This is a genomic window from Bacteroides difficilis, assembly GCF_048319815.1.
Lineage (GTDB): Bacteria > Bacteroidota > Bacteroidia > Bacteroidales > Bacteroidaceae > Bacteroides > Bacteroides zhangwenhongii.
This window is the reverse complement of record NZ_CP182814.1, coordinates 3517955-3575625: the sequence shown is the minus strand read 5'-3', so window position 1 is coordinate 3575625 and position 57671 is coordinate 3517955. Positions and strand designations below refer to the sequence as shown.

Annotated in this window: 58 protein-coding genes (2 of these 58 running past the window's edge); 8 read left to right on the top strand and 50 right to left on the bottom strand. The window is 42.1% G+C overall.

Features of this window, described 5'->3' with window-relative positions:
* From ACNOGP_RS13675 to ACNOGP_RS13660, 4 genes are all read right to left on the bottom strand, one after another.
* A protein-coding gene (locus ACNOGP_RS13675; RefSeq protein WP_418213044.1) for a hypothetical protein crosses the window boundary here: on the bottom strand, window positions 1–1833 show its 5' portion. The gene continues 387 nt to the left of window position 1, outside the view; only the first 1833 of its 2220 coding nucleotides appear in the window; its start codon is at window positions 1831–1833; the stop codon falls past the left edge of the window.
* A gap of 12 nt (window positions 1834–1845) precedes the next feature.
* Complete coding sequence (locus ACNOGP_RS13670; protein ID WP_418213043.1) at window positions 1846–2052, bottom strand: TM2 domain-containing protein; 207 nt, start codon at window positions 2050–2052, stop codon at window positions 1846–1848.
* Between the two features lie 32 nt (window positions 2053–2084).
* Entirely contained in the window at window positions 2085–3458 is a 1374-nt protein-coding gene (locus tag ACNOGP_RS13665; protein WP_418213042.1) for a hypothetical protein, read from the bottom strand.
* A gap of 680 nt (window positions 3459–4138) precedes the next feature.
* Window positions 4139–5293: an AAA family ATPase gene (locus tag ACNOGP_RS13660; RefSeq protein WP_418213041.1), complete on the bottom strand. Its 1155-nt coding sequence runs from the start codon at window positions 5291–5293 to the stop codon at window positions 4139–4141.
* 177 nt (window positions 5294–5470) lie between these two features.
* Between ACNOGP_RS13660 and map the strand changes: the two genes are divergently transcribed.
* Together map and ACNOGP_RS13650 are read left to right on the top strand one after the other, a co-directional pair.
* Window positions 5471–6325, top strand: coding sequence for a type I methionyl aminopeptidase (gene map / locus ACNOGP_RS13655; protein ID WP_007761064.1), 855 nt, complete (start codon window positions 5471–5473; stop codon window positions 6323–6325).
* Entirely contained in the window at window positions 6325–7557 is a 1233-nt protein-coding gene (locus ACNOGP_RS13650; protein WP_007761065.1) for a DNA recombination protein RmuC, read from the top strand. Before map ends, ACNOGP_RS13650 begins: the two co-directional genes overlap by 1 nt.
* Window positions 7558–7606: 49 nt before the next feature.
* Here the strand turns inward: ACNOGP_RS13650 and ACNOGP_RS13645 are convergent, their stop codons facing one another.
* From ACNOGP_RS13645 to dnaB, 10 genes are all read right to left on the bottom strand, one after another.
* Window positions 7607–8806, bottom strand: a complete 1200-nt coding sequence (locus ACNOGP_RS13645; protein WP_349070876.1) for a sodium:proton antiporter — start codon at window positions 8804–8806, stop codon at window positions 7607–7609.
* Window positions 8807–8893: 87 nt separating this feature from the next.
* Window positions 8894–10675 (bottom strand): translation elongation factor 4, encoded by a 1782-nt coding sequence (gene lepA, locus ACNOGP_RS13640; RefSeq protein WP_007761071.1) that lies wholly within the window; start codon window positions 10673–10675, stop codon window positions 8894–8896.
* Window positions 10676–10804: 129 nt separating this feature from the next.
* On the bottom strand, window positions 10805–11005 hold the full coding sequence (locus ACNOGP_RS13635; protein WP_004295603.1) for a winged helix-turn-helix domain-containing protein: 201 nt from the start codon (window positions 11003–11005) through the stop codon (window positions 10805–10807).
* A 154-nt stretch (window positions 11006–11159) separates the two neighbouring features.
* Window positions 11160–11618 carry a C-GCAxxG-C-C family protein gene (locus ACNOGP_RS13630; RefSeq protein WP_007761073.1) on the bottom strand — a complete coding sequence of 153 codons (459 nt, stop codon included), beginning with the start codon at window positions 11616–11618 and terminating at the stop codon, window positions 11160–11162.
* A 40-nt stretch (window positions 11619–11658) separates the two neighbouring features.
* Window positions 11659–12423 (bottom strand): exodeoxyribonuclease III, encoded by a 765-nt coding sequence (locus tag ACNOGP_RS13625; protein ID WP_418214762.1) that lies wholly within the window; start codon window positions 12421–12423, stop codon window positions 11659–11661.
* Between the two features lie 29 nt (window positions 12424–12452).
* A complete protein-coding gene (locus ACNOGP_RS13620; protein WP_418213040.1) occupies window positions 12453–13706 on the bottom strand; it encodes an Nramp family divalent metal transporter in 1254 nt (417 codons plus the stop codon).
* 225 nt (window positions 13707–13931) lie between these two features.
* A complete protein-coding gene (locus tag ACNOGP_RS13615) occupies window positions 13932–14177 on the bottom strand; it encodes a TIGR03905 family TSCPD domain-containing protein (RefSeq protein ID WP_007752551.1) in 246 nt (81 codons plus the stop codon).
* 6 nt (window positions 14178–14183) lie between these two features.
* Window positions 14184–14918, bottom strand: coding sequence for a YebC/PmpR family DNA-binding transcriptional regulator (locus ACNOGP_RS13610; protein ID WP_195476798.1), 735 nt, complete (start codon window positions 14916–14918; stop codon window positions 14184–14186).
* A 31-nt stretch (window positions 14919–14949) separates the two neighbouring features.
* On the bottom strand, window positions 14950–17412 hold the full coding sequence (gene pheT / locus ACNOGP_RS13605; RefSeq protein ID WP_418213039.1) for a phenylalanine--tRNA ligase subunit beta: 2463 nt from the start codon (window positions 17410–17412) through the stop codon (window positions 14950–14952).
* A gap of 111 nt (window positions 17413–17523) precedes the next feature.
* Window positions 17524–19092 carry a replicative DNA helicase gene (gene dnaB / locus ACNOGP_RS13600; RefSeq protein WP_007761088.1) on the bottom strand — a complete coding sequence of 523 codons (1569 nt, stop codon included), beginning with the start codon at window positions 19090–19092 and terminating at the stop codon, window positions 17524–17526.
* A 189-nt stretch (window positions 19093–19281) separates the two neighbouring features.
* On the opposite strand from dnaB, the gene ispE reads away from it, so the two are divergent.
* Window positions 19282–20109 (top strand): 4-(cytidine 5'-diphospho)-2-C-methyl-D-erythritol kinase, encoded by an 828-nt coding sequence (gene ispE / locus ACNOGP_RS13595; protein ID WP_418213038.1) that lies wholly within the window; start codon window positions 19282–19284, stop codon window positions 20107–20109.
* A gap of 220 nt (window positions 20110–20329) precedes the next feature.
* Here the strand turns inward: ispE and galE are convergent, their stop codons facing one another.
* From galE to ACNOGP_RS13540, 11 genes are all read right to left on the bottom strand, one after another.
* Window positions 20330–21364, bottom strand: a complete 1035-nt coding sequence (galE, locus tag ACNOGP_RS13590) for a UDP-glucose 4-epimerase GalE (RefSeq protein WP_007752533.1) — start codon at window positions 21362–21364, stop codon at window positions 20330–20332.
* 180 nt (window positions 21365–21544) lie between these two features.
* Window positions 21545–22117 (bottom strand): electron transport complex subunit RsxA, encoded by a 573-nt coding sequence (gene rsxA / locus ACNOGP_RS13585; protein ID WP_007752531.1) that lies wholly within the window; start codon window positions 22115–22117, stop codon window positions 21545–21547.
* A 22-nt stretch (window positions 22118–22139) separates the two neighbouring features.
* Window positions 22140–22724, bottom strand: coding sequence for an electron transport complex subunit RsxE (rsxE, locus tag ACNOGP_RS13580; protein ID WP_418213037.1), 585 nt, complete (start codon window positions 22722–22724; stop codon window positions 22140–22142).
* Window positions 22725–22743: 19 nt separating this feature from the next.
* On the bottom strand, window positions 22744–23415 hold the full coding sequence (locus tag ACNOGP_RS13575; RefSeq protein WP_195630922.1) for an RnfABCDGE type electron transport complex subunit G: 672 nt from the start codon (window positions 23413–23415) through the stop codon (window positions 22744–22746).
* A complete protein-coding gene (locus ACNOGP_RS13570) occupies window positions 23412–24404 on the bottom strand; it encodes an RnfABCDGE type electron transport complex subunit D (RefSeq protein ID WP_007761097.1) in 993 nt (330 codons plus the stop codon). The genes ACNOGP_RS13575 and ACNOGP_RS13570 overlap by 4 nt, the downstream gene beginning before the upstream one ends.
* Window positions 24405–24409: 5 nt before the next feature.
* Entirely contained in the window at window positions 24410–25747 is a 1338-nt protein-coding gene (gene rsxC, locus ACNOGP_RS13565) for an electron transport complex subunit RsxC (protein ID WP_143865728.1), read from the bottom strand.
* Between the two features lie 24 nt (window positions 25748–25771).
* Window positions 25772–26674 (bottom strand): Fe-S cluster domain-containing protein, encoded by a 903-nt coding sequence (locus ACNOGP_RS13560; protein WP_418213036.1) that lies wholly within the window; start codon window positions 26672–26674, stop codon window positions 25772–25774.
* Window positions 26675–26680: 6 nt separating this feature from the next.
* The gene (locus ACNOGP_RS13555) at window positions 26681–27106 is read right to left on the bottom strand and encodes a SoxR reducing system RseC family protein (RefSeq protein WP_007761099.1); all 426 of its coding nucleotides are present in this window, start codon (window positions 27104–27106) and stop codon (window positions 26681–26683) included.
* A 163-nt stretch (window positions 27107–27269) separates the two neighbouring features.
* On the bottom strand, window positions 27270–28832 hold the full coding sequence (locus tag ACNOGP_RS13550; protein ID WP_418213035.1) for an ATP-binding protein: 1563 nt from the start codon (window positions 28830–28832) through the stop codon (window positions 27270–27272).
* Between the two features lie 31 nt (window positions 28833–28863).
* Window positions 28864–30423 (bottom strand): ATP-binding protein, encoded by a 1560-nt coding sequence (locus ACNOGP_RS13545; protein WP_418213034.1) that lies wholly within the window; start codon window positions 30421–30423, stop codon window positions 28864–28866.
* 245 nt (window positions 30424–30668) lie between these two features.
* Entirely contained in the window at window positions 30669–30809 is a 141-nt protein-coding gene (locus tag ACNOGP_RS13540; protein ID WP_007761114.1) for a hypothetical protein, read from the bottom strand.
* Window positions 30810–30975: 166 nt separating this feature from the next.
* On the opposite strand from ACNOGP_RS13540, the gene ACNOGP_RS13535 reads away from it, so the two are divergent.
* Window positions 30976–31602 carry a BT4734/BF3469 family protein gene (locus ACNOGP_RS13535; RefSeq protein WP_029425931.1) on the top strand — a complete coding sequence of 209 codons (627 nt, stop codon included), beginning with the start codon at window positions 30976–30978 and terminating at the stop codon, window positions 31600–31602.
* Window positions 31603–31630: 28 nt separating this feature from the next.
* Window positions 31631–33475 carry a DUF3987 domain-containing protein gene (locus ACNOGP_RS13530; RefSeq protein WP_418213033.1) on the top strand — a complete coding sequence of 615 codons (1845 nt, stop codon included), beginning with the start codon at window positions 31631–31633 and terminating at the stop codon, window positions 33473–33475.
* Window positions 33476–33643: 168 nt separating this feature from the next.
* Here ACNOGP_RS13530 and ACNOGP_RS13525 read toward each other — a convergent pair whose 3' ends face one another.
* Entirely contained in the window at window positions 33644–33862 is a 219-nt protein-coding gene (locus tag ACNOGP_RS13525; RefSeq protein WP_143865713.1) for a DUF4248 domain-containing protein, read from the bottom strand.
* Between the two features lie 220 nt (window positions 33863–34082).
* On the opposite strand from ACNOGP_RS13525, the gene ACNOGP_RS13520 reads away from it, so the two are divergent.
* The 3 genes from ACNOGP_RS13520 to ACNOGP_RS13510 all read left to right on the top strand — a co-directional run bounded on the left by ACNOGP_RS13520 (window position 34083) and on the right by ACNOGP_RS13510 (window position 35190).
* Window positions 34083–34574 carry a DNA-binding protein gene (locus tag ACNOGP_RS13520; protein WP_143865711.1) on the top strand — a complete coding sequence of 164 codons (492 nt, stop codon included), beginning with the start codon at window positions 34083–34085 and terminating at the stop codon, window positions 34572–34574.
* Between the two features lie 90 nt (window positions 34575–34664).
* Window positions 34665–34772 carry a smalltalk protein gene (locus ACNOGP_RS13515; RefSeq protein WP_152276068.1) on the top strand — a complete coding sequence of 36 codons (108 nt, stop codon included), beginning with the start codon at window positions 34665–34667 and terminating at the stop codon, window positions 34770–34772.
* A 4-nt stretch (window positions 34773–34776) separates the two neighbouring features.
* Window positions 34777–35190 carry an N-acetylmuramoyl-L-alanine amidase gene (locus ACNOGP_RS13510; protein ID WP_418213032.1) on the top strand — a complete coding sequence of 138 codons (414 nt, stop codon included), beginning with the start codon at window positions 34777–34779 and terminating at the stop codon, window positions 35188–35190.
* A 100-nt stretch (window positions 35191–35290) separates the two neighbouring features.
* Here the strand turns inward: ACNOGP_RS13510 and ACNOGP_RS13505 are convergent, their stop codons facing one another.
* From ACNOGP_RS13505 to ACNOGP_RS13390, 24 genes are all read right to left on the bottom strand, one after another.
* A complete protein-coding gene (locus ACNOGP_RS13505; RefSeq protein ID WP_418213031.1) occupies window positions 35291–36556 on the bottom strand; it encodes a DegT/DnrJ/EryC1/StrS family aminotransferase in 1266 nt (421 codons plus the stop codon).
* 70 nt (window positions 36557–36626) lie between these two features.
* A complete protein-coding gene (locus ACNOGP_RS13500; protein WP_195476691.1) occupies window positions 36627–37634 on the bottom strand; it encodes an ATP-grasp domain-containing protein in 1008 nt (335 codons plus the stop codon).
* 5 nt (window positions 37635–37639) lie between these two features.
* Entirely contained in the window at window positions 37640–38833 is a 1194-nt protein-coding gene (locus ACNOGP_RS13495; protein ID WP_418213030.1) for a diaminopimelate decarboxylase, read from the bottom strand.
* 10 nt (window positions 38834–38843) lie between these two features.
* Window positions 38844–39743: an aldo/keto reductase family protein gene (locus ACNOGP_RS13490; RefSeq protein ID WP_418213029.1), complete on the bottom strand. Its 900-nt coding sequence runs from the start codon at window positions 39741–39743 to the stop codon at window positions 38844–38846.
* Between the two features lie 12 nt (window positions 39744–39755).
* Window positions 39756–40760: a sugar-transfer associated ATP-grasp domain-containing protein gene (locus tag ACNOGP_RS13485; RefSeq protein ID WP_418213028.1), complete on the bottom strand. Its 1005-nt coding sequence runs from the start codon at window positions 40758–40760 to the stop codon at window positions 39756–39758.
* 110 nt (window positions 40761–40870) lie between these two features.
* On the bottom strand, window positions 40871–41677 hold the full coding sequence (locus ACNOGP_RS13480) for a sugar-transfer associated ATP-grasp domain-containing protein (protein WP_349069537.1): 807 nt from the start codon (window positions 41675–41677) through the stop codon (window positions 40871–40873).
* Between the two features lie 178 nt (window positions 41678–41855).
* A complete protein-coding gene (locus ACNOGP_RS13475; RefSeq protein ID WP_349069538.1) occupies window positions 41856–42488 on the bottom strand; it encodes a sugar transferase in 633 nt (210 codons plus the stop codon).
* A 1-nt stretch (window position 42489) separates the two neighbouring features.
* A complete protein-coding gene (locus ACNOGP_RS13470; protein WP_195533110.1) occupies window positions 42490–43509 on the bottom strand; it encodes an NAD-dependent epimerase/dehydratase family protein in 1020 nt (339 codons plus the stop codon).
* 44 nt (window positions 43510–43553) lie between these two features.
* A complete protein-coding gene (locus tag ACNOGP_RS13465; RefSeq protein WP_418213027.1) occupies window positions 43554–44702 on the bottom strand; it encodes a glycosyltransferase family 4 protein in 1149 nt (382 codons plus the stop codon).
* A 2-nt stretch (window positions 44703–44704) separates the two neighbouring features.
* Window positions 44705–45688: a glycosyltransferase family 2 protein gene (locus ACNOGP_RS13460; protein ID WP_418213026.1), complete on the bottom strand. Its 984-nt coding sequence runs from the start codon at window positions 45686–45688 to the stop codon at window positions 44705–44707.
* Window positions 45689–45716: 28 nt separating this feature from the next.
* The gene (locus ACNOGP_RS13455; RefSeq protein WP_418213025.1) at window positions 45717–46514 is read right to left on the bottom strand and encodes a glycosyltransferase; all 798 of its coding nucleotides are present in this window, start codon (window positions 46512–46514) and stop codon (window positions 45717–45719) included.
* A gap of 92 nt (window positions 46515–46606) precedes the next feature.
* Window positions 46607–48400, bottom strand: a complete 1794-nt coding sequence (gene tnpC / locus ACNOGP_RS13450) for an IS66 family transposase (protein WP_418213024.1) — start codon at window positions 48398–48400, stop codon at window positions 46607–46609.
* A gap of 72 nt (window positions 48401–48472) precedes the next feature.
* Window positions 48473–48808, bottom strand: a complete 336-nt coding sequence (gene tnpB / locus ACNOGP_RS13445; RefSeq protein ID WP_349073185.1) for an IS66 family insertion sequence element accessory protein TnpB — start codon at window positions 48806–48808, stop codon at window positions 48473–48475.
* On the bottom strand, window positions 48802–49164 hold the full coding sequence (locus ACNOGP_RS13440; protein WP_418213023.1) for a hypothetical protein: 363 nt from the start codon (window positions 49162–49164) through the stop codon (window positions 48802–48804). The genes tnpB and ACNOGP_RS13440 overlap by 7 nt, the downstream gene beginning before the upstream one ends.
* A gap of 42 nt (window positions 49165–49206) precedes the next feature.
* Window positions 49207–50004, bottom strand: coding sequence for a glycosyltransferase family 32 protein (locus ACNOGP_RS13435; RefSeq protein WP_418213022.1), 798 nt, complete (start codon window positions 50002–50004; stop codon window positions 49207–49209).
* A gap of 1 nt (window position 50005) precedes the next feature.
* Window positions 50006–51070, bottom strand: coding sequence for an EpsG family protein (locus tag ACNOGP_RS13430; protein ID WP_418213021.1), 1065 nt, complete (start codon window positions 51068–51070; stop codon window positions 50006–50008).
* Between the two features lie 3 nt (window positions 51071–51073).
* Entirely contained in the window at window positions 51074–52282 is a 1209-nt protein-coding gene (locus ACNOGP_RS13425) for a glycosyltransferase (RefSeq protein WP_418213020.1), read from the bottom strand.
* A gap of 1 nt (window position 52283) precedes the next feature.
* On the bottom strand, window positions 52284–53312 hold the full coding sequence (locus ACNOGP_RS13420; protein WP_418213019.1) for an acyltransferase: 1029 nt from the start codon (window positions 53310–53312) through the stop codon (window positions 52284–52286).
* Between the two features lie 84 nt (window positions 53313–53396).
* A complete protein-coding gene (locus tag ACNOGP_RS13415) occupies window positions 53397–54425 on the bottom strand; it encodes an acyltransferase family protein (RefSeq protein ID WP_418213018.1) in 1029 nt (342 codons plus the stop codon).
* A 7-nt stretch (window positions 54426–54432) separates the two neighbouring features.
* Window positions 54433–55176, bottom strand: coding sequence for an acyltransferase family protein (locus tag ACNOGP_RS13410; protein ID WP_418213017.1), 744 nt, complete (start codon window positions 55174–55176; stop codon window positions 54433–54435).
* A gap of 49 nt (window positions 55177–55225) precedes the next feature.
* On the bottom strand, window positions 55226–55390 hold the full coding sequence (locus tag ACNOGP_RS13405) for an acyltransferase family protein (protein WP_418213016.1): 165 nt from the start codon (window positions 55388–55390) through the stop codon (window positions 55226–55228).
* 85 nt (window positions 55391–55475) lie between these two features.
* Window positions 55476–56600 carry a glycosyltransferase gene (locus ACNOGP_RS13400; RefSeq protein ID WP_418213015.1) on the bottom strand — a complete coding sequence of 375 codons (1125 nt, stop codon included), beginning with the start codon at window positions 56598–56600 and terminating at the stop codon, window positions 55476–55478.
* The gene (locus ACNOGP_RS13395; protein WP_418213014.1) at window positions 56601–57386 is read right to left on the bottom strand and encodes a glycosyltransferase family 32 protein; all 786 of its coding nucleotides are present in this window, start codon (window positions 57384–57386) and stop codon (window positions 56601–56603) included.
* Window positions 57387–57388: 2 nt separating this feature from the next.
* Window positions 57389–57671 carry the end of a polysaccharide pyruvyl transferase family protein gene (locus ACNOGP_RS13390; protein ID WP_418213013.1) on the bottom strand. Its footprint extends 887 nt past the window's final position, so the window shows 283 of its 1170 coding nt (coding positions 888–1170); its start codon lies beyond the right edge, outside the window; the stop codon is at window positions 57389–57391.

The window sequence follows — 57671 nt, the reverse complement described above, 5'->3', positions numbered from 1 at the left end:
GAGCTTCTGTAATGCACTGACATCTAAAGAATAATCCGCCAAAAAATGCTTCTTTATTTTATCCAATAAAACTTCCTTACCATACTGATTACTATTCAGCAAAGCAGAGGCATGACTTTCCTTATAATCTGCCTTATCAATCCAACAAATTTTATCATCAGTCATAGCGATAGCACGAACGCGGGTTATATCTTGATACTTCTTACCTTGATACTCCAACTTCATCTCACCCAAATCTGCCAGTTCATGATGTTTGATAATATTTTTCGTTGTAGGCACTTTCACTACATCATATTCATCCTTATACATATCCGTATAATGGATGCATAGAAATATGCGAACATTTTCTAAATCTATATCCGAGCGATTATTGATAGACACTTTAATCTCATCATCTTTATCTGAGAACTTCCAATCCGTTGCCGGTTCAATCGCTACATCAATAAAAGAATGTTCCATTAATAACTGTTTGAAGCTACTATACAGATAATCTTCACAAAATTGCATATCCGACAATAAACAATCATAAATTCCTTGATTACCCCTCCGGAAAAAATGATTGAATATCTCATTTTTACTTTCTTCCAACATTCCTTTCTGTGCATAATACTTAGCTTTCAGGAAATTTGGACTAAACATTCCATAACCTTCCATCGTAGAACGATAAAGCCGAAGTAGATACTGCCCTTCCGGAGTTTTATTCAAATAGGTACGACTTCTGTATGAGTCCAATAAATCTGTTAATGTTTCTGCCTGACGGGGATATTCCATAGCAGCCTGATCAAAAAAAGACATAGCTTGTTGCTCTTTACCGATCCGGTGGTTCAACAATCCTTTTAACACCAAAGCCGGAGCAGAACGTTCAGGATACAATTCTATATAATTATCTAAAGTTATATCCGCTTCCACAAAAAAATCATTCCATTCACGCTTGGCCGAGTCCGGCAATTGCACTTCTTTTGCGATTGAAAGCACTTCTGGGCTATCAGGTGCAGTATTCATTTCACCCGAACCGATATTAATTAACGACAGAGATTTCAAAAGTAATGCCTCCCTATTTTGAGGATATTGTTGTAAAATCTTAGAGGTTGAGTTATAAGCATCTACCATCCTTCCAGAATAAACATCAAAATAAGCTTTATCTTTATTAACGCATAGCCGATCCCATTCTTTCATATATTTAGTATAAACAGGAACAAAGTCGGCCAAATAATCAATATAGGCCATTTTGAGTTCTTCAATCTCATCTTCCAATTTCGATTTCAGTTCCATTTCTTTTTCGTAATGGTCAAAAGCCGCATTCTTTGCCGCATCAATACCCATATTTTCCGACATATCAACAACAGCCAAAGGTCCCTCTCCTGCCATTGCTTTCATGGTAGCCATACCTACTCCCGTGGCACTTGATTCTTTCGCTAACGTTTTTGCCCCTTTCGCAGCACTACGAGCCAACATCCATATCGTTGAGAATTCCTTATGCTGCTTTTGTAGTTTAAACATCTGTTGCAATAAAGGAAGAATCTTCATTTTGGCATCAATGACATCCGAAGCCACTAAGCTATAATCTTGCTTCGCCATATATTCCAAAAAGCTATAGAAATCTTCAGATTTCGCTTGTGCCATTTCCAAGCCATTCAAAATACGCACAGTTTCTTCAATATCATATACCTTATTATTATCCGCCTTCCGTTCTTTCAACGCTTCATAAGCCGGTTGAAATTCTTCCACAGGCTGATAATTTTCTATTTGCAATTCAGGGTTTGCCTTTTTACCACACCCCGCCAATATAAAGCAAAACAGCAATAATACAGCAATACATTTCATTTTCATCATAATGCTTAAGTTTTATCCACAATACTTACTATTAAATGTTGTATCATCGGAAAATAAATAGATAATTCCCTCAACGAACCCTATTATAGCAGGAACGCCCGTCCAACAAAAGAGAAGATAGGCAATACCCCATCCCATTTTTCCCACATAAAACTTATGAATGCCTAATCCACCCAAAAAGAATGCCAATACGGCAGCTAAAATTCTGCTTTTTTTCATACGTAATTATTTATTCGTTAGTATTTCATACTTCAATCTAAAAATCCTTCTGTTTCTTCTAAAATTCGTGTCTTTAACTCCTCATTATGCTTATTTACCTCCATAACCTCTTGATTATAGCTTTGAGTCATCGCCTCATTTTCCTTCTTTATTTTATCCCATTTCACGAATAATCGCGCTCCTCCTAATCCAGCTAACAACAGAGATAGAATAAACCAATAATCTGAATAAGAATCAATCCAACTGCCTGTGACTTCTTGAATATCCAATAGTGTAAACGTTATATAATGAAACATATAAGCAAATATATGCAACATCCATAGGGCACAATAAATAAGAATAGGAGAAGCCAAAGCGGAAAAACAAACCATACCCACTTCGGTCATATTAAGCGCTTTCAATTTTGGAGACATGGGTAAATCTCGCTTTTGCGTCTCATATATCAAAGAAAAGTATCGTTCCTTATATTTCTCCAAAGATAATCCACATTCCTTCATGGGTTGTTTCAACGACAACAAAAATTCTTCCATTATGACAATAGCCTTTTGAGAAGAAGGATTGTATTCGTCCGAACGACGTAACGGATTAGCACCAAACAACAATTCATTCTTTTCCTGCATAACATTGTACACAGATTTTAATTCCTTGTCTACCCAATTAATTTTTTCACTGGTTTCTTGTTCTATAACTCGAAAAACAAAAGCAATGGTTTCTTTCAGCAATTGTAAACTTTCATTTATATCCGAAGGTATTCTCTCTTTCTTTTTCTGATACAACATTTTCGCATACTTAGCTGTAACAATAGTCTGTAGCATTTTATTTAATATCAACCTGCGCTCCTCAAAATGCATTCCGTCACATACGGATAATGCTTTCATCGCAGAAGAAAAAAATTGCTTTATATAACTGGTTTCAAGACTTTTCGAGGTGTTTTCCTGTATAAATCCAACTACTAGCAATTGACATTCAAGAAAATTTTGAACCTGTTCGGATACACATTTTGACTTCTCATTCAATACGATAACCATATCCCGCAAAGTATATATACCCCCCGTTACTATAGGCATACCACAGGATGTACAAGTCTTTGCATCTTGCGCATTTACCGAATGACAACATTTACATCTTACGATTTCCTCGTTTTCATCCAGCAATTGTTCCATAGCTTCATCATATTTGGATACCCATTGATGTCCGCATTTGGGGCAAGCAAAATCATAATCTTCTGTTTGAATTATATCATCTGCCATATAGTCAACTGCCGTAGCAGCAAGCAAACTTCCCCCAATTGTCCCAACCGGTCCTGCAAAAATAGTTCCAATCGCCCCTCCTATTGCTTTAGCCGCATTTTTAATAGCCATTTTTCCTAGTTTATCTTGCATAGAAGCATGAGGAACGCCTTCCACATAATTATTACATTTCGGACAAACTTGTTTCATTTTCTACATTTTTTTCCAGCAGACTCCCCAGAACCGAATGGTTTACATATTAGAAAAGTTAACATCTATATAAAAGAAAAGCGCGGGAATCTGTACCTGTTACTCGTCCCGCTATTCAAGGCCTTCGCATTGCCCACCACAGTCTGAACGAGCAACGCAGAAGCCCACGCCGATATGTATAATAAGCCAAGTGTACCTTGATCTCAAAGTACACTTAGGGGTATAAACATATCCCGCAGACATCTACCATTGCCTTGTTTTTGACTGTGGTTCAAAAATTGCGAAGTTTCGAATAGCCAAAGACAAAACGCCAAGTAAACGTCTTTCTTTATATAAACATCCCCCACACCACCCTAACCTCACGAATTGAGGTATCGGCGTGAGAGGTGCGACAAATATATGCAAAAAAATGCTATTAACATCATTTTTACTCTTTTTTTTAAGAGTATCAACAAAAAGTCTGATACCATAATGATAAGTCAAATAAGCATTCAGATAGCAAAATGATATCACATTTCAGACTTTTATTTCCTTTTTCACCGTTGCCCAACAGTGAATTCATCGTTGTCCAATGCAAAATTCGCCGTTAGGCAACGATGAAAACACAAAAAGCAACCAAGATTTTAAGTAATTTTTGGAATAAAATGTCAATCAAGTGGCAGGAAAAGAATATCACTTTCTCTTAATCTTTGAAGATACATACGGAAAAGAATATCCGGAATATAATAACTGCTATCTTCCATTGTCAACAGATCCAATTCCATCAATTTACGACTTGCCGCCTGAACGGCACTACTAGATGTCAAAGCATATTTACGAATAAAAGAAGCACTCATTATTTTTTGGGCTTTTCCTTCTGTGGCAATCGCATACAAAAGTTCTTTCTGCCGTTCGGGGATTCGGGATAATATCTGGCGATAACCATCACCGGCCTCTTCCAAAATCTCATCAATTGTTTGTCTCAATATATCTATTGTACATACACCGCCAGCTGAAGTATTTATAAAAGCTTCATGAAAAGTCTTCTGCATATAATAAGTGTTCCCGCCAAACAGTCCGTATATCCTCAATACATCCTTCTTATGGATATCCCGTTCATACGCCCTGAACCATTTGCAGACAAAAGGTATATATTCTTCTGTTGAAATAGGATGTAACTCCATTATCGACGTACTGTTATAAAAAGGTCTGGCTGAAGAAAGAAACATCTCCGTAACAAGATGGCGTTCGCTACCGGCAAAGATAAAATGTACATTGGAAAGATGCTGGATATGCGAACGAAGTAGTGCCTCAATATTCTCTTCCGGGTACTTAGTAATCTGCTGAAATTCGTCAAAAGCCACAATACACGGTCTGTCCGCCTTTTCCAAAGAAGTAAAGATCTCGGCCAATGTAAATTCCGGATGACTGATATCCCCCAGCTCCAGGCTAAAAGTCGGAGTGGCAGTGATGGGATCAAAACCAAACTTCGCATTAATAGATCTCAATCCCTGCACCAATGCCATAAATGCCTTCCTACTTTTAGTATTCAACGTTTCAAAAACTTTTTGCCCGAAAAGGTAAGTGAATTCACGTAAACTGGATGTATGCAGGATATCTATATAAAAGGTATAATAATTATCAGCAATTTCAGGCTTGTCATAACAAAAACGAACCAACTTGGATTTTCCCATACGTCTCGGTGAAATCATACACAGATTTCCACCATTAGACAAGGTGCGAATGACTTTTTTCGATTCTTCACGCCTGTCACAGAAATATTTCTCCGGAATATTACCGGTAATAATAAAAGGGTTTTCCATTATTCATATATTTAATGAACACAAATATAATTATTACATTCGTATTATACAAATCGTATAATACAAATTCAATAAAATCGACTCTCACCACCGAGCCTGAAAAGTTTTAAAAGCCCAAAAGCTACATCTTCCATTAAATCTCGTACCTTTGCTGTCGATTTTAAATATCATATAATAATGAAGAACTTTATCAAGGGATTCCGGTTTACTCCCTCCAATTATCCGGCTGCAGTAGAAGAGAAAATACAGAAATACAGAAAACAAGGATACAAACTTCCGCCACGTAAGGTACTCCGTACCCCCGAGCAACTGGAAGGGATTCGTGAAAGCGCAAAAATCAATACAGCGTTGCTGGACTACATTTCGGAGAATATCCGTGAAGGGATGTCCACAGAAGAGATCGATGTGATGGTGTATGACTTCACAACCGCCCACGGAGCTATTCCCGCACCGCTCAACTATGAAGGATTTCCCAAAAGCGTCTGCACAAGTATCAATGATGTAGTGTGTCATGGGATACCCAACAAGCACGAGATTCTCAGAAGCGGTGATATTATCAACGTAGACGTTTCTACCATTTACAAAGGATATTTCTCCGATGCATCCCGGATGTTCATGATTGGAGAGGTCAGCCCTGAAATGCGCAAATTGGTTCAAGTGACCAAAGAATGTATGGAAATAGGTATTGCGGCCGCACAACCCTGGAAGCAATTGGGAGATGTAGGCGCAGCTATCCAAGCGCATGCCGAGAAGAACGGATTCAGTGTGGTACGTGATCTTTGCGGACATGGCGTAGGGATGAAGTTCCACGAAGAGCCGGATGTAGAACATTTCGGACGGCGAGGCACGGGCATGATGATCGTGCCGGGAATGACTTTTACCATCGAACCGATGATCAACATGGGAACTTACGAAGTATTCGTAGACGAAGCCGACGGATGGACAGTCTGCACGGACGACGGACTGCCTTCCGCCCAATGGGAAAACATGATTCTGATTACTGAAACCGGAAACGAAATTCTTACATATTGATGGAACTGATTCTACTCATTGCGATTGCCATATTAGTGACAGTCCTGCTGGTACTGGCTCTGACGAAAGGCAACAATCAAACGCAAGCGGAACAATTACAGATAGCCCTACGCCAACAAATGCAAGAGAACCGGGAGGAACTGAACCGCAGTATCCGGGAACTCCGCATGGAAATGACGCAGACGCTCAACCAGAATATGCAGCAACTTCAAGACGTTCTGCACAAAAACATGATGACTACCGGAGAACTGCAACGGCAAAAGTTCGACATGATGGCCCGCCAGCAGGAAACGTTAATAAAATCCACCGAAAAACGTTTGGATGATATGCGCCTGATGGTGGAGGAGAAACTGCAAAAAACACTGAACGAACGAATTGGGCAATCCTTCGAGATAGTCCGTTCGCAACTGGAAAATGTGCAGAAAGGGCTGGGAGAAATGAAATCTCTCGCCCAAGATGTAGGCGGACTGAAAAAGGTATTGAGTAATGTGAAAATGCGGGGCACTTTCGGAGAAGTCCAACTGGGTGCTTTATTGGAACAGATGATGAGTCCGGAACAGTACGATGCCAATGTCAAAACAAAAAAGAGCGGAACAGAATTCGTCGAGTTTGCCATTAAACTTCCGGGAAAAGATGACGCCAACAGCACTGTTTACCTCCCGATTGACGCTAAATTCCCCAAAGATATTTACGAACAGTATTATGATGCATTCGAGGCCGGAGATGCCGCACTGATGGAGTCATCCGGCAAGCAACTGGAAAATACGATCAAGAAGATGGCAAAAGATATTCATGACAAATATGTGGACCCGCCTTTCACTACGGACTTTGCCATCATGTTTTTGCCATTCGAAAGTATCTACGCTGAGGTTATCCGCCGCACCAGCCTCGTAGAGACACTCCAGAAAGAATATAAAATTGTAGTGACCGGACCGACGACATTAGGCGCTATCCTCAACAGTCTGCAAATGGGCTTCCGCACCCTGGCGATCCAAAAGCGTACCGGAGAAGTGTGGACTGTGTTGGGAGCTGTCAAGACAGAATTCGGCAAGTTCGGAGGACTGCTTGAAAAGGTACAAAAGAACCTCCAAAGTGCCGGCGACCAACTGGAAGAAGTGATGGGGAAACGGACACGTGCCATTGAACGCAAACTACGGCAAGTGGAACAGTTACCCCATGAAGAAAGCCGGAAAATTCTACCTATTGACGGAATAGAAGAAGAGGAAGAATAGTCTCACAGGCTATCAGAGTTGCATTACGGATATAATCATCAGAATATGTTCAAGAACGAATCTTTGTGCCCTTTGTCGTAACGGAACGCAGCGCCAGGTTTTTCACCCAAAGCACAAAGATTCCTGTCAAAATAAGGTTCAAGACCAAAGTCAATACTGAAATCACCAACGCCGGACCTCCCAGATTATATCCTAATGCTATGAAAATAATCCCCGCTCCCACTTCGCCACGGGTAAACATACCGATCGAAAGAGCCAACCGCTCACTCAACTTCCGGTCGCGATAGAAGAACATCGGACAAAGTTTTCCCAGATTTGACAGCAAAGAAACCATCACGACATGGAATAGAATCATTCCCCACGACATCATTTCCTGTGAACCGGTCACCGAATGTGTACCGGCATGAGTCTCCGCAAAGTTCACTCCGATAAAATGAGGCATACTCATCCCCACCAGGAACATAAACAGAAAGGAGATTCCCGTAGCAACCGACCGTTCAACCGGTGTATCATGCTCTTTATGCTTCATGATCATTCCCAGAACAAATGCCGGCAAAAGCACTTCGATATGAATGCTTCCCGCTTCTCCGTATAGTTCCTTGCTGCCCAGATAAAGTATCTGAGTAGCCAGAAATATAATAACAGAATAAAAGAGGATAGCCTTCCAATCCTGCCGCCAATCATATTTATTCAATCGCTGCCAGCCGATAGACAGCAATAGAAACACAATCACCACTACAATAATCAACTGCCAGCGCAAACCGATCATCATAATCTGAAGAGGAATCATCAGGATAATCGTGTCCAGATCATCGAAGATAGCCAACACCTGTATTTTCTTATAAATCCAACTGGATTTCAATCCGATAGCAGCCAGCATTGTAAATAAGATACCCGCAGAGGTAGGGGCGGCAAAACGGCTTAGCAACAGATTCTCTTTCCATGCCTCCCAGCTATTCCAGTAATCGGGCGGAAGTAATATGAACACATAATAAATAGCAATCATAAACCAAGGGAGAGCAGCCGTCGCCATCGCTATAAAATAATCTTCGGCATAACTTTTCCAACGGGACTTGTCAAGAACGAATTCCCGGCCCACGTTAATCATTATAAAACTAAGACATACATAAAGCAATACGTTAGAAATGGACTTGACAACTCCATATCCCTCTCCTGCTATCATTGGCAGGAATTGTGAAATGACGAGCCCCAACATCAGGAAGCCCGAAAAAGACAGTACTTTTCTCATATTTATAGTTGTTGCTGGTATATTAAAAACTAACCGCAAGTCAATTTGTTCAGCGCATATCTCTGAAAAATTGCTTGCGGCAATGTTTTAATCCAACTTCAGTACGGCAAGGAAGGCCTTCTGAGGAACCTCCACGTTGCCAATCTGCTTCATTCGTTTCTTACCTCTCTTCTGCTTTTCAAGCAGCTTCCGTTTACGGCTTACGTCGCCACCGTAACATTTGGCTGTTACGTCTTTACGGACTGCCTTGATGGTTTCACGCGCTATAATCTTAGCTCCAATAGCCGCCTGGATAGCAATCTCAAACTGTTGGCGGGGAATCAGCTCTTTCAATTTCTCACACATCCGGCGTCCCATATCATAGGCATTGTCGAAATGGATCAACGTAGACAGAGCGTCCACCGGCTCGCCGTTCAGCATAATATCCAGTTTCACCAGCTTGGAAGGTCTGAAACCGTTGGGATGATAGTCAAACGACGCATACCCTTTCGAAATACTCTTCAAACGGTCATAGAAGTCGATCACTATTTCCCCCAAAGGCATATTATAAAAGATCTCCACACGATTGCCGGAAATATATTCCTGTTTAAGGAGTTCTCCGCGTTTCCCCAGACAAAGCGTCATAATGGGGCCGATATAATCGGTAGTTGTGATGATGGAAGCCTTGATATAGGGTTCCTCGATATGATCGATCAATGTCGGGTCTGGCATACCACCGGGGTTATGCACCTCCTTCATCTCTCCCTGTTTGTCATATATATTATAAGATACGTTGGGCACGGTAGTGATTACATTCATGTCGAATTCGCGATCAAGCCGTTCCTGCACGATCTCCATGTGGAGCAATCCCAGAAAACCGCAACGGAAACCAAAACCCAATGCCAATGAAGACTCCGGCTGGAAAGTCAAAGAAGCGTCGTTCAACTGCAATTTTTCCAACGAAGCGCGCAAATCTTCAAAATCTTCCGCCTCAATCGGATAAACTCCCGCAAATACCATCGGCTTCACTTCCTCAAATCCGGCGATAGCCTGCGCGCACGGACGGGCCACATGAGTGATGGTATCTCCCACTTTCACCTCTTTTGAAGTTTTAATACCGGAAATAATATACCCTACATCCCCCGTACGAAGCTCATTGCGAGGAACCAGCTCCATCTTCAAGACCCCGACCTCGTCAGCGTCATATTCTTTGCCCGTATTGAAGAACTTCACCTTATCCCCTTTCCGAATCACTCCGTTCTCAATCTTGAAATAGGCGATAATACCACGGAAAGAGTTGAATACGGAATCGAAGATCAATGCTTGCAGCGGTGCTTCCTCATCTCCTACCGGATGGGGAATACGTTCGATTACGGCTGCGAGAATCTCTTCCACCCCCATACCCGTCTTACCGGAAGCACGTATGATTTCCTCACGCTTGCAGCCCAGCAATTCGACAATTTCATCTTCCACCTCTTCCGGCATGGCGCTTGCCATATCGCATTTATTGATTACAGGAATAATTTCAAGATCGTGCTCGATAGCCATATACAGGTTGGAAATGGTCTGTGCCTGTACTCCCTGAGATGCATCGACAATCAGCAACGCACCTTCACAGGCTGCGATAGAACGGGACACCTCATAGGAAAAGTCCACGTGTCCCGGAGTATCAATCAAGTTCAGGATATACTTCTCACCCTTATAATTATACTCCATTTGGATGGCATGGCTCTTGATTGTGATACCTCTCTCCTTCTCCAAGTCCATGTCGTCAAGCATCTGCCCTGAAGTCACCTGAATAGTGTTGGTATACTCCAACAAACGGTCGGCCAGAGTTGACTTACCATGATCAATGTGGGCTATAATGCAGAAATTTCGAATATTCTTCATTCTGAATTCTTATTATTTTATCTTTTTCGGTGTGCAAAGATACGTAAATGGCGGAATATAAAAAAATGCGTTGATAACATTATGATAATGTACCAACGCATTTTTTTATTGCTTAAGTGAGTTACTCGCTTAGATCAATTTGATGAAGAGTTCACCTTCAACTTCTTCCACAGAGACTTTGTCTTCTCTCAATAACCAGCCAAGTCCGAGGAACAAATCTTTGTCAACCAATTTAGTTGCTTTCTTCAATTGCTTGGCAGTCATTCCTTCTGTTTCATTCAGTGCATTCCAGATAGTACCTGCAATCACACCTGCTTTTTCTTTCAACATTTGCTTTGAAATTTTAGTTAGACATGCTTTAAATCATCCGGTCTTGAAAGACTTTCAGATTTTATTTCGGGGACAAAGATAGCTATTTTTATGTTATAGAACACTTTATTGAAGGTTTTTTTATTGATTTTGTAAGAATAATGGCTTTTTTCCCTTATTTTGGATGGTTTTCGAGATATTCAGACCAAATTCTCGCCGCTTCTTCCACCATTTTCGCACAAGGACGTTTGCTATAATATTGAGCAGTACGTTCTTCCGGAACATTTGAGACCGGTTCTTTTTTCTTCAATCCCAACAATTCGCCACAAATCAGCGACCCGTTGCGTTTTTTAAACTCGGCAGCCAATTCCTGGACAACTGCATAATTCGCCGCCTTTCCCTCTCGGTCTGTCGCTTCCGTAGCTCCGGTTTCGAGTCCTGCCACCAGAAACATACCGCAAGCAGCGCCACAAGTTTCGCGCATCCGGCCTATTCCTCCACCAAAGGATGCCCCCATGCGCAGAGCCTGTTCCTGCGTGAATCCGTACATATCTGCAAAGGCTGCCACTACGGACTGTGAACAATTATATCCGCTTTTAAAAAGCTCTACTGCTTTTTGTACTCTATCTTCCATACTATTGTCTTTTTATTATATTCATCCCGACCCTAAAAACTCAACGGTCAATCTCCAACACCATCGGACAATGATCAGAATGCACCGCCTCATTCAGAATCCGAGCACTCTTCAGCCATCGGCGTACCGGCTCGCTGGTCATACAATAATCTATTCGCCAGCCTTTATTTTTGGCACGCGAATTAAAACGGTAGCTCCACCAGGTATACTCCTGTTTTTCCGGATAAAGCAGACGGAAAGAATCAATAAAGCCTGCCGAGAGAAAACGCGTCATCCATTCCCGCTCTTCGGGGAGGAAACCGCTATTCTTCGCATTACGGACAGGATCATGAATATCAATCGGTTCATGGCATATATTATAATCACCGCAAAGAATCAGATTCGGACGTGTCTTCCGCAGCTCTGTCACGTATTTCTGAAAATCCTCCAGCCACACCATCTTGAATGCCTGGCGTTCGTCCCCGCTAGTCCCCGAAGGGTGGTACACGCTTACCACCGACAAATCGCCGAAGTCCGCACGGATAAAACGGCCTTCATTATCGTATGCTTCCATCCCCATCCCGTATTCCACGTAGTCAGGTTCTTGCTTGGTCAATATGGCCACTCCGCTATATCCTTTTTTCTGTGCCGAATACAAATACGACTTATAGCCCAATGCTTCAAACACTTCCGCCGGGTATTGATCCGGCTGTAGTTTTGTCTCTTGCAGACAAAGAATATCCGGATTTTCCTGCGCCAGCCATTCCGGGAAACCTTTGGAGATAGCAGCACGCAAGCCGTTCACATTATAAGTTATAATCTTCATCATTATATATTTATTGATTCACGTTTATTTTAGGAAAACAGAAGCATGATATTCAGTACGGATACAATTATCGCGATAGTATACAGCACAAATGTGCTCCAACGACTATTCACATAATTCCCCATCACCTTCCGGGAAGATGTCAGTCCGACTTGCAGAAAGACCGTGAAAGGCAATTGGATACTAAGTATCATCTGCGAAATAATCAGCCCCTTAAAAGGATCTCCGATAAAGAAAATCAGCAATAAGGCGATTCCTAGCGATAAAAGGACTCCCACTTGCGAGTGACTGTCTTTGATGTGATAAGACTCGCCGAAAATACCGGCAAAGATGGAACCTGCCGCCATCCCGCTTGTAATGGTGGACGAAATGCCCGCCATCAGCAATGCCAAAGCAAATACAATGGCAGCGTTGCTGCCCAGCAACGGTTCCAGCAAGGACTTGGCCTGTTGCAGTTCCTCCACTTGAATGCCGCTTTTAAAGAAAGTCGCGGCAGCCAGCAGAATCATGGCACTGTTAATCGCCCAACCGATAATCATTGAGAACAGCGTATCGAACAACTCATATTTCAGTACTTTCTTGATAGATGCATCATCTTTCTTGTTATATTCGTGACTCTGTATCACTTCCGAATGCAAAAACAGGTTATGAGGCATTACCACCGCTCCCAGCACACTCATGATTATCAACATACTTCCTTCGGGAAACGAGGGAGTCACCCACCCCGCTGTTGCAGCCGGCCAGTCTATCTGCACCAAGAAAAGCTCATAAATAAACGAAAGTCCGATGACAGACACAAAGGCAATGATGGAACGTTCTATTTTCTTATAGGAATTGGTGAAAAGCATGATGAACACAAAAAGCGTAGTCAGCACAGCTCCCCATACAATAGGAATATCGAACAGCATTTCCAATGCGATGGCTCCACCCAGAATCTCTGCCAGCGAAGTAGAGATGGAAGCCAGTACCGCCGTACCAAGAATAGGACGGGACACCCATTGGGGAGTATATTTGGTGGCAGCTTCCGAAAGGCAAAGTCCGGTGACAATCCCCAAGTGAGCAACATTATGTTGAAGGATGATCAGCATAATCGTGGACAAGGTAACCACCCACAGTAATGAATAGCCGAATTCGGATCCGGCGGCAAAATTAGAAGCCCAGTTTCCGGGATCTATAAATCCGACAGTCACCAGAAGCCCCGGACCAATATATTTGAAAACATCCAGTCCACCCAGATAGCGTTTATGATCTTTGCGTTTTAAGTCTTGAAAAAGATTCTTCATTGCTGCATAATAGTTTATTCAGTACAAATATACTTATAAATAACGAGTAGAGATCAATTTTGGTTCAAAATACCGACAAATAAGGAAAACGCTACTAACATCAAAAGCCCAAAGCAGTATCATAAAAAAACGCGGATCAACGCAAACTTACACAAAGATTAAATTTAATCTGCGATAATTTGCGTTAATCCGCGTTTCCTATCTTATACTTGAGACCGGATGATATCAATACCCCATCTCATGCAATGCACGGCATAACTGGTCCGGACACGAAGTGGGTCTGCCACCACAGCGTACTCCTTCAAGTTTACTTATCACGTCCTCCACCTTCATTCCCTTTACCAGGCGCGAAAGACCTTGAAGATTGCCGTTGCATCCTCCCCAAAAGGCCACTTCTTTCACCACTCCATCTTCCACATTCAGTTCGATGTTGGTGCTGCAAGTGCCTTTCGTCTTATAAACATATTCCATGAGCTGTTATTCTTCGCCTTCCGGTTGCATATTGGTATAAACGGTCTGCACGTCGTCAAATTCTTCCAAACGTTCCACCATCTTATCTAATGTCTCACGCTGTTCCGGAGTAACCTCTTTCAGATCGTTCGGGATATAAGTGAAATCTCCACCGACATCTTCGAAACCACATTCCTCCAAATGTTTCTGAATGGCAGCATAGCTCTTAGGATCACCATAGATCGTAATTGTTCCTTCTTCCTCATCTTCATCATATTCATCTTCCACATTATAATCTATCAGGTCAAGAATCAGCTCTTCCATATCCAAGTCCTCTTTCTTCTTGAAAGTGAAAACACACTTATGGTCGAAAAGGAATGCCAAAGAACCCATTGTACCCAAGTTTCCGCCGAATTTGTTGAAAACGGAACGCACGTCCGCTACGGTACGGGTAGGGTTGTCGGTAAGTGTATCTACGAATACAGCTACTCCGTGAGGGCCGTATCCCTCATACGTCATGCCCTTATAGTCACTCTGGTCTTTACCCATCGCATTCTTGATGGCACGCTCGATGTTATCCTTCGGCATGTTTTCACGCTTACAAGTAGCGATCACCGAACGGAGTGTCGGGTTGTTTTCGGGTTCCGGACCACCTGCCTTTACAGCAATAGCGATTTGTTTACCCAGTCTTGTAAATGTTTTAGCCATGTGGCCCCATCTCTTCAGCTTGGTAGCTTTTCTATATTCAAATGCTCTTCCCATTGGTTTATATTTTTAGATTGAAATTTTAAACTTATCTAAGTTTGGCTCCTAGTTTATCTTCCAGGTTCTTCACCAGTTTCGACATGATCTTATCAATCATCTTATCGTTCAATGTCTGGCTCTCGTCTTGAAGCAAGAAGCTGACCGCATACGATTTCTTACCAGCTTCCAGGTTCTTGCCTTCATATACGTCGAAGAGTTCCACTTCTTTCAGCAACTTCTTCTCTGTCTCGTAAGCGATCTTCTCGATTTCGGCAAACTGCACATTCTTGTCGAGCAGCAAAGCCAAATCGCGCCGTACAGCCGGGAACTTGGAAAGCTCCTTGTAGCTGACCTTAACCGAACGGACCGCTTTCAGCAATTCTTTCCAGTTCAAGTCAGCGAAATAAACTTCATTGTCTATATCGAACGCTTTCAGCAGCTTCTTAGTAACTACACCAAAAGAAGCAAGGCGTTTGCCACCCTTCGTATGTACAGACAGTGCGGCAGCAAAGATATCGTCAGCCAGATTGCCTATCACCAGATTGTGCAAATCCAGTCCTAAACGTTTCAAGATATTCTCCACGTATGCTTTCAGCTCATATACCGAACTGTTTTCATCCGGATGCGCCCATGAGTTGGAAACCTTCTTGCCTGTAACCCACAGACCCAAATGATAATCTTCCGAATAAGGAGCCAACGCTTTTTCCGGGTTCTTCTTGTCCCCGTCGAAATAATAGCAATTACCAAATTCAAAGAATTTCAGATCCGCATTTTTACGATTGGCATTATGGGCAATGCTTTCCAATCCGCCGAACAGCAAAGTCTGGCGCATGGCGTTCAAATCAGCGCTTAGCGGATTCAACAGCATAACCAGGCGATTGGAAGGATAAGTTTCCAGACCGTCATAATAAGCCGCACGGGTCAATGAGTTGTTCAATATTTCATTGAATCCACAGCCCACCAATTGTTCGGCAACCAGATTCTGTAATTTATTCGACTTGTCATGCTCGCCTTTAGTAGTCAGACTGGATTTCAACGTAGTCGGAATTTCCACATTATTGTATCCGTAGATACGGAGAATATCCTCAATCACGTCACAATCACGCTGCACATCCACACGATAAGGAGGAACGGCCAATGTCAGTCCTTCCGCCGTCTCATTGGTTATCTTCATTTCCAGGCTCGTCACAATGCTTTTGATTGTCTCTACCGGAATCACTTTACCAATCAGCGAATGTACTTTCTCGTAAGACAGGTCTACTATGAAATCCTGTGCAGGAGCAGTATATACATCTTTTATTTCAGAAGAGATAGTACCGCCTGCCAACTCTTTTACCATTATGGCAGCCAGTTTCAGACAGTAAATCACACTATTCGGGTCGATGCCGCGTTCAAAGCGGAAAGAAGCATCGGTATTCAAGCCGTGACGGCGTGCCGTCTTACGCACCCATGTAGGATGGAAATAAGCACTTTCGATGAAAACATCCGTTGTAGCTTCCGTAGAACCGGAATCCAATCCGCCAAATACGCCCGCAATGCACATGGCTTCTTCCTTATTGCAAATCATCAGGTCGCGGTCACTCAGCTTACGTTCCACCTCATCCAGCGTAACGAACGGAGTTCCTTCGGGCATTGTCTTTACGATAACTTCATTACCCTTTATCTTACCGGCATCAAAGCAATGCAACGGTTGTCCGAAAGCATGGACAATGTAATTAGTGACATCCACTACATTATTAATAGGACGCACACCGATCAGGCGCAATTTATTCTGCAACCATTCCGGACTTTCCTTTACGGTCACTCCTTTCACGGTAACACCGGCATAATGCGGACACGCTTCACTGTTTTCAACCTTTACTTCAATATCCAAATCATGGTTTTCCACTTTAAAGTCATCCACCGACGGACGTTGCAGGGTTGCCTGCTTACCGTTCTGAATCAGATAAGCATACAAGTCACGGGCTACCCCGTAGTGAGAGCAGGCATCCGCACGGTTAGGCGTGATATCCACTTCAAGCACATAATCGCTCTTGATATTATAATAATCTTTGGCAAGAGTACCCGGAACAGCATCTTCCGGCAAAACGATGATACCTGCATGATCCGTACCGATACCGATTTCATCTTCAGCACAAATCATACCTGTAGATTCTACACCGCGGATTTTTGATTTTTTGATGGTAAAGCATTCGTCCCCGTCATAGAGTTTTGTCCCCAACGTAGCGACTACCACTTTTTGTCCGGCAGCCACGTTAGGAGCTCCACAAACGATCTGCACCGGATCGCCTTCTCCCAGATTGACAGTAGTAATGTGCAGATGGTCCGAATTAGGATGTTCCACACAGGTCAGCACTTCACCGATCACAAGTCCCTCCAAACCACCTTTAATGGTCTGCACTTCTTCCACACCACCTGTTTCCAAGCCGATAGAAGTCAACGCAGCCGCCGTTTCATCAGGCGTCAAATCAAAGTTGACATACTCTTTCAGCCAGTTATAAGAGATATTCATATAGTTAATTTTTTATTGTTTCTCAAAAGATTCGCAAAGTTAATAAGATTTTTCGGTTGACCGAAAAGGTTAGATAAAAAATTGCAGGTTATTTCACCACAGAGGACGCAACTAAAATGGCAAAGGTCCATCCCCTCCTACCGGTGCCCCGAACGGATTACCCGACTGCGGAGTAAAGTCCGGTGCCGGCGGTGGCGGAACAGAACCGGCTCCTCCGGCATTCATCTTAGACCCCAGCATAGCACCGGCAGGCTCACCCGGCATAGGAATCACCATGTCATCCTCCGGATTTGAGAAACGGGTATACTCACCTTTGAATCGGAGCAGCACTTCACCCACCGCACCGTTACGATGCTTGGCTATCACAATCTCTGCCATACCGCGAAGGTCATTACCACGATCATCCTGATAAATTTTGTAATATTCCGGACGGTGGATAAAACATACCATATCGGCATCCTGCTCGATGGCTCCCGATTCACGAAGGTCGCTCAACTGCGGACGTTTGCCATCAATTCCTTCACGACTCTCCACACCACGATTCAACTGCGACAATGCGACAATCGGGATGTTCAGCTCCTTCGCCAATCCCTTCAGTGAACGCGAAATGGTACTGACCTCCTCCTGACGGCTTCCGAACGCCATTCCACTAGCATTCATCAACTGCAAATAGTCAATAATAATGATTTTCACCCCATGTTCACGCACCAGACGACGGGCTTTCGTACGAAGCTCAAACACCGACAGAGAGGGAGTATCATCCACATACAGCGGTGCATCCAACAAATCCTTCAGTTTATAATCCAATTGCTGCCATTCATAATTCGCCAACTGTCCGCTTTTTATTTTCTCACTCGGAATCTCGCAGACATTCGTAATCAGACGATTCACCAACTGGACATTACTCATTTCAAGAGAAAACAACGCTACCGGGTTACGATAATCGACGGCTATATTCTTCGCCATAGAAAGGACGAAAGCTGTCTTCCCCATCGCAGGACGGGCGGCAATAATAATAAGGTCGGAGTTCTGCCAACCGGAAGTCATCTTGTCCAGCTTCGTAAAACCACTTTCAAGGCCACTCAATCCGTCCGTTCGTGCCGCTGCCTTCTGAATCAGCTTATACGCTTCGTCAATCACCGGATTGATCTGCGTGTAGTCCTTCTTCATGTTCTGCTGCGAAATCTCAAAAAGCTTTCCTTCGGCTTCCTGCATCAGATCGTCCACATCCAGCGTTTCATCAAACGCCTTACTTTGAATGTTACTGGTAAAAGTAATCAACTCGCGCGCCAATGATTTCTGTGCTATGATGCGTGCATGATATTCAATATGCGCCGAAGAGGCCACTTTGCTACTCAACTGAGTAATATAGAACGGACCTCCGACCTCTTCCAGCTCTCCGCGTTTGCTAAGCTGTTCCTTTACAGTCAGAATATCCACCGGCTTCTGATTTACGGCAAGATCGGTGATAGCGGCATAGATCAGTTGATGCCGGTGTTCATAAAAAGATTCGGGACGAAGAATTTCACTCACCAACGAATAAGCGTCCTTCTCAATCATCAAAGCCCCCAATACCGCTTCTTCCAGCTCAGGTGCCTGCGGCTGAATACGCCCATAATCATTTACCGGTTGCACTTTAGCAGACTTCGTATTGCGGGTGTTTCTTCTCTGTTCGGCCATTAATTCAATTAAAAATTAAAGATTAAAAATTAAAAGTTACGACTGGACATATTCATTCATAACAGATTTTTTCCGGTCGGGAGGACAAAGATAGAACATAATCACGAAGAATAGATAAGGAAAAATGAAGTTTTTACTAACTTTGTCCCCTGTGTCGCTTTTTCTTTAATTTTTAATCTTTAATTGAATATGATTGCTTTTCCCAATATCAAAATAAACTTGGGGCTTTCCATTACGGAAAAACGCCCGGACGGATACCATAATCTGGAAACAGTGTTCTATCCGGTGGCTTTGGAAGATGCGCTGGAAATCCGTACTTCTCCCGACACTGACCGGAAATTTACCCTTTACCAACACGGAATGGAAATAGCGGGCAAGCCGGAAGATAATCTGGTGGTAAAAGCCTATCTGTTGATGGATAAGGAATTCCATCTTCCTCCTGTAGAGATCCATCTATATAAACACATTCCTTCCGGAGCCGGACTGGGTGGAGGATCATCCGATGCAGCTTTCATGCTGAAGTTGCTCAATAATCATTATCAGTTAGGGGTATCTGAAGAACAATTGGAGGTATACGCTGCCACTTTGGGAGCAGACTGTGCTTTCTTTATCAAAAACAGACCGACTTTTGCCGAAGGAATCGGTAATATCTTTTCTCCGGTCGATCTTTCATTAAGCGGCTACCAAATCATGATTATCAAACCGGATGTGTTCGTATCCACTCGGGAAGCTTTTGCAAACATCCGCCCTCATCATCCGGAATATCCCGTCAAAGAGGTCATCCGACGTCCGGTTGCAGAGTGGAAAGATACCCTGATCAATGATTTCGAAGCCAGCGTATTCCCGCAACATCCCATCATCGGAGATATAAAAAAAGAGCTCTATCATCACGGAGCGCTCTACGCATCCATGAGCGGTTCCGGTTCTTCAGTTTTCGGACTATTCACACCCGATGCACTGTTACCGGAAATTGATTGGGGAACGGATACGTTCTGCTTCACAGGAACACTTAAATAAAAACGGTACCACGACTCACGTCGTAGTACCGTCACAACACAAACACAAAATAAAACACGACAAAACTACTGTGCAATCTACCTGTCTATACCAAAGAAGTATAAGTACTGCTCTTGTATATTCACATACCCGCAAACAGCTTCAGGTCGATCACATCAAATTAAACAAATCTACATTGATTTGTTTGAGCTATTAGATGATAAAACAAAAAAATGCTATTTTATTGAATACCTCTTTCACGAAGTTTCAACTGCCAGTTCCAGGCAGAGCGCAAAGTATCTTCCAAAGTTTCCACAGCTTTCCATCCCAATTCGGAATTAGCGAAATCAGGATTTGCCCAAACTTTTTCAATATCTCCCGCACGACGTCCGACGATCTGATAGTTCAACTTCACACCGGTAGCCTTTTCGAAGCCTTGAATCAATTCCAATACAGAGACACCACGTCCCGTACCGATATTGAAAACTTCCACTTTTTCTTTCTGCGCCTTCTCTAAGATACGGCGGATAGCAATCACGTGTGCCTTAGCCAAGTCAACAACATTGATAAAGTCACGGATACAAGAACCGTCGGGCGTATCATAATCGTCACCGAACACACTCAGCTTCTCGCGAATACCGATAGCTGTCTGAGTCAGATAAGGAATCAGGTTCTGGGGAACACCGTTCGGCAACTCACCCAGCAATGCAGTAGGATGCGCGCCTATCGGATTGAAATAACGCAACATGATTGCATTGATCGGAGCACCGGAGGCTACCGTATCACGGATAATCTCTTCATTAATCTGTTTTGTATTTCCGTATGGTGATTCCGCTTTCTTAATCGGCGCCTTTTCTGTCACCGGCAATTCATCCGGCTGTCCATACACCGTACAAGAAGAAGAGAATACAATACCTTCCACTCCGTGTTTCGGCATCAGTTCGAGAAGGTTAATCAAAGAAACCAGATTATTACGATAATAAAGCAACGGTTTCTCCACCGACTCACCTACCGCCTTGCTTGCGGCAAAGTGGATGATAGCTTTAATTCCTTTATATTTTGTGAATACGGCATCAAGACCTTCAAAATCAAGACAATCCAACTTTTCGAAAGCCGGACGGATACCGGAAACTTTTTCTATATTGTCGACAACATCAGCACTGGAATTTGATAAATTATCGATGATGATTACTTCATACCCACTGTTTTGCAGCTCTACAACAGTATGGGAACCAATATATCCCGTTCCCCCTGTCACTAAAATTCTTTCTTTCATATTCTTTACTTATATGGTTAGTTCTTCGGTCTATTATTGTTTGAGCTACAAATGTATGGAAATAAAATGAGAATGCAATATTCCGTAACCATTTTATTTATAAAAGAATTGGGAACTCATTATCTGTATGTCTCCACACAGCCGAGTTCCCAATCCATATTTAATTATCAACTGTAAATCTTATACCACGCCGGAGAATCCCATGAATGCCATAGCCAGCAGACCGGCGGTGATCAATGCGATCGGAGTGCCTTGCATTCCCTTCGGAATTTTCACCAGACTCATCTGCTCGCGCAATCCTGCAAAAAGCACCAGCGCCAGTCCGAATCCGAGAGCTGTTGAGAACGCGTATACAACGCCTGTCAACAAATCATAGTCTTTCTGAATCACCAGAATAGCCACACCCAAGATACAGCAGTTGGTTGTGATCAATGGCAAAAATACACCCAACGCCTGGTACAGAGCCGGAGAGACTTTCTTCAGAATGATTTCCACCATCTGCACCAGTCCGGCAATCACCAGAATAAAAGTGATTGTCTGCAAATATCCCAGATCGAAAACATCCAGAACAAATTTCTGAATCAAGAAAGTGACAATGGTAGCGATGGTCAGCACAAAAGCAACCGCAGCGCTCATACCCATCGCAGTTTCCACTTTCTTAGATACGCCCAAGAACGGACAAATACCCAAGAACTGCGACAACACGATGTTGTTTACAAAGATTGCCGAAATAAAAATCAATATATATTCCATATTCTTCTCTTATTTAATTGAATTAGGCTTTCTTCAAGCTGTTGATCAACGCAATAAGGTATCCTAAAGCGATGAAAGCACCCGGAGCCAATACAAACACCAACATTCCGTACTCTTCCGGCATGATTGTCAGATTGAAAACCTTGCCTGTTCCCAAGAATTCGCGAACAGCTCCCAGCAGGGTCAAGGCTATCGTAAAACCAAGTCCCATACCAAGACCGTCGAACATGGAAGCCACCGGGTTATTCTTCGCGGCGAATGCTTCAGCACGTCCCAGCACAATACAGTTTACTACGATCAACGGGATGAAAAGACCCAGTGTGGCATACAAATCCGGCACGTAAGCCTGCATCACCATCTGAAGCAATGTCACGAAAGACGCAATGACTACAATGAACGATGGGATACGTACCATATCCGGAATCAGATTCTTGATGGAAGAAATTACCACGTTTGAACAAATCAACACAAACATAGTGGCCAGTCCCATACCCATACCATTGATAGCCGATGAAGTTGTACCCAATGTAGGACACATACCAAGCAGGAGCACAAACGTAGGATTCTCTTTGATAATCCCGTTCATCATTACTTTAAAATTATTCATATCTTAATCTCCTCCTTTCTTAATTAATAGAATCTTGCTTCACCGTTTCAGTTTCCGGAGCAGTGGCAGGTTCATCTTTCCGGGTAGCTCCCGACACTGTATTTACTTCTCCCGTCTTATAAGCCTCGTAAGCCTTGTTGACAGCTTTCAGGAAAGCACGTGATGTGATAGTGGAAGCGGTAATAGCGTCTACCTGGCCTCCGTCCTTAGAGACTTTCAGTTCACCTTCGCCCGGACTCATACCTTTAATGCTTCCCTTGTTTCCTTCTTTAAACCAGTCGGCAGCTTTCGAGCCCAGTCCCGGAGTCTCGGCATGAGCCAGCAAAGAGTAATTGTAAATCTTGCCCTCAGCGTCAAAGCCGACCAGCACTTTCAGCTCGCCACCGAATCCCATAGCTTTGGACTCAACTGCCGAACCGACCCATTCCTCTCCTTTTTTTGCCGGATAAACGATGAAGTCCACCACTTTCTTTCCGTCTTTCTCGCTGAAGATCGTGTCGCTTTCGCCTACCGGGTTATTAGTAAATTCCGGAAGAACCTGTTTCAAGGCCTCGTTCAATGTCTTCGCATTCGCTTCGGCAATAGGACCTTTTGTCAGTTCATTCACGTAAGCCAGCAATGCTACGGAAATGGCAGTCACCCCCGTAAGTACCAGCAACATATTCTTTAAAGATGATTCTAACTTTTTCATTTCTTCTTCGCTACCTCCCCAAAGCGTTTAGGTTTACAATAGGTGTTAATCAGCGGAGTGAACGCATTCATAATCAGGATGGCAAACGACATACCTTCGGGATATGCGCCGAACAGACGGATAATAACCGTCAGCAGACCGATACAAACACCATAAATCAACATTCCTTTCTTGCTCATCGGAGAAGTCACATAGTCGGTTGCCATAAAGACGGCACCCAACATCAATCCGCCGGAAAGCAACTGCAATACCGGAGATACATATTTTGCAGGATCAACCAAATGCATGATACCGGCAAAAACAAATACAGTGACCAGGATAGACACAGGTATATGCCAAGTGATGATTTTCTTCCAAAGCATATAGCCCAATCCGATCAGCAGAGCCAACGCGCTGACCTCACCGATACAGCCACCGTTCTGACCGATCAGCAGACTGAACGCGTCTGGGATCTGGCTCAACGCGGACATATCACCGTGAATAGCCTGTTTCATCAGCGCCAACGGAGTAGCTCCGGTAGTAGCATCCGTATAAGCTGTCAACTGACCTACTACCGGCCAGCTAGTCATCTGTACGGGGAACGAAAGCAACAGGAAGACACGTCCTGCCAATGCGGGATTGAAAGGGTTGCAGCCTAATCCGCCGAAAGACATCTTGCCTACACCGATAGCGAACAATGCACCCAGAATAATAATCCATACAGGTAGGTTGGACGGCAAATTGAAAGCCAGCAACACACCTGTGATGACAGCAGAACCGTCACAAATTGTTGAAGTAGGTTTCTTCATCAAATATTTTCCGATCGCCCATTCGAAGAATAAACAGGCCGCAACGGAAGTAGCAGTAACAATCAGAGCACCCAGTCCGAAGAAATAGAGAGACACCAGAAACGCCGGAATCAGTGCAATCAGCACACCGTACATATTCTTCTGTACGCTGTCTCCGCCATGAACGTGGGGTGATAGTGATACGATTAATTTATTTTCCATATTCGTTATTTTTTAGCTTGACGTGCACGAATCATAGCTCCCACTTTGCCTTTACCGAGACGACAATAGTCGAGCAGCGGACGGTTGGCAGGACAAGTGAACTGGCAAGAGCCGCACTCGATACAGTCCATGATTCTTTCTTTTTCCATTCTTTCAAAATCACCGTTTTCGGACAAAGCTCCCAGCAAGTACGGTTCCAGTCCCATCGGACAAGCGCTTACACACTTCGCGCAACGGATACAGTTCTGTGCCTCACCACGCTTGGCTTCCTTCTGATTCATGATCAGAATACCGGAACTGCCTTTCGCGGTAGGAACTTCCGTATTGACCAAAGCCTTACCCATCATCGGACCACCGCCGATCACTTTTCCCGTATCTTCCGGCAGACCGCCGCAAGCATCAATCAGCTGCTTCATCGGCGTACCGATACGGGCCAGGAAGTTGGAAGGTTTTGCAACCGACTTACCGGTCACTGTGATTACCCGTTCAAACAACGGCTTGTTCTTTTGAACGGCTTGATACACAGCAAAAGCAGTACCCACGTTCTGAACGACCGCTCCGGTAGAAATAGGAAGGGCGCCGCTCGCCACCTGGCGTTTGGTTATCGCATCGATCAATTGCTTTTCACCTCCTTGCGGATATTTCACCTTCAAAGGCACTACCTCGATACCGGCATAACCGGAAGCCACTTTCGTCATCAGCTCGATAGCGTCCGGTTTGTTATTTTCGATTCCGATAAACGCCTTGTTCACTTTCACAGCTTTCATCAGGATAGAAACACCTACCATGATCTCTTCCGCGTGTTCCAGCATAAGCTGATGATCGGCCGTCAGATAAGGTTCGCACTCCACCGCATTGATAATCACACATTCGGCCTTGAAAGAAGGAGGAGGACAAAGTTTCACCTGAGTAGGGAAACAAGCGCCACCCAGACCGACGATTCCCGCTTCGGCAATCTTTTTCACAATCTCCTCCGACGAAAGCTCACATTCTTTCACCAGGGTTGCGCTACGGTCAATCGTTTCTTCCCATTCATCACCTTCCACATCAATAAAAATAGCAGGTTTCGCATAACCGCTGGCATCGACTATCGTATCAATCTTCGCCACTTTGCCACTGACGGAAGAGTGAATTGCTGCCGAAACAAAGCCGGCCGGTTCGGCAATCTTAGTGCCCACCTTTACCACATCACCTTTCGCAACAATCGGTTTTGCAGGTGCGCCGATGTGCTGCCCCAGCAGAATAACGGCCTTTGCAGGAACCTCCGCCGTGATGATAGGTTGATGTGCCGACAATTTATTTTCGTGTGGATGAACTCCACCAATTGAAAATGTCTTTAACATACAATTCTGTATTTTATTCTGTTATTATTCTGTTACTTTCGGAGTAGCCGGAGCTTTCGGAGCAACTAGTGCTTTCGGAGCTTCCACAGCTTCTTCCGCCTTCGGTTTGCGAGGAGGGAAATTCAGCTCGATAATGGAATTCTGCGGACAAACTTCCACACATTTCCGGCAAGACTTACACTTGTTCGGATCAATGTAAGCCAGATTATTCTCCAATGTGATAGCCTCGAACGGACAAGTCTTCACACACTTGCCACAGCCGATACAGCTTACCGTACAAGCTTTGCGGGCAACGGCGCCTTTGTCTTTGTTCACGCAAGAAACGTATACGCGGCGTGACTTCTTACCCTGCGGGCGAATCTCGATAATCGCTTTCGGACAGGCCTTCACACAAGCGCCGCAGGCCGTACATTTAGCCTCGTCCACCTCCGGCAGACCCGTTTCGGGATTCATGTGGATGGCGTCAAACTGACAAGCCGCCACACAGTCACCACATCCCAGACAACCGTAACTGCATCCTGTCTCACCACCGTACAGTGAAGCGGCAATAGCGCAGCTCTTGGCACCATCGTACTGGTTGATGCGAGGGCGGTTGGCACAGGTTCCGTTACATCTCACCACTGCTACCATCGGTTCAGCCTCACCGGCTGCCAGTCCGAGAATATCAGCAACTTTTGCCATGACAGGCTGTCCGCCTACAGGGCAGAACTTACCTTCCAGTGAACCGGCTTTGACACAAGCGTCGGCAAATCCGCTACAACCGGGGTAGCCACATCCACCGCAATTAGCCTGGGGTAATACTTCCCCCACTTGGGCAATCCGCGGGTCTTCATACACGGCAAATTTCTTGGAAGCCACATACAGAATAGCGGCCAGCACGAGCGCTATCGCTCCCAATGAAATCACTGCAATCAGAATCAAATTCATAATGTTTTAGTTATTTATTGGTTTTATAGTAAATGAAAATTTTTGTTTCAATCGTGTTTTGTTGAGCCAGAGAATGAAATAATAGGGTATAAGTATAGCCAGAGAAAGAAGAGCGGAATACAGTTCATTCTCCATCAGCGCCATAAAAAGGAATAGTGAAAATATCAGAAGTACGAAAGGAATTATAAAAGCCAATACCACCGCCATCATGCCCATCGACGTTTCGCCAATCACCATGACTTTCTCTCCTACCCGGTAGGAAGATGCCGCCGTATCGATAATATCTATGATTTTGTCCTTGCTATCCGCTGAGGAACAGTGTCCCTTTGCGCTACAAGCCGCACAAGCCGATGTCTGAACAATCCTCACCGACAGATGAGAACCCTGTATGTTTTCCACAATACCCAGATGCTTTATAGTATTATTCGTCATTTTGCAAACTCAACATTACAAATCGCGGCAAATTTAATCATTATTTATGAACTACGAAGCATTCTCCCTATTTTTTTACACATAATAAAATGTTATTTTTTGCGTCCGCGTTATCGCACACGGAAAAGATATGGCTACGATTTGTACACTTTATCAGCCTTTATCAGCCTTTTTCAATCTCCCAGTCTCCTATTGTCCCCCGCTCACTATCAAAGTTTATCGCTACTTTCACGACTGGAAGCCCGCATAAAGCGAAGCGTTCAGGATAATTCTTCAGATTGATCTGCTCCATAGCTTCACCGGCAGTCTTATCAAGCTTCAATTCCATCACATAGAGGGTGGTTTTCGTACGAAGCACCACATCCACTCGACCACGGGGGGTACGGACTTCAATATCCACATAATAATTCAGCAGACTGAATATGACGTAAAAGAGTTGCTGGTAATGCCCCTCATATTTAGTATTGTCGCAATAAGGAATGGTAGACAAAAAAGTCTGCAAACGACGCAACGCAGAATCCATATCACCGTTCTGAATATCATAAAAAAGATAGGCAACCATAGTAGTGGCTTCCGGGGTCTCATTGCCCACATAGTTAGGAAGAAGGCTTTCCATAAGACCCAGACGAACTTCCTTATTCGGAATATCAAGCGTATAAAGGTCCAGAATCTTATTATAATCCTTTATGGTGATATAACCGCTCTGATATAGCAAAGGAGTGATATTCGTCATGGTCTCGGTAGGAGCATCAAAAATGGAAGCTTTCGCTTGTTTGGGACCGATATCAGAAGGATTTACACCAAATTTACCCAACATCTTTATCAGGTATGTAGGAGTGCCGCTACCGAACCAGTAAGAATCGATCTTACCCTTAGCCATAGACATAAGCAAACTGAACGGATTATAGATGTCAGGAGACGGATAAGTGAAATGATAACCGTCATAATTCTCCTTCAACTTCAGCAAGACTTCTTCAGGTGTTATTTCCAGTTTCACAGCCAATCTCTCCACATCCTCTTTCATCTGCGAACGTATCTCACCCTCGCTTATTCCACAGATCGCAGCATATGATTCATCCATGCTGATATTCTCAATATTGTTCAATTCGCTAAAGATACTCAACTGAGAGAACTTGGTGATACCAGTCAGAAACACATACTTCAGATAAGGATCACAAGCCTTCAAGGGACTATAGAAGTTACGCATGATGTTACGTAATACGCCTAGATTTTCCTTTTCATGCACCACATCAAGCAAAGGAGCGTCATATTCGTCTATAAGAACAACAACTTGTCGGCCCGTCTGCTTATAAGCACGTTCTATCAGACCGTGCAACCGCTGATTGACATAAATATCTTCCTCATTTCGGCCATAGATTCTTTCATAAGTTGTCAACTTACGTTCCAACTCACTTATCAATTCATCTTTTCCGACATGCTTGGCCGTACTCATATCGAAATGAAGAACCGGATACTCTATCCACTCTTTCTCCAACCTCTCCATAGCCAACCCTTGAAACAGATCCTTACGACCAGAGAAATAACTATGCAAAGTAGAAGTAAGCAAAGACTTACCAAAACGACGAGGACGGCTCAGAAACACATATTTCGCAAAATGAGTCATGTGATAAACGTATTCCGTCTTATCGATATAAAGGTAATTCTTCTCACGAATTTCAGAAAAAGTCTGTATCCCTATAGGGTATAATCTTTGCAAAGCTTCCATATCAATATCTATATTTTCTTTAGAACTAGTATTATTTTTCAATCATCCAGTCTCCTATCGTCCCCCGCTCACTATCAAAGTTGATCGCCACTTTCACGACCGGAAGCCCGCATAAAGCGAAGCGTTCAGGATAATTCTTCAGGTTGATTTGCTCCATAGCTTCACCGGCAGTCTTGTCAAGCTTCAACTCCATCACATAGAAGGTTGTTTTCGTACGAAGCACCACATCCACTCGACCACGAGGAGTACGGACTTCAACATCCACAAAAGAGCCCAATAAGCTGAAAATGATGTAGAACATCTGCTGATAGTGACCTTCATACCTCGTATTGTCACAATAAGGAATGGTGGACAAGAAAGTCTGCAGCCGACGCAACGCAGAATCCATATCATCATTACGGATATCACGAGAAAGATAAGCTACCATGGTATTCGTTTTTTCAGTAGGTGTAGACACATAATAAGGCAACAGACTCCTCATCAAGCCGACCCTAACTTCTTTGTTAGGAATATCCAATGTGTACAGTCCCAACTCGCTATCATAACCCTTGATGGTGATATAACCGCTCTGATATAACAGCGGAGTAATACTGGACATAGTCTCCGTCGGTGCGTCAAAATCCTCCACAGCTGCTGTTTTTCCTCCGACTTCAGAAGGTTCAACACCGAACTTCTCCAACATCTTTATCAAGTATGTAGGAGTACCGCTACCGAACCAGTAAGAACCAAACTTACCATCCGCAAAAGCATTCAACAGACTGAAAGGATTATAGAGGTCGGGAGACGGATAAGTAAAATGATAACCGTCATAATTCTCCTTCAACTTCAGCAAGACTTCTTCAGGTGTTATTTCCAGTTTCACAGCTAATCTCTCCACATCCTCTTTCATTTGCGTTAGCATCTCATCCTCCGTTATTCCGCAAATTGCAGCGTATGGCTCATCCATGCTGATATTCTTGATATTATTCAATTCACTAAAGATACTCAACTGAGAGAACTTGGTGATACCAGTCAGAAACACATATTTCAGATAAGGATCACAAGCCTTCAAGGGACTATAGAAGTTACGCATGATATTACGTAATACGCCTAGATTTTCCTTTTCATGCACCACATCAAGCAAAGGAGCATCGTATTCGTCTATAAGAACTACGACTTGTCGGCCCGTCTGCTCATAGGCACGCTTGATCAACCCCATCAAACGTTGATTAGGATTAATCTCCTCCTGGCCTTTTCCATAAACACCCTCATACTCCGAAAGTTTCAGATTCAGCTCTTGCAACAATTGTTCCTTATCCACATGCTTGGCCGTACTCATATCAAAATGAAGAACCGGATACTCTGTCCACTCTTTCTCCAACCTCTCCATAACCAACCCTTGGAACAGATCCTTACGACCCGAGAAATAACTATGCAAAGTAGAAGCAAGCAAAGACTTACCAAAACGGCGAGGACGACTCAGAAACACATATTTCGCAAAATGAGTCATGCGATAAACGTATTCCGTCTTATCGATATAAAGATAATTCTTCTCACGAATTTCAGAAAAAGTCTGTATCCCTATAGGATATAATCTTTGCAAAGCTTCCATATCAATCATATTTTTCACAAAGCTACAAAAAATATCCGTTCAAAAAGCAGGCAGGCAGGAAACTTTTTCCCGCCTGCCTTTACTTCCTCCATTATCGTTTCACCGTTCTCCTCTCTCCCTCTCTTTTTTCTCCCTGTACTTCAGATACAGCAACTTCCCTCTATCCCAGTCCGCTTCGGCTTCCTCCTTACTGAGGTGATCAAGCAAGAATATGATCACTTTCGTGTAATTACTCGATTTGCTATCTACCCCTTTTTTAAATCATTATAGACGGAGTGCCCGATGGATAGTGCCTTACATACATCCACATTTCTCAATTTCACACGGTTCTGCAACTCTACAATGTAAGTTCCTAAAGCCGCACAACAAATTTTGTCCTTTTTCATTCTTGTTTAATGTTAAATATACACCGATATAGTTAATTATTTTCACTTTCATCCCGACATGTCGGGATGAGGTTTATTTTGTATTTATTAATTTTACGCCATATTATAAAGCACATTTATATTTCTCCGCAAAGGTAGATATTAAAACTCATTACAACAATATAATATGTCAAACAATTACAGAATGTCCTATTTCATGCCTCCCATCGCCCCTCTCAGAGACGAACAGGGACGAATAGTCACTCCCGCCACACTTCTCCCCTTCTGTGAAGTCTCCGTCGAACAGGTTTTCCAGATGATTACCTGCAACGAAAACCTCAGGCTCCTGACCGAGCAAGTACGCAACACCCCGGACATACGGACGGCAAAAGCCACACTCCTGCCCTACGTGACTCCCTGCGGCACATTCACCCGTCGCTCCGGCAAGTGTTTCGTATCCCCCTCACGACTGATAGTGATAGACGTAGACCACCTCGACTCCTATGAAGAAGCCGTCGGAATGCGCCGTACCCTGTTCGACGATCCCTTCCTTCGCCCCGTGCTTGTCTATATCAGCCCGAGCGGACGGGGTGTGAAAGCCTTCATACCCGCCGGAATGCCACATCCGACAGACGAGGTACGGAATATTACAGAAAGCACAGACAAAGCAATGCAATATGTCGAAATGGCGTACGGTCCGGAAACGGACAACTCCGCCACGGCAACCGCCAAAGGCGTAGACGGTTCGGGAAAAGACCTGGTAAGGGCCTGTTTCCTGAGCCACGACCCGGAAGCACTGTTCAGAACTATCTAACATAATTTATAATCAATCCTCAAAAAAAATGGATGAAATCGAATCTTTACACCGTCTTGTCGAAGCTGTCGAGACGGCAGGGGCAGACATTGCCCCCACTTACATCGAATATGTACAACTGGCCTTTGCCATCGCGACAGACTGCGGTGAAGCCGGACGGGAGTATTTTCACCGCATCTGCCGGTTGTCCGCCAAATATCAACGCGAACACGCCGAACGGGTATTCTCCAACGCGCTCACCACGAAACACGGGGACGTGCATCTGGGCACAGTATTCCATCTCGCCGAAACAGCAGGAGTAACCATCCGCAAAGACGAAGTTATGAACAGCTCCGCAGGTACAAAAGGTACAGTAAATGCACCCCGCCTTTTTTCCACACACACGTGCGCGCGTAATAAGGTACAAAACAACGGAACTTCCGGAGAAGGAGAAGGAGAAGAAGAAGAACTATTGCCCGGCAGTGAACCGCAGCACCCGCTCCCCACCTTCCCCGAAGCCGACTGGCCGGAGTTTCTGCAACGCATCATAAATTACGGCAACACTACGGCACAACATGACATCATGCTGTTGGGAGCATTGACAGCTTTAGGTTCCTGTATGGAACGGCACGTGCGTTGTTCTTACGGCGGCAAATACCAGTATCCCTGTATGCAATGTTTCATCATCGCTCCTTCCGCCTCCGGCAAAAGCATCCTTTCCTATATCCGGCTACTCGTAGAACCCCTCCACGACCAGATCCGTGCGGAAGTTGCCGCACAGATGAAAGTGTATAAAAAAGAGAAAGCGGCTTACGAAGCGATGGGCAAAGAACGTGCAAAGATGGAAGCTCCGCAAATGCCCGCCAACAGGATGTTTCTCATTTCCGGCAATAATACCGGTACGGGTATCCTGCAGAACATCATGGATTCCGAAGGGACAGGACTTATCTGTGAAGCCGAAGCGGATACCCTCTCCACCGCCATAGGCTCGGATTACGGCCATTGGAGTGACACGCTCCGCAAAGCGTTCGACCACGACCGTCTGTCCTACAACCGACGTACGGAGCAGGAATACCGTGAAGTGAAAAAGAGCTTTCTTTCCGTCCTGATTTCCGGAACTCCGTCACAGGTCAAGACATTTATTCCGACAACGGAAGACGGTTCTTTCTCCCGTCAAATATACTACTACCTGCATGGCATCTGGAAATGGGTAAGCCAGTTCACAGAGGACAAGATAGATTTGGAAGAGATATTTACCATCATGGGATTGGAATGGAAAGAGAAACTGGACATCATAAAAGCACATGGGATTCACACACTCCGGCTCACGATGGAGCAGAAAGAGGAATTCGACGCGCTCTTCTCCCACCTGTTCACCCGTTCGAGCATAGCTAACGGCAAAGAAATGTACAGTTTCGTAGCCCGCCTGGCTGTCAACCTATGCCGTATCATGGCGGAAGTAGCCGTATTGCGCGTCCTCGAAAATCCGAAACCCTATCAGCTCAAGGCATCCCCCGTTTCCACCTTTACTCCGGACAAGGAGATTCCTACCGACAACATCAGTGACGGCATCATCCCCCGTTGGAACATCACCATTACTCCGAAGGACTTCAAGGCTGTGCTTGCACTTGCGGAACCTCTCTACTGTCATGCCACGCACATTCTGTCTTTCCTTCCTGCCGTAGAAACCAGCCACCGGTCTAATGCCGACCGTGATTTCCTCTTCGAGCAGTTGGGTGAAGAGTTTACCCGCGCACAGTTGGTGGAACAGGCTGTCAACATGGGAGTCAAAGAAAATACCGCCATCGCCTGGTTGAAACGATTGACGAAAAGAGGAGTGCTTGTCAATGTGGACGGTAAAGGAACTTATACGCGCGCACGTGTGCGTGTGTAAGGGAGGCCCGGAAAAGTGTACCCGTTGTACCCGCCGTATCCGCCGCACCCGATAGGCGCATTACCCCCGCTACACCCACCGTCAGGCAGACGCAGTGCTTTATAAGTCCTAAAGCATAGCTTTAGAGGTCGTAAAGCACTGCTTTAGCCTATGTAAAGCACTGCTCTATCAAGGCTCTCCCAAAGCATCCACAATCACCCGCACTTCCAGCGGTGTATAAGAGCGATGTTCCGGTTGATAACCTAAATCGTACAGGCGTTGCAGAAGTCCGGGACACCGCAGGATCCATTTCTTCATCTTCCGGTAAGCGGCAATGCCGGTTAGTTCAGGGGAATAGAGTTGCGCCAGTTCCATACGGCCATACGCACGTATCTTGAATTCTTTCATGATGGATAAGTTTCTGATTTACTGTCACAAAAGTAACAAAATATTTCTACATAGCCAACGCTTTCCCATTGAATAACCGACCATAATTGCACATAACAGACAAAGCATGACCGTAACCGTACTTTACTGATTATCCGGAGTTTCGAGGTGTTATCTTTGTATCGTCAAAAGGGAAAATAATCCCTGCGGCACAATGTTTAACCCTTTAATTTATTGTTTTATGATTCGTTACAAAATTTATCAGAACCAGCAGAAGAAAGGTGTGAATGCGGGTAAGTGGTTCGCCCGTGCGGTAAGCGATGAGACGTATGACCTCGGCAAACTTGCCGAACACATGTCGAAGCACAATTCTCCGTATTCCGGTGGTGTCATCAAAGGTGTGCTCACCGACATGGTGGATTGCATCAAGGAGTTATTGCTTGACGGCAAGAGTGTGAAAATCGATGACCTTGCCATCTTCGGTGTGGGCATACGCAGCAAAGCTGCCGAAACGCTGGAAGAGTTCTCATTGGAGAAGAATATCACCGGGATGCGCCTCAGAGCCCGTGCCACCGGTAATCTGTCTACTACCAATCTGAAGCTCGACAGCCAGCTGAAGCAGCAGGCGGAGTATCAGAAACCTACCGCTTCCGGTGGCGGTTCCGATTCGGGCAATACACCGGATACAAACCCGGATGATAACGGAGGAGAAGCTCCCGACCCGGCAGAGTAATCTCTTGTCACGATCTATGTGTAAGTCCTTCTTTATAATGAAGGACTTACCTTTAAATTCTTATTATTTTATCACTAAAAATGTAGTTTTATGAGCAATTCATCATCACGCCGCTCCGTATGGGGCCTAGTTCTCAAAATCATTATCACTGTAGCCACCGCTATCGGAGGAGTGTTCGGAATACAAAGCTGTATGTAGGCCGATGAGAACGATCACACTGATTATCATTCATTGCAGTGCTACGCCGGAGGGGAAATCCCTTTCGGCGGAAGCCTGTCGTCTGGACCATATCCACCATCGTGGGTTCCGCGACATCGGGTATCATTTCTATATCACACGGGACGGAGAAATCCACAGGGGACGATCGCTTGAAGAGGTCGGGGCACATTGCCGGAATCATAATGCCCATTCGATAGGTGTTTGTTATGAAGGCGGACTGGATGCGGACGGAAAGCCGAAGGATACGCGCACATTGGAGCAGAAAGGGGCTTTGCTTGCTTTGTTGAGAGAGTTGAGAAGACAGTTTCCGAAAGCATTGATTGTGGGACATCATGATTTGAATCCCATGAAAGGATGTCCATGCTTTGATGCGGTGAAAGAATATTTGCAAATATAAGCTGATAAAAACGAATGGCTGACAAAGGATTTCATTGTCAGCCATTCGTTTTTATCAGTTTAATTGTCTAAATTGTTAATTCCAATCAATTAATTATACATTACCTTACAATCGCTCCTTTGATTGATTCCACAATATAACGCACATCATCATCCGTCACATAAGGACCTGCAGGTAGGCAAAATCCTACCTTGAAAATATCCTCTTCCACCCCGTTAGTATAGAAAGGAGCATCCGCATAAACCGGCTGCTTATGCATCGGCTTCCAGACAGGCCTGCATTCTATCCTCTTAGATAGCATGAATATACGTAATGCTTCCACATTCTCATTCGGCTGACAGTCAGTTATAGCACTATCTACGGCTTTAATCACACCGGCAGCACCACCCACAGCAGTCTTGATAACTTCCTTATAGGCATTCTCCTGCCCTATCACCTTCACTTCCGGATCGATGGTAGCAGTACAAAGCCAGAAATTAGAATCATAGCGGGAATCAGCAGGTTGCTTGTGAATATGCACGCCTTCCACATCCGCCAACAATTCTTCATAAAGTGCCTGCACATGCTTATGGTGAGCAATATGAGCATCAGCAACGGTCATCTGCCCGCGACCTATACCTGCACAGACATTACTCATGCGGTAATTATAACCGATCGCAGTATGCTGATAGTAAGGATAAGCATCCCGAGCTTGGGTCGCATACCACATAATGGTATTCTTATCCTCAGCATTCCGGCAGATTAGGGCGCCACCACCCGATGTAGTAATCATCTTGTTACCGTTGAAAGAAAGTACACCGAAACGGCCGAAAGTGCCCAGCACCTTACCACCGAATTTGGAGCCGAATCCCTCAGCTGCATCCTCTACCACAGGAATATCATAACGATTGGCAATCTCCATGATGCGCTCGCAATCATAAGGCATACCATAAAGCGCCACAGGCACAATAGCCTTAGGCTTTTTACCGTTTTTTGCAATGCGATCTTTGATAGCCTCTTCAAGCAGTACAGGATCCATATTCCAAGTCTCTTTTTCCGAACCCACAAATACCGGCTTTGCACCAAGATAAGTGATAGGATGCGAAGAAGCGCAGAAAGTGAAGGATTGCACCAATACTTCATCACCTGGCTGCACACCGCAGCCGATAAGAGCAAGGTGCACAGCGGCTGTACCGGCACTCAAAGCCACAACCTCATTTTCTCCTCCGACAAAGTTCTTGAGATCATTCTCAAACGCATTCACATTTGGTCCTAAAGGTACTACCCAATTAGTATCAAATGCTTCTTTTACATATTTCTGTTCAATCCCCTCCTCACTCATGTGAGCAAGGCAGAGGTAAATTGTTTTTTCAGGAATGTAGCTCATAATGTTAATTAATTATCACTTTCTTAGTACCATCAAAGATAGTTTCTCTAACTTTATCTAGCTTTTGACTTTACAATATTGAAAAATTATCATTCACTAACTCAGATTTCTTTCGTATAACCACATCATCGTACATCAGCATAAGTATATCCTCGTCATACTGACCAATCTGAGATTGATTCTCTATTCCATTCATATTGTTCCAAATAAGAGGGAAGAAATCGACACCTGCTCCATAAGCATGTAAGTAGGCACCACCAAAACGTGGATTTACTTCTGATAAATAATACTGACCATCTTTAATGAAGAAATCCATATCAAGAGGACCGCAAAATTTGAATACTGAAGCAACCTTCTCAATAAAAGCGAACAACATAGGATCTTTGTAAGAGATCGTCTTACTTGCTCCACCAATACGAGTTTCAATCTTACGTTTCAAGAAAGCTGCGACAGCTTTATGACTAATAGCATCCACATAAACATCCGCATCACAGTCTCCCCCAGTCATCAATTCCTGAATAATATAATCATGTTCACCAGAGAACCAATCAGCCTCGGCTTGCTCCATAGTATTCACTTTATGAGCACCAACGCTACCACTTCCACAAATGGGTTTCATAAATATAGGGAAAGAGATCTTACCTTCATCTATTCCCTTCTTAAATTCATCAAAGTCATGATAAGTCAACGGAGTAGGAATACCTTTCTCCGTGAGATATTTGAACATCTCATATTTGTCAAAACAACAACGAGCAGTAATCTCATCTGCAGGACAAAGCGGCAACACACCAGCCTCCAGGAATTTTTCACGATTCGCAGAGAGAATCTCAATCTCAGGATCTATGAGAGTGGTTATAGCCTTTACATTAGCTTTTTTACAGATATCAAGCACCGTATCAACATACTCGGGATCATTGATACGCGGAACAACATATTCGTTTGTCGCAAAGTACAGTGCAGGGGCTGTTGAATTATTATCAGTTGCATTGATATCACATTTTGAACCGATCGATTCTTGTGCGTTACGAAGCAAACGACCACGCCTTCCTGCACTGCTAAACAAAATACTAGGTTTCATTGGGATTATATATTTGATTTTTGTATGTATTCTTTTGCTGTCCATTTATCACGAACAAGTTTCAGCCCATCAGAAGAAAGTGAATATACTCTTGGAAAATAGTTGATAAACATTGGCGTTAACGATAAGGTGTAGGCACCTACATTCTTATATTCAATCACATCACCAACCTCCATTTCCTGTTGGTTTTCTAACCTGAACAATTGGTCATACTCCAAACAAGTAGCACCCGCCACTATTTGCAACGGCACAACTTTTGCACTCTCTTTTTTCCTGTGTATTTCTGTCATATATCGGTCTTTATGGAAGAAGGGATCTACATCATTACGACTACCATCTGTAGTGAGTATGGTACAATCGGGCAAACGCTTCACATCAATTATCCTTGAATAATAACTGAAGGCAGCGGCAATCAGCGCATTACCCGGCTCCACGATAATAGTCAAATCTATCAACCCCGCTTCATCCAAAGCTTCATAGATAGCGGTAGCATACTCATTGAAGGTTGGAGCATTGCGAAATATCCCGTAATATCCACCGCCAACATCAAGATAATCCAAGCATAGCCCATACTTCCATATCACATTTGCAGCATAGGCTACCGAACGACGATAAAACTGAACGCTACGCCCATGGGTCGTACGATGAATGTGTAGTCCCACAAGGCATACCTGAGGTATAGCACGAATAGCCGCTACTGCTTGCGCAAACTCGTCTGTGGAGTCGTTGAAGCCAAAACGACTAAAATCGTTATCCCCATCGGCATCTTCGGGGGAAATATCCGAGATATTCACACTGAGACGGATGCCTACCTTATAATGCCCATCAATCGGTAGTTCCTTCAACCAAGCTATTTCTCGATGCGTCTCAATATTGACAATTGCACCTCCCATTACAGCTTCAAGGAACTGAGACTTCGACTTCATCGGACCGTTAAAAACAATTTCCTTCATCCCATATCCACATGCTAAAGCAAGTTCCAGTTCATCATCCGAAACGACCTCCGCAAAGCAACCGAAATCCCTCGCCTTTGCTACAACATACGGCAGGGAGTTTGTTTTTACTGAATAACCGACGATATGGTGAGGAAAATGATTATTCAATGCATAATCAAACTCATGGATTCCCTGCTTAAAGTCTTGTTCATTTAAGACGAAGCAAGGTGATTGAATATTTAGTAAATTTAAACCTTCAGACATTGGTATATATTTAACGATATTTTTTAGGAGCATACTTAGCCATAGCTGTAGGGTCATAGTTAAGATAACGTCCCTGATTCATTGTATCTACTATCGCCATTTCCTCAACTGTCAGTTCAAAATCAAAGACAGATATGTTCTCCTTCATGTGCTGAGGATACCATGTCTTTGGTATCACAATGATATTCTGCTGTATTAGCCATCTAAAGACAATTTGAACAATAGATTTATTATACTTTTGTGCAATAGGCTTAATCACCTCACTTTCTGTTATTTCCTTACGCGGTTCGTTAGATCTGAAATGGCTGAAGGTAGACATTGCCTCAACAGCTATACCATTATCTTGACAATATTTTATCAATTCCTTCTGAGTATTAAGGGGACTAATTTCAAACTGATTCACAGCAGGAACGACATCCGAAATTTCATGCAGAGCCTTGAGATGACAAGGCAAAAATGAACTAACACCAATTGCCCTTATTCTTCCTTGCTTATAGAAGTCTGTCAAAACCTCATACATTTCCATGAAGTTATGGTATGGATGATGAATTAAGAACAAATCTATATAATCCATTCTCAGATTATCAAAAGACTCCTGAACAGCCTTCTTTATTGACTTAAAATTGCGCCAATTCTTTAGTCTATCAATACCATAATGATAACCCCAAAAATATAGAGAGTCCAAATTAATTTTTGTCGTAATAAAGACATCTTCCCTCTTGATATTATAGTCGTGTAATGTACTAGCAATAACAGATTCATTGCCATATCTCCAAGCAGTATCAAACTGTCTGTATCCCAATTGGTATGCCTCGTTTAATACTCGAGGGAGCATTCCATTATCTATACGATAAGTGCCAAAGCCCACCTGCGGCATTTGCACGCCATTATTTAATTCTATATATTTCATTATTCAATAGGATTAAAGCCAATTACCTAAGAAGTCTGTAAATCTAAGATTGCCATAGTATTTTTGTGCATAAGCTAACACTTCATCTACTCTATCATTGAAAATAGAGCGTCCGGATGATAGCTGTTCTGAAACAAGCCCCGGCCATCCGAGATTTACCTCTATAAAAACTGGATTATTTGTTTCGGACAGTGCAAAATCCCATGCAGCATGACCTATCATTGGTAAATACTGTCGATGCGCCCTTATTGCGTAATCGACAATGATGGATGTTTCCGGAATAGCAATGTCGCAATAAGAGGCCCCAAAAGGAGTTTTATCGTAATTATTCAACGATGCATCTATTGCCCGACCTATAAATGTGCCATCGTTATTAACACCACAACAGACTCCGCCTAAACCGAAGTTATCTACAATCGAATTGTTGCGACCATGGCGGAACATGATGTTCTCTACAGTAATCTTACCATTCAGATTAAGCGTATTAATTCTGAATGTATTCAAGGAAGTTCTATTAAATTGAGCCGTCAGTTCACTCTGCTCCAATATTTCCTGACAGATATAAGAATGCCCATAGTCTTTCAATATATTGGCAATATCTTCCACGGAGCAACTGTGAGGAGAAACTATTTTTATACCATCTCCACCACAACTTCCACTCGTTGGTTTGATAATTAGTTTGTCAACTGATTTTAGAATATGCAGAGCTTCTTTCTCAGATAATATATTTTGTTTACTGTCATACGAAACCCCTCCTATTCTATTTATCAGGACCTTAGGTTGCTCCAGTGCTGTAAAAAATATCGGATATAAATTCTTTACATGCAGGCTCTGAGAATAACATAGAGGATTCAAGACTCGCAATATGAACCTTGTATAAAGATCATCTGGTACTAAGTCCGCACTAAAGAAGCCTGCCTTTTTATAGAATTTCCAATAGCGCCAATTTATAGGGTAACCTTTCCAAAATACACTAACAGCCTCTTTCTCGGCTACAGTCAACTCGGGCAATTTCATATCTTTTGACTTACTATACAACTCCGCTCGAGTTGCGGCCTTCCCCATACGCTTCGAAAGAATCTGAAGTAAAGCGTTCTTTGATTTATATATAATCGTATGCATCATGTTTACAAATACTTTTTAAGATTACCATACCAACCAATTTCACCAAAATACTCCATACTCACATATCCTGGATTATGGTTACCTTCAATTAGCTCAACTCCATCCTTTATAATCGCAACATCCCAACCAACGAAACGACATAATGGAAGTTGCTTTGACGCTTCTGTTACGCAAAAAAGCACCTTATCCCAATAAGGAATACTAACTCCTGGCATTACTTTATCTGACAATGGATGATATACGCAATGTAATTTATTATCATGGAAGCCCAAGGATGAAATAATACCAGTCTCAATATCTATCGGATATTCAACACCACCCGCATTATAATTATCTACAACAGAGTCGCCGATACCTACTCTTAATACAGCTTTAAAAAGATGCACGTTACCATCCTTATCTAATAAAGAATTAACACGAATCGTGTTCACTGACACATTCGAGAAGGATAAACTAGGATGCTGTACTAAACACTCCTCGATTAATAAATCTTGTTTTGAAAGTTGTTCAAAGACCTGATTACGTTCTTCCTCTGTATGCTTTAAATCTAAAGCATATATTCCCTTGCCTTCGCATTTATCCAAAGGTTTTATGATCAACCTATCACAGTTATTATACAAGTTTCCAAACTGATCGCGATTCATCTCTGTCGAATGTACCCATTTACGACTAACCAATTTTGAGAATTTCTGATTAAACTCAATCTTATTATTCAGCAGTTCTATCTCTTCAGGTTTATTACATATACGGATGAATTTACATAAACGACGATAAGTCATTATCTGCTTACGAACACTTTCGCTATACATATAGAACCTCCCATCTACATAATGATCTATTAAACAGCCATGGCACACGAACGCACTTATATAATCAATCCATATCAAGAAGTACCCCCCCCGATTAACTTTTACTAACTCATTTATTCGTCTGTTACACTTGGACAAATAATTGAATAACGATTTCACCTTCATTACTTAATATTATTTAGTTATTACCATTAAATTCCGGGATAGTCACCTGCAGGTTCTTTCCTTTGACTTTCTGACTATCCGCATTGATATCCTCTTTAAAAAGCACCTTCTTAATGGTAGTAAAGATTATTACAAAATCTGTTTTCAGACTTACATGATCCACATACCAGACATCCAATTCAAACTTCTTAGTCCATGACAAATTATTACGTCCATGGCACTGTGCCCAACCGGACATACCAGGACGGACATCATGACGACGCATTTGTTCTTTACTATAAAGAGGAAGATATTTAACCAATAACGGACGAGGACCAATAAGTGCCATATCCCCTTTCAACACATTAATCAACTGCGGAAGTTCGTCAAGAGATGTATTACGGACAAACCGACCAAACTTGGTAATACGCTGTACATCCGGAAGAAGTTTGCCTGACGCATCCTTGCGTTCATTCATAGTCTTAAACTTTATAATCTTAAATATCCTTCCATGTAATCCCGGACGTTCCTGCAAGAAAAAAGCGCCAGCACCCTCATTGAAAACATAAAGAAGAATCGTGATTATTAACAAGACTGGGCTGATAAGTATAAGGGTGACCAATGCTATCCAAAAGTCTATTATGCGTTTAAAAAAATGTGCGTACATCCTATTTGTTTTTACAGTTTTTGGGATAATCTGTCTTTACACCCCACAATTGAGCCATCGGTTCCTCCTCCATTTCTTTCTTAAAGTCACGGAGTTGGTCAATATAGCTGAATTCAGGTTTATAATCAAGTTCACTGAACGTCTTGCTTACGTCAAAGGCATTCTCCAAAGGATCAGATTTCTCGGGGCAATAAATAATTTCTGAAGGCTTATCCTTTGGAGAAAATACCTCTATAATACCTTTTATCTGTTCTTCAAGCGATACCTGCCACCCATTACCCACATTATACATACCGCCTTCAAGTGGGGATGAAACACACTTCTCAACTACACGCACAAAATCTTTGATATAAACCATTTCTTTGGCTTTTTTACAGTTTCCCCATACTTCAATGGGAAGACTTTTGGAAGCCCGGTCCATAAGCATACGATATGGCATAAGATGAAACTGGAAATCACGATAGTGATAAGCGTTGGGATGATATTGATAGATTGTGAAAAAACGTAATATGAAACGGCTAAACCCATACTCCGCATGGTAATGCTCTATGAGATCCACCGCTGCATTTTTAGCAATAGTATATATACTATGATCACCGGTAAGTGGAAAATGGCGAGGAGCATCAACAGGTATTACAGAACCATTATTGTGATACTTACACATATCCGAAGGAGTCTGCGGAAAAATAATTTTCTTACAACCACATGAACGCATATATTCCAAGACATTAAGTGTTCCAATGGTGATCGACTGCACTAGATCACTAGCATGAAAAGAATAACGGGAAGGTAACTCTCCTGCAAAGTGAGCCACACAGTCTACCTCATCCTGAGGCAACCACTTGAAATCTTCAAAGTTGGTAATATCGACCGATAAATACTTCATACCTTTGGAAGCAAAGAATCCGTTATCATCCTTTCTACGACCTACTGCGATCACATTGTATCCTTCTTCTTTCAAATGTAAAGCTATGTATGCTCCAAGGTTTCCTGTAGCCCCAAATACTATTACTGTTTTCATTGCTTACTATTTATTTATTATATCAACAATCACTTATAAATCAGTTAGTCGTTAAAATTCTTATTTAATATCTTATCATAAAAATCGTACAAACAATGGCGTACAAAACTTTGCTCATATCTCGAAGCAATGAGCCTACGTGCATTCACAGCAAGTAAGTAGCGGTAATTTACATTAAGCATACACCTCATAGCATCGTACAGAGCAATGACACTTTTTGAAGGAACAATAATTCCATTCTCACCCTCAATAATGATTTCTCGTGCTCCATTTATATCAGTAACTATTTGAGGAAGTCCCATAGCTCCTGCTTCAATTACCACATTTGGAAATCCCTCTCGATAAGATGCAAGCACAGCAACATCCGAAGCCGCAAACCAAGGACGTACGTCACTTTGCTGACCAACATATTCAATAGCGTCACAACTTTCAATCAAATTATGCGTTTCTATTTTAAGAGGGTCAAGATTATCTTCATAACACCCTACAAGGATCAAACGTGTATCATTATTTTCTTTGTTTAGTTTAACAAAAGCTTCAACCAGCTCATTGATCCCCTTGTCACCCACCAAACGCCCCACTGCGATAAAAGTGCAAATACCATCTTTACGCAATTGTGCGGCCTGCTCCATCACCTCTGAGGTTTTATCAAATTGTGTGAGATCAATACCTCGACAACTGCCATATCCCAATACCTTAATAGGCTTTTTAGTAATGTCATTGTTCAACAAATCATTTTTTACCCCCTCCCCTTCAGGAATAATGTACGTGGCACAAGCACAAGTGATCCAATCCGTTGCCATCAGAATCTTTCGTTTCAATCCAACAGTAGTAGGAAATAACAAGCCCGTAAATGTATGTACCCGTACAGGTACACCAGCCATCCAAGCCGCCACCATACAAAGTAATCCAGCCTTGGGAGTCATGGAGTGTACCATTCTTGGCTTCTCCTTATGAAATGTACGCCACATCTGCCACAATGACTTTATGTCTTTCACTAGAGATATGTGGCGCTCCATATTCAGCTCAATACACTTCACATCAGAATATGACTGGCGTATTTCTTTCCACTCAGGGCCCGATGATGAAAGCAACACGACCTCGTACTCTTCCTGAAGATCGGATAGCATACCTTTCACAAAACCCAATGACTGAGGAACCGTGCACGCACGGATTATTTTAGGCTTATCCATTCTTATCTGTATAAGAATTTTTTTATTTTGAACATTAACACAAAAAGCCATCCTAAATGATACTTCACCATACGGAAGCGAAAGCGACCTTTTGCCGAAAATGCATTCAGATCGAGTTCATGAATAATAGTTTCTGAACCTTTGAAAGTATTATTATATCGACGTAAATTAGCAAAACTATCCACTACAAAATTTATTCTCGCTAAAAACTGAAAAGCTTTCACAGTTTTATCAAAATCCTTAGTGTCAGGCCTAGACTCAAAAAATTCAGTTAAATGCTCTGCAATACTTATCATCTGTTCTACCTGTTTAATTCCATATCCTGAGGTCATAGCATTTATATTAGTTCTATTATAGTGATAATATGAATCATGAACCTGCGCCAATTTATCACCGTAATAAAATAGACGAGCCAACAAGCCATTATCTTCCCACATATTTAACCCTACCCATGGCAATATAGCATGTTCTGTATAGAGCGAACGTTTCACCAATTTGTTGTGACAAAACATTCCAAGTGTAGCTTTATACCAATTCTTTATAACATCCTTGCAATGTTCGGGCAGTAGTCCCACTTTTTGCAAATGGGAACCATCATAACATTCATGTATCTCGTCACATACTACAATATCCGCCCCTTTCTCTACAGCAGTATCATATAATCGTTCGTATAAATCCAAGTCCACCCAATCATCTCCATCACAATGAATTATATATTGTCCTGTAGCCTCAATTACCCCCTGGCGTCTAACAGCGGCTTGGCCGCTGTTAGACGCCATCCGAATAATTCGTGTAAGCAAATTCCGATTCGGATATTTTTTGAGGGTATCTTTTATAATTTCTACAGAATTGTCAGGGCTACAGTCATCTACAAACAAAATCTCCAAACTATCCAAAGTCTGCTGAAATAAGGAAACGGCACACCTTTCTATGTAAGCGGCAACATTATAAACTGGTACAATGACCGTTATTTTAGGAAATTCCATACTTGTTAAAAACAAATCCAATATAATATTAACGTAACTTTGTTTTTATAATTCTAACTAAAAAACTAGGAACAAAAGCTTTCAAAAAAGCTGGTATTCCATAAACCCAAGGATAAGAGAAGCCCAGATTCCGACAAACTTCAGTAGTTACCTTATACCCACGCCAACGATCTAAGAATTTACGGCGAGCAAAAGCATCACGTCCGTTACGCATCTTATACAATGGTTCTTGTAAATTATATCCTCTATAACCTTTACAATAAAACTTATGCCATAAATAATAATCCTCTATACGCTCTGTTTTAGGTTCTGCCGTATATCTGCCTATTACCTCAAGAGCATTTCGACGCATTAATACCGGAGCATGACAAAAAGGTGTATTACGAGTAAAATCTATTTTAGTCGGTTCAGCCTTAGCCCTCCCTATTCGATAATCCCCATCTGTATCAAAATAAATCATTGGACAACTTATAAATGCATACTCAGGATGTTTATCAAGAAAATCTATCTCCTTCTCAAAACGAGTCGACAAAGAAATATCATCACCATCCATACGCGCCACATACTCTGTATCGACATAATCCAAACAATGATTGAGTGTAGCAGCAAGTTTAATATTTCGTTTATTCCATATCACAATATAATTGGGATGCGTCTCCGCCCATTTATATGCAACTTCTAAAGTATTATCCTTTGACCCATCGTCACAAAGAACAACTTTAAATCTTTTATACGTCTGGTTCTCCAACGATTCAAGAGCTTCTATTAAAGTGTCGGCACAATTGTATATGCCCATAATAACAGTTATACGAGGTGATTCACTCATTAGCTAGTAAGCACTCAATTTAGGGCATCCCCCTTTGAAAGGGCACTTTTCAGTGCCCTAAACCGAGTTTTGTTAATTAATTAGTCTTGAATTTAACATTGGCTGGTAGCCAAAGTGATTTTGTCAGGAACCATGTTAACATAATCCCTGCATCCGTTAAAGATATTTTTGAAAAAAGTTCCGATGAAGTTCCAGACAGAACTGCCATGAAGCTTTACCGTTCCAATCACACTGTGATAAGTTGCTGCCATCTCTGCACCGGCATCACTACCATAATGAAGTGAATTATTGCGTTGGGTAGTCAGCTTTCGAATGGTTCGCTCAGCCAGGTTGTTGTCTATCGGTAATTCACCATCATCCAAGTAAGCAAAGAGCTCTTTCCAGAACCGGTTCAGATAATTGAGAGCTTCTTTATAATACCGGCTTCTAAATTCTGAATCCTTTGTCAGTTCACTGTCCAACAAGCTGCGTAACTCTATCAGAAGTTCCTTCGTTGCCAGGCTTTGCCTTTCTCGGAACCTTTCCTTGGGAGTTAATCCGGCATCATCGTATTTACGCTCCCTCATAAAGAACTCCTTTAAAATTTCGGAAAAGCGTTCTGCAGTCGGTTCACCACCCTGATTGGAAGCCTTGACAAACTTGTTCTTGGCATGTGACATACAAACCTGGTGTACAGTATCTTTAAACCGGGCTGATTTCAGCTCATTGCCGATAAATACATAAGCATTGTATCCGTCGGACATAATACTCTTCAACTCTGCATCGCCCAAAAAGTCTGTAAGTACATCACGACCGCGCGAGCCATTCTCATAGAAGAAAATGGCTGTTTTCTGAGCCTTGTTGACCAGAACCCAAATATAGCACTTCTTATAGTGATCGTATTTACGCACCTTACACCAGGTCTCATCGCAGTTCACTATCGAGTCTTTTTCCAAAGCTATGGACTTCAATACACAGACCAATTCATCCAGGTATGTCTTACCTTTCTTAAGCCAGTTGCGCAATGTGTTTTTAGAAACGGTCATGCCCATATCTGTCAGCCATTGGTGAAGAAGACCGAAAGTCACATTCTTCACATAAACTTCATAGGCGATAGCCTGCAGAAATTCAGGAGTAGCTTTAGTACCCTCGAATCTGGTCACCACCTCCGGATGGCCTTCAGAAGGGAAATAACCCCACCTGGGCTTTTTACCAGGCTCTGCATAATGAACCATCTCAAAACATTCTTCCGTAAGGAAAGTACGGAAACTGAACACCCGTACCATTCTCCTTTCAATGATGCGACCGGGAACCTTTGTCAAATCGGAAGGATGCTCTGTCGCCTCTCCAACTACTCCCATCCTTTTATAACCGTCAGGGCGATTGGATAAATCACGCTCTTTCCTGGAAGACTCTTTTACCTCTTGAGATGGAGCATGATCAACCGAATCCGTACGAAGCGTATCATCGGTTCCATCATAATCATCTTTCTCCTTCCGGCGGTCTGAATCACTTGTTTTAGCTTTAGATTGTATCTTTTGACGTCTATCACCAAAACGTTCCTGATGGGCATAATCAAGTTTTTCTTGAAGTGATTTTATCTTACGCTCAGCCGATTTGCGAAGTTTATGCTCTTCCGATAACCGATTTTCAAGGTCAGCATGTTTCGATTCCATAGAGGACACCTGAGCCTTCAGATCCTTCATCTGAGCCATAAAATCCTCCAAAACAAGCTTCATGGCATCACTTGTCAACCGAAGATCCTGATTCTGTTCGGCAAGGTATTGTATGTACCGCTCTTTCTGATCCTCTGCCATACCTGCACTATAATTTATAGGGTTGCGTGAGTAGGTTTCCCTACTCAACAACTCTCGTTTTGTTGTAATTATATCTTGCAGATCGATCATACTTAAACCTTTGATTTACAGCATTAAAGGTAATAAAATAATCACAAAACCGCAAGTGGATAAATAGATTGATTATCTGATTTTTAATGTTTTAACTATAGGATTCTCAAGAATCAAAACCACGTCCTTCCAGGCAATCCGATAAACAATATCTGCCCCGTTCCGCTCCACCTTCATGAACTGATAGCCTGCCACAAACTTCTTTTCGAACAGACTATATGAACGATTATCAAATGAAAACATACGGACTATCCTGCGATTGCGAGACATGACTATAAAGACGTCTCCATCATTGGGCTCACGGTGAAGCCGTTCACGAATGACAGACAGCACACGGCTGTGCTTACAACGCATATCGGTAAAGTCACGGACATAATAAAAATGATTCAGACCGGTAACACTCAACATAACCCCTCCAGTTTCTCTACCATACGAACCAAATCCGGGTAGCTTAAATTCTTTTGGGACAAATGCAAGCCATTGCTGATACGAATCTCAACCCAAATACGAACCGGGTGATCATTTCTGCCTGGTGATACCGGTTGAGATTGATCAATGTCACTGGATTTTTCCTCATGACCAATTGCAGGAGCACCATCAACCTGGACTTCAACTACTTTTCTACGGGTATCCCTGTACCATTTCTGAAAGATGTTATAAGGAACTTTGTTCTTAACACAAAACGATTGGAGAGATTCTCCATGAGGCAAAGCCTCGGTCTGGTACTGAAAGTAAAACCTTTCAAGATCTTCACTGCTATACATAAATTCTAAAATTTTTGTTCGCAGCGAAGATAGAGATTTCAATTATGAGCCAATTTTTGACTGCTTACCATTAGCTATCTTTTTTAATATTCTACTGATCCTCATTACCCATTTTTCGCCCAACAAGCCGATAAGTTTATTCTTTAAAATATGCAGATACCAATTAAGCGTATTATGATCTATCCATGAGCACGAATAATGGTGAATAGAAACGGTATTTTCTGTTATAGTCGTGATTCCTGTCGTAGAGTCCATAGGACAAAAGTAATCAGCCGGATATATCGTTATATCAGCAACCTTCTGTAAGCGATGTTCCTCTACAAGTCCATGCTTTCGCAACAATTCGGTAGTGTAGTCTACCACTGTACCATCTTCAATTGAAAAATGCTCTTTTGCTTCGTAAAAGTCAAGCAATTCACCCAACAAAGCGAGCCCCGGGTTCACCCCAAGGCCGAGTCCCGGAGCTACACCAAGAACAGAAGTTCTTGGTGTAGCCCCACCTTCCTGCAGCTTCGTAGCTAAGCTCTTCTCAAATCCCATGAAATTTCCTGCAGCAATTATGTAATCTATATTCTTTATAATCTCTACATCTGTATCGAAGTACAGTCCCCCCTCTTGATAAAGTACAAAAAAACGTGCATAATCACTCACAAAGGCATATTTTTTTGCTGCATATGCCTCTTTTACATAAGGACAGTAATTGACATCAAAGTTGCTTTCGTTCCACTCTTTAATTTCATAATCGGACAAGTATTTTTTCCACGATGCAATACACTTCTTCGCATCTTCCGGGAGCGGGTTACCGCCAAACCAACAGTAATGAATTATTTTAGGTATCATATTAAGCATAATAAATTAAGACCATAAATAGTGTAAATCCCAAATGCAACAATACAACCTTCTGCCGTACCAATACTAACGGATGATTCTTATCAACAATGGCATAACATGGATAAACCAACAATATCGGATACATAAACCACGATAAGTACGCTATCCGGTTTGTGAACTGTGCATACATACAAAGCATCCATATTCCATTACAAGTTAAATACATATATAGTATTATATCATAAAACCTATCCTCTAATTGATATTTAAATTTTACATAGTATCCCATAACTACAGGCATTGCACTATATATTACAAAGTCTATGCGAAAGCCACTTTTCCCTCCCCAATCGTCATTTGTATCCCAATTGAGATAACCTGCACCTGACTCATCCGTCATTCCGGCAAAAAGTTCCTGAAAGAAAGATACATGCGCCACAGCCATCAATAAACAAAATAGCCATCCATAGAAATACCACTTCTTATTTTTAAATATTAAAGTCAGAATATATGCAGCTACCGGCATTTGCATAGAATGATGAAAGCCCCATGACAAAAACAAGAATAAAATGGAAACTACGATATTATCTCTATAAGCCAACGCCACCAAAAACAAGGAAGCAGCTGCCCCCGCCTTGATACCATTCGTACCATACGAAAAGGTAGAAAAAGCAGCTAAATAAACTAAGAACACGATTAACGTATTGGATGGAAACAACTTCCGGCAAACAACGAGCATCCCAGTGAAATAAATGGTAGCCATTAGCACAAAGAAAACAGTAGCATCGGGAAAAACGCTTCCCATATATTGATATAGATTATCAAACAACAAATTCTCCACATCCCAATTAAATCCCCACCAAGTAGCTCCCCACCAGTGGGCGTAATTGACCATATCCACAAAATATACAGAAAGCGGTCGGAAACCTATGAAAAGTACCATAAACGAGCACAGCAACGCACTGCCAATGATACTTTCATTCACTTTTAAACTTCTTCTATATTTCACTACCGTCAATGTTAAAACGGTAACAAGCAGCAGATAGATATATTTATATAAATATGCAGGAATCATACTCTATTTCATCAACATATAAACTTTATCCACCTCTTTCTCATTACCAAAGTCATGAGTACGAAGATATTCTATTATTTGTTCTCTCAACTTTTTATTTTTTATAAACTCTACAATTCCTTTTGCAGTCTCCATCTCATCGAGTGATACAATCACTCCATCTACCCCACTTGTTATTTGGCTCTTCGCAGTAGGATAATCAGTTATTACTACAGGCTTATACAACATTTGAGCCTCGCGCACAGTCACACTTTTCCCCTCGTATATACTGGGCTGAGCATAAATATCACAAGCCTTTATGTAAGGATAAGGATTGGTTTTCTTACCTAATAATATCATACGGTGGCGCATCTGGTACTTATCAAGTGTCTCCTGAATATTAGTGTCGTGACCATAGCCTATGATATACCATTTGAAATTGACACCTAATCGCTCCATCTCGGAACAAATATGAGGAATACCCTCTATTTTTTTGGGGGGAGAAAAACGGCCTATGGTGAGAATCTTCACCACACCTAATTCATCAGGCATTTCGACCGACACATCCTCTAATTCGGCTTGCTGACGCACAAAGAGAGGCGAAAGGATATTCTCTATCAGCACAATTTTATCCTTCAATTCAGGAAATGTCTGCAAAAATGTCTTTGTACAATCATCACTAATTGAAGCCACGTAGTCAAAAGCTTTCCACACGGGCAACTCCAAATCATGATTCACATGAAGGGTGGAATAGTCAGTGTGTATCCAGCATATTTTCTTTTTGGCCTTTACTTTATTGAGAACAATGTTGTGGGGCTGCAAAAAACTTATTGCAAGGTCATATTCATTAAAATATTCCAAAGATGGTAAAGCACCCTCTACAGCATTTGCAATATATTGGAATACACTGGCATCGTGCTGCCGTTCCTCAATGGACAAAGTTTTAAGATACTGTTTATGTTTATGCTTTGCCCACATACGACGTAAAGCCACTCCTATATGTCCCTCTTTAGCAATACTCTTTATAGGACGTTCAACACAAGCATATTCCGGTATTTCAGGCAACAAATTTACATAATCTGGAATCAGCGACATAAATTCTCCTATATGCTGATTTACGAACAAATCTATATCTACTTTTTCAGGATTAAGAGCAGACAGTAACCCCAATAAAGCACGCTCAGCTCCACCAATTTCTAAATAATGGATATTGATAAACACACGTTTCTTCATACTATTTTTTCTTATGCACAGTATATCCTATGATATACTGCGATAGTGGCAATTTTGAAATTATATAGCAGATGCCAAATGAACCTATGCATGTTAACACAACCACAACAAAGGTCTGTATATAATAATCATTAAAATCTTGTATGAACGACCATTTATACAACAATGTACGCATCACAAATATGTGAACAAGATACATACCAAAGCTTAAATTACTCACTGTAACTATGAAATTCAATAAAGCTTTCCCCATCTCTATCTTCTCAAATATGATTTTAATCAAAGCAAACCACCCTGCCGCCATTACAGCAACAGGAGCTGACAAATACCAAAACACAGAATAAAAGTCGAGTTCCCACCCAAGTATTTTATTAAGAACCGGTAGAGGTAGCACCAGCAAGACTACGGACACTAACCATCTCAACGGTAACGCATATCTACTCATATAATGACCAAGCAAAAAATATCCGGCATAACCTGAGAAGTAATATAGTAAGCCTGTATCGCTTGTATTTATTTCCAATACAAGCCCAATATAAGGATAAAGTAGTGTAACAAGCCACAAAGCCAAGTATATCTCAATCTCATGTCTTGATGCATTCCTCAACCAAGGGGAGACAACCGGCACGAGTAAATACAAACCTGCAAGTGTGTACATAAACCATAAAATTCCATGTCCTTGTGCAGTAAAAGGAATAGAAAACAAGTCCGTCATCCCCCCTAAAACAGATAATTTACTAATATTCAACATTATATAAAATATTGAAAAGCAAATAGTAGGACCTACTATCTTACCTATACGTTTTTTTATATATAAGCTAGCTGTTATCCCCTCCTTACATGGTAGTAATAAAGATCCACTAACCATAAAGAATAAAGGGACACAAGGAGATGTTAGATAACTACTAAAAACAAGGAATGGACCATGTGCCGATGCTCCCTCCCCCGGAATGGGCGCATGCATTGTTATAACCATGACGCAAGCAACAATGCGAATTATATCAAGATATATTGTGCGTTGTTTTCCCATTATTTTATTATCTTATTCAGCATCTTAACCATAGTACCCTTCCAATTAATTAGGGTTACATTTTTAAAGTAAAACACCCTCTCATTAATAGTCTCGCGCAAGCTTCATAAGTCTTGTTACAATGGGATTAGACAGAAAATTAATCACATAAGATAGTCCTATGCTGATTATAATGTCAGTTATGAGAATAAATATAGGATATTGAGCCATAAACGCCCATTTGAAAAAGAAAGCATGTATAAACCAAATGTTCATGGAGTGTACTCCAAGGAATACAAATATCTTCTCTGAGTATCTACTTAACCTGATATTGGCTATCAGCAGCACCAATACCGCACAATACACAGGATAAGCCGGAATGCCCTTCCATGAGCTATATGCAAACATTAGGATTACAACAACTGCACAAATAGCTGTAACAATCTTTTCATGCATTATAAACTTACAGTTCCATGACGAATGTTTTGCAGCTGATGCACCAAGCATCATTGGCAAATAAAACTCGGATGTCCTACACAATATTAATAACCAAGGGTGTTCTGCTATTCTATCGTACGCCATGCCATAAACCTTTGCCATGCCATAGTAATACAATAATCCGAAAATAAGAAAAACAATTTCATACTTCTCAAACCACTTGAAAATTCGATCTATTAAGAGACTTGTCAACACAAAAGGAGCTATATACCAACCTACAATGTTGTAAGTAGGATTATAGGCAGTAAGATTGGCAATCAACATTGGGATATCAGTCAACTTATCCACAACAGTATGTGGTCTTGCTATGCACGTTGCAAGTAATGTGGCTATCCAGAATGGCACATAGAGACGTATTATTCTTGCCAAGGAATATTGCCATTTGATAGCTGACAACCCGTCTTTCTTTGCTTTGAGGTATGAAAAGAACATTCCATATCCGCTCACCACCATAAATATACCTACAGGATTACAAGCATCATGTAGCCATGACGCCAATGGCCTTCCACTTATCCACACAAATGAGATGTATCGTGAATAATCAGAAGATTCAAAAGCGTGTAACCATATCATCATAAGGATCGCTACTCCCTTGATGACATTTGTTCTGTCTTTATTGAATGCAAGTAATTGCATGATAACTCTATTGTTTTATAAGTAATAAAACTGCTTTATTTCTACACAACTCGATTACAGCACATGCGAGATAGATGACAAGTGGTGCAACCAGCAGGAAGGTAACATAGCTGTATCCACTATATGCTTTTGTATGCAGAATATCATCAAAGATGTAGTGAAATATCAAAGGATTCAGATGTATGACATATACTGCAAGACAAGGCTTAGCAAGTTGGTTTATCATAGTATTTGAGAACGACAATTCACGAAAATACATGAATAAACCTACAGATCCCACGAAAGTGAAGAAGGTATCATAGCTAATGAGTGCATCAAAGTCGAACCCCAGAAGTTTAGAATAGCATATCTGGAAAGCAGCCATGATGGACATGCATACTATGTATAAACCAAGATACTTGTATTTGCTGAGTTCAAATCTATTATGCAACCGAATATATCTTCCCATAAGGTAGAGGAACACAAAGTTCACCAAGCCATAACCAGAATCAAGAGTTATTGTCTTAAAGTTGAGAATAACAGCAAAAGTGGGTAGAATGCAGAAGAGCACAATGCTCGTTATCAATAGTTTCTTGTACATTTCCTTATCCAGTACCTCCACAAGCTTGTTCAAGAAGGGACTAATCAAACATAACGCAAAATAGACCGTAATGAACCAGTACTGCTTTGTAACAACAGGCACAAGCTGCATCCAATCTTTCGATATGGATAATGCATGAATTCCTAAACCAAGAGCCAGAACAAGGAACACAATATAACGTCACATACAGTTTAGCGACCAAAGTTTCTTGGTGTTTAGTTTAATACCAAAAATAACCGGAAATTAAAACAAATATATTTACAGCAACCGTACAGAAAGGGGTGAAAATCTGCTTTATGTACCACGAACTATCTCCTACCGTATCATATCCATGAATCATAATGATGTGTCCACAAATTATCAAAAGCATGCAAACAAGTCGCAAGAGTTCAAAATTCGAGGATCTGAAGACTTTCTTGCTTCCTGATTTACCCCCCTATAGCATTTATTAACATTTAATTATCAACTATTTACAACACACTATAAACTTCACTCATTGTTTTCTCGATATCAAAGCTCTTGGCACGCTCCAATGATAGCTCCTTATACTCTTCCGTCTTATCATCAATCAACATCTGCCTCATGCCTTCATACAGGTCATCGGTGGAGTTATCAACCATCACCCCCCACTTTCCACCTTCGAGAATCTCTTCAGGCCCCGCACATCGGGTGCTGATGACAGGAAGCCCCACACACATTGCTTCGGCTATAACAAGGCTGTAGCCTTCTGTTCGGCTTGAGCACACAAAGCAATCACATTGACTCATATACATGTAAGGGTTCGCCTGAAACCCTAAGAATCTCACATATTCTTGAACTTCAAGTTCTAAGCTATAAGCTACAAACTTCCCGCGATCAGCACCTTCACCAACTATCCAAAGTTCAAAATCAAAACCATCCTGTTTCAAACGAGCTGATGCTTCTATCAAACGATCAAAGCCTTTTGCTTCCGTAAGACGTCCCACTGTAATGAAACGGAACTTGCTATCTTTAGAGTCTCGCTTTTCCGAACCGGCTCTTTCTCGAATTAATTTCTTATCTATCGGATTATAGATACATCGCGTACGATCATCAAGTCCATAGATTTCAATAAAATGATTCTTCGATGAGTTAGAGACAACCGCAATCCTATCATACTGCGAATACACTTTCTTTTCCTCTTCAAGATTCTTGTATATTCCAGTATCCACCGGCCATGGAAATTCTTTCAAATCACAATGTATCCATGCTACTTTGCACCTATAGGAATATTGTAACAACTTTGTAACCAAGCCTTCTATAAATGCCACCTCCGTGTCAAATCCCTTTGGAATAAAGAGTTTATACACCCACTTTAATGGTAGCCAAAAATAGACCAAATGATACAGTAGTCTACACCACAGACGAAAAAGGAGTGATTTTCCTGTAGAATCAGGTATCACATATTTATAGTTACAAGTACGTTTGATGACATCGTTGTACTTACCTACATCAACTAACGAACATACCGTCACATCATATTTGTTGTAATCAAACTTCTGCACCAAAGTGTTCAGCACCATCTCAGCGCCACCTCCAGAGAGAGATTCGATTACAAAAAGAACTTTCTTTTTCATCTATGTAATCTTAATAATGTCGTATTGATGCTTGCGAAGAATTTTCTTCAGGAGTGCTATGATACGCCATTCAATCTTGTATTTCCAAGAGATCGTATTATCGGCATAAGTATTATACTCTTCGCGCCATGAACCTACAGCCAAATGAACGCAATATGCCTCAGGATCACCAGCCATTCCATCAAAATAATTACATGGATAGATTTCAATTCCATTCTCCAACAACTGATGCTGTGGTGCCGAGTAATTCCAATTATATCCGTATTTTCTTGCATATTCGGCTTGAATGTATGGTATAATAGTTATATTCTGCTTCAATACATTTGGTACGTTTGGATTATCTGTCTTCAGAAATTGTATACTATTGTAGTATTCCAAGGCATCTCCTATAAATGGATGTCCCTTCACAGCTCCAAAACAATGTGAACCAAGATAACATACAGTATCATGTCCATTAGCAAAGTGCCAACTGTTTTCACGACCGATAAAACATTCCTTATCCAACATTGTGTCAAACGACTTATATACCTGAACATCTGTATCAAGATATATACCACCATAGTGATATACAGCATATAGCCTGATGTAGTCAGCAGCAAACGCCCATTTCTTTGCAGCCAATGCTTCTTTTAAGAAAGGGATCCCAATATCCTTAATACGATTCATATCCCAATGGATAATCTCGTAGTCGGGCATATATTGTTTCCATGAGTCAATACACTCCCTAACTTTCTGCGGATAAACTTCATTAGAGAACCAAGTAAAATGAATAATTTTGGGTATCATTATTACATATATTTACTAATTATTCCTGCATATTGTTCACACTTTCTTACATATTCAGGCATATTCTTTTGGTAATTCTCACGTATCTTTGCTTCATTATCCAATAGCCAACAAAAAGCCTTTGTAAGATCATCCCTATTTTTTAACTTCTGAACTGGAATTACATAATGTTCTATGTCCCTAAAAATATCTAGAGCAATACCGCGTGCTTTAACAGAATACCCAACAACTAAAGTTGGCACCATTGTTGAATACGCCGCGATAGATGCATGAGTTCTAGCTGCA

Bases quoted from the DNA above. Each gene is read 5' to 3' on its own strand.
- ACNOGP_RS13670 (WP_418213043.1), bottom strand. From the start codon at position 2,052: ATGAAAAAAAGCAGAATTTTAGCTGCCGTATTGGCATTCTTTTTGGGT.
- ACNOGP_RS13660 (WP_418213041.1), bottom strand. From the start codon at position 5,293: ATGGAAAACCCTTTTATTATTACCGGTAATATTCCGGAGAAATATTTC.
- map (WP_007761064.1), top strand. From the start codon at position 5,471: ATGAAGAACTTTATCAAGGGATTCCGGTTTACTCCCTCCAATTATCCG.
- ACNOGP_RS13650 (WP_007761065.1), top strand. From the start codon at position 6,325: ATGGAACTGATTCTACTCATTGCGATTGCCATATTAGTGACAGTCCTG.
- ACNOGP_RS13645 (WP_349070876.1), bottom strand. From the start codon at position 8,806: ATGAGAAAAGTACTGTCTTTTTCGGGCTTCCTGATGTTGGGGCTCGTC.
- lepA (WP_007761071.1), bottom strand. From the start codon at position 10,675: ATGAAGAATATTCGAAATTTCTGCATTATAGCCCACATTGATCATGGT.
- ACNOGP_RS13635 (WP_004295603.1), bottom strand. From the start codon at position 11,005: ATGTTGAAAGAAAAAGCAGGTGTGATTGCAGGTACTATCTGGAATGCA.
- ACNOGP_RS13630 (WP_007761073.1), bottom strand. From the start codon at position 11,618: ATGGAAGATAGAGTACAAAAAGCAGTAGAGCTTTTTAAAAGCGGATAT.
- ACNOGP_RS13625 (WP_418214762.1), bottom strand. From the start codon at position 12,423: ATGAAGATTATAACTTATAATGTGAACGGCTTGCGTGCTGCTATCTCC.
- ACNOGP_RS13620 (WP_418213040.1), bottom strand. From the start codon at position 13,706: ATGAAGAATCTTTTTCAAGACTTAAAACGCAAAGATCATAAACGCTAT.
- ACNOGP_RS13615 (WP_007752551.1), bottom strand. From the start codon at position 14,177: ATGGAATATGTTTATAAGACGAAAGGCACTTGCAGCACCAACATCGAA.
- ACNOGP_RS13610 (WP_195476798.1), bottom strand. From the start codon at position 14,918: ATGGGAAGAGCATTTGAATATAGAAAAGCTACCAAGCTGAAGAGATGG.
- pheT (WP_418213039.1), bottom strand. From the start codon at position 17,412: ATGAATATCTCTTATAACTGGCTGAAAGAGTATGTCAACTTTGATTTG.
- dnaB (WP_007761088.1), bottom strand. From the start codon at position 19,092: ATGGCCGAACAGAGAAGAAACACCCGCAATACGAAGTCTGCTAAAGTG.
- ispE (WP_418213038.1), top strand. From the start codon at position 19,282: ATGATTGCTTTTCCCAATATCAAAATAAACTTGGGGCTTTCCATTACG.
- galE (WP_007752533.1), bottom strand. From the start codon at position 21,364: ATGAAAGAAAGAATTTTAGTGACAGGGGGAACGGGATATATTGGTTCC.
- rsxA (WP_007752531.1), bottom strand. From the start codon at position 22,117: ATGGAATATATATTGATTTTTATTTCGGCAATCTTTGTAAACAACATC.
- rsxE (WP_418213037.1), bottom strand. From the start codon at position 22,724: ATGAATAATTTTAAAGTAATGATGAACGGGATTATCAAAGAGAATCCT.
- ACNOGP_RS13575 (WP_195630922.1), bottom strand. From the start codon at position 23,415: ATGAAAAAGTTAGAATCATCTTTAAAGAATATGTTGCTGGTACTTACG.
- ACNOGP_RS13570 (WP_007761097.1), bottom strand. From the start codon at position 24,404: ATGGAAAATAAATTAATCGTATCACTATCACCCCACGTTCATGGCGGA.
- rsxC (WP_143865728.1), bottom strand. From the start codon at position 25,747: ATGTTAAAGACATTTTCAATTGGTGGAGTTCATCCACACGAAAATAAA.
- ACNOGP_RS13560 (WP_418213036.1), bottom strand. From the start codon at position 26,674: ATGAATTTGATTCTGATTGCAGTGATTTCATTGGGAGCGATAGCGCTC.
- ACNOGP_RS13555 (WP_007761099.1), bottom strand. From the start codon at position 27,106: ATGACGAATAATACTATAAAGCATCTGGGTATTGTGGAAAACATACAG.
- ACNOGP_RS13550 (WP_418213035.1), bottom strand. From the start codon at position 28,832: ATGGAAGCTTTGCAAAGATTATACCCTATAGGGATACAGACTTTTTCT.
- ACNOGP_RS13545 (WP_418213034.1), bottom strand. From the start codon at position 30,423: ATGGAAGCTTTGCAAAGATTATATCCTATAGGGATACAGACTTTTTCT.
- ACNOGP_RS13540 (WP_007761114.1), bottom strand. From the start codon at position 30,809: ATGAAAAAGGACAAAATTTGTTGTGCGGCTTTAGGAACTTACATTGTA.
- ACNOGP_RS13535 (WP_029425931.1), top strand. From the start codon at position 30,976: ATGTCAAACAATTACAGAATGTCCTATTTCATGCCTCCCATCGCCCCT.
- ACNOGP_RS13530 (WP_418213033.1), top strand. From the start codon at position 31,631: ATGGATGAAATCGAATCTTTACACCGTCTTGTCGAAGCTGTCGAGACG.
- ACNOGP_RS13525 (WP_143865713.1), bottom strand. From the start codon at position 33,862: ATGAAAGAATTCAAGATACGTGCGTATGGCCGTATGGAACTGGCGCAA.
- ACNOGP_RS13520 (WP_143865711.1), top strand. From the start codon at position 34,083: ATGATTCGTTACAAAATTTATCAGAACCAGCAGAAGAAAGGTGTGAAT.
- ACNOGP_RS13515 (WP_152276068.1), top strand. From the start codon at position 34,665: ATGAGCAATTCATCATCACGCCGCTCCGTATGGGGCCTAGTTCTCAAA.
- ACNOGP_RS13510 (WP_418213032.1), top strand. From the start codon at position 34,777: ATGAGAACGATCACACTGATTATCATTCATTGCAGTGCTACGCCGGAG.
- ACNOGP_RS13505 (WP_418213031.1), bottom strand. From the start codon at position 36,556: ATGAGCTACATTCCTGAAAAAACAATTTACCTCTGCCTTGCTCACATG.
- ACNOGP_RS13500 (WP_195476691.1), bottom strand. From the start codon at position 37,634: ATGAAACCTAGTATTTTGTTTAGCAGTGCAGGAAGGCGTGGTCGTTTG.
- ACNOGP_RS13495 (WP_418213030.1), bottom strand. From the start codon at position 38,833: ATGTCTGAAGGTTTAAATTTACTAAATATTCAATCACCTTGCTTCGTC.
- ACNOGP_RS13490 (WP_418213029.1), bottom strand. From the start codon at position 39,743: ATGAAATATATAGAATTAAATAATGGCGTGCAAATGCCGCAGGTGGGC.
- ACNOGP_RS13485 (WP_418213028.1), bottom strand. From the start codon at position 40,760: ATGAAATTGCCCGAGTTGACTGTAGCCGAGAAAGAGGCTGTTAGTGTA.
- ACNOGP_RS13480 (WP_349069537.1), bottom strand. From the start codon at position 41,677: ATGTATAGCGAAAGTGTTCGTAAGCAGATAATGACTTATCGTCGTTTA.
- ACNOGP_RS13475 (WP_349069538.1), bottom strand. From the start codon at position 42,488: ATGTACGCACATTTTTTTAAACGCATAATAGACTTTTGGATAGCATTG.
- ACNOGP_RS13470 (WP_195533110.1), bottom strand. From the start codon at position 43,509: ATGAAAACAGTAATAGTATTTGGGGCTACAGGAAACCTTGGAGCATAC.
- ACNOGP_RS13465 (WP_418213027.1), bottom strand. From the start codon at position 44,702: ATGGATAAGCCTAAAATAATCCGTGCGTGCACGGTTCCTCAGTCATTG.
- ACNOGP_RS13460 (WP_418213026.1), bottom strand. From the start codon at position 45,688: ATGGAATTTCCTAAAATAACGGTCATTGTACCAGTTTATAATGTTGCC.
- ACNOGP_RS13455 (WP_418213025.1), bottom strand. From the start codon at position 46,514: ATGAGTGAATCACCTCGTATAACTGTTATTATGGGCATATACAATTGT.
- tnpC (WP_418213024.1), bottom strand. From the start codon at position 48,400: ATGATCGATCTGCAAGATATAATTACAACAAAACGAGAGTTGTTGAGT.
- tnpB (WP_349073185.1), bottom strand. From the start codon at position 48,808: ATGTTGAGTGTTACCGGTCTGAATCATTTTTATTATGTCCGTGACTTT.
- ACNOGP_RS13440 (WP_418213023.1), bottom strand. From the start codon at position 49,164: ATGTATAGCAGTGAAGATCTTGAAAGGTTTTACTTTCAGTACCAGACC.
- ACNOGP_RS13435 (WP_418213022.1), bottom strand. From the start codon at position 50,004: ATGATACCTAAAATAATTCATTACTGTTGGTTTGGCGGTAACCCGCTC.
- ACNOGP_RS13430 (WP_418213021.1), bottom strand. From the start codon at position 51,070: ATGATTCCTGCATATTTATATAAATATATCTATCTGCTGCTTGTTACC.
- ACNOGP_RS13425 (WP_418213020.1), bottom strand. From the start codon at position 52,282: ATGAAGAAACGTGTGTTTATCAATATCCATTATTTAGAAATTGGTGGA.
- ACNOGP_RS13420 (WP_418213019.1), bottom strand. From the start codon at position 53,312: ATGGGAAAACAACGCACAATATATCTTGATATAATTCGCATTGTTGCT.
- ACNOGP_RS13415 (WP_418213018.1), bottom strand. From the start codon at position 54,425: ATGCAATTACTTGCATTCAATAAAGACAGAACAAATGTCATCAAGGGA.
- ACNOGP_RS13400 (WP_418213015.1), bottom strand. From the start codon at position 56,600: ATGAAAAAGAAAGTTCTTTTTGTAATCGAATCTCTCTCTGGAGGTGGC.
- ACNOGP_RS13395 (WP_418213014.1), bottom strand. From the start codon at position 57,386: ATGATACCCAAAATTATTCATTTTACTTGGTTCTCTAATGAAGTTTAT.